Source organism: Deltaproteobacteria bacterium (assembly GCA_016931625.1).
Lineage (GTDB): Bacteria > Myxococcota > XYA12-FULL-58-9 > XYA12-FULL-58-9 > JAFGEK01 > JAFGEK01.
The window spans coordinates 1-57,671 of the sequence record JAFGEK010000133.1 but is presented as its reverse complement, the minus strand read 5'-3'; the positions used below and the strand labels follow the sequence as shown (position 1 = coordinate 57,671).

General features: G+C 42.9%; 45 protein-coding genes and 1 tRNA gene (1 of these 46 running past the window's edge). 26 read left to right on the top strand and 20 right to left on the bottom strand.

What is annotated here, in order from left to right; all coding sequences use genetic code 11:
• From JW841_11395 to JW841_11385, 3 genes are all read right to left on the bottom strand, one after another.
• Window positions 1–671 carry the 5' end (the start) of an Rne/Rng family ribonuclease gene (locus JW841_11395; protein ID MBN1961541.1) on the bottom strand. 925 nt of this gene lie to the left of the window's left edge, so the window shows 671 of its 1,596 coding nt (coding positions 1–671); it begins with the start codon at window positions 669–671; the stop codon falls past the left edge of the window.
• Between the two features lie 120 nt (window positions 672–791).
• Entirely contained in the window at window positions 792–2,240 is a 1,449-nt protein-coding gene (locus JW841_11390) for a sigma-54-dependent Fis family transcriptional regulator (protein MBN1961540.1), read from the bottom strand.
• Between the two features lie 12 nt (window positions 2,241–2,252).
• Complete coding sequence (locus JW841_11385; protein MBN1961539.1) at window positions 2,253–3,797, bottom strand: response regulator; 1,545 nt, start codon at window positions 3,795–3,797, stop codon at window positions 2,253–2,255.
• A gap of 131 nt (window positions 3,798–3,928) precedes the next feature.
• On the opposite strand from JW841_11385, the gene JW841_11380 reads away from it, so the two are divergent.
• From JW841_11380 to secG, 3 genes are all read left to right on the top strand, one after another.
• Entirely contained in the window at window positions 3,929–5,578 is a 1,650-nt protein-coding gene (locus tag JW841_11380) for a ribonuclease J (protein ID MBN1961538.1), read from the top strand.
• A 208-nt stretch (window positions 5,579–5,786) separates the two neighbouring features.
• Window positions 5,787–5,873 (top strand) — tRNA-Leu (locus JW841_11375).
• The gene (gene secG, locus JW841_11370) at window positions 5,844–6,434 is read left to right on the top strand and encodes a preprotein translocase subunit SecG (GenBank protein ID MBN1961537.1); all 591 of its coding nucleotides are present in this window, start codon (window positions 5,844–5,846) and stop codon (window positions 6,432–6,434) included. The genes JW841_11375 and secG overlap by 30 nt, the downstream gene beginning before the upstream one ends.
• Window positions 6,435–6,477: 43 nt before the next feature.
• Here the strand turns inward: secG and JW841_11365 are convergent, their stop codons facing one another.
• From JW841_11365 to JW841_11345, 5 genes are all read right to left on the bottom strand, one after another.
• Window positions 6,478–7,632: a putative DNA binding domain-containing protein gene (locus tag JW841_11365; GenBank protein MBN1961536.1), complete on the bottom strand. Its 1,155-nt coding sequence runs from the start codon at window positions 7,630–7,632 to the stop codon at window positions 6,478–6,480.
• Window positions 7,633–8,141: 509 nt separating this feature from the next.
• Entirely contained in the window at window positions 8,142–10,499 is a 2,358-nt protein-coding gene (locus tag JW841_11360; protein MBN1961535.1) for a chromosome condensation regulator RCC1, read from the bottom strand.
• A 148-nt stretch (window positions 10,500–10,647) separates the two neighbouring features.
• Complete coding sequence (locus JW841_11355; protein ID MBN1961534.1) at window positions 10,648–13,617, bottom strand: hypothetical protein; 2,970 nt, start codon at window positions 13,615–13,617, stop codon at window positions 10,648–10,650.
• Between the two features lie 220 nt (window positions 13,618–13,837).
• On the bottom strand, window positions 13,838–16,165 hold the full coding sequence (locus tag JW841_11350) for a fibronectin type III domain-containing protein (protein MBN1961533.1): 2,328 nt from the start codon (window positions 16,163–16,165) through the stop codon (window positions 13,838–13,840).
• Window positions 16,166–16,538: 373 nt separating this feature from the next.
• Entirely contained in the window at window positions 16,539–17,639 is a 1,101-nt protein-coding gene (locus tag JW841_11345) for a glycoside hydrolase family 43 protein (GenBank protein ID MBN1961532.1), read from the bottom strand.
• Between the two features lie 106 nt (window positions 17,640–17,745).
• On the opposite strand from JW841_11345, the gene JW841_11340 reads away from it, so the two are divergent.
• From JW841_11340 to JW841_11330, 3 genes are all read left to right on the top strand, one after another.
• Window positions 17,746–18,606 carry an alpha/beta hydrolase gene (locus tag JW841_11340; protein MBN1961531.1) on the top strand — a complete coding sequence of 287 codons (861 nt, stop codon included), beginning with the start codon at window positions 17,746–17,748 and terminating at the stop codon, window positions 18,604–18,606.
• 37 nt (window positions 18,607–18,643) lie between these two features.
• Window positions 18,644–19,864 carry a serine/threonine protein kinase gene (locus tag JW841_11335; GenBank protein ID MBN1961530.1) on the top strand — a complete coding sequence of 407 codons (1,221 nt, stop codon included), beginning with the start codon at window positions 18,644–18,646 and terminating at the stop codon, window positions 19,862–19,864.
• 152 nt (window positions 19,865–20,016) lie between these two features.
• Window positions 20,017–23,370, top strand: coding sequence for a hypothetical protein (locus JW841_11330; GenBank protein MBN1961529.1), 3,354 nt, complete (start codon window positions 20,017–20,019; stop codon window positions 23,368–23,370).
• Window positions 23,371–23,376: 6 nt separating this feature from the next.
• Here the strand turns inward: JW841_11330 and JW841_11325 are convergent, their stop codons facing one another.
• Window positions 23,377–24,156: a sigma-70 family RNA polymerase sigma factor gene (locus JW841_11325; protein MBN1961528.1), complete on the bottom strand. Its 780-nt coding sequence runs from the start codon at window positions 24,154–24,156 to the stop codon at window positions 23,377–23,379.
• Window positions 24,157–24,377: 221 nt separating this feature from the next.
• Between JW841_11325 and lexA the strand changes: the two genes are divergently transcribed.
• Complete coding sequence (gene lexA / locus JW841_11320) at window positions 24,378–25,028, top strand: transcriptional repressor LexA (GenBank protein ID MBN1961527.1); 651 nt, start codon at window positions 24,378–24,380, stop codon at window positions 25,026–25,028.
• A gap of 57 nt (window positions 25,029–25,085) precedes the next feature.
• Here lexA and JW841_11315 read toward each other — a convergent pair whose 3' ends face one another.
• Window positions 25,086–25,259, bottom strand: a complete 174-nt coding sequence (locus tag JW841_11315; GenBank protein ID MBN1961526.1) for a hypothetical protein — start codon at window positions 25,257–25,259, stop codon at window positions 25,086–25,088.
• Window positions 25,260–25,541: 282 nt separating this feature from the next.
• Here JW841_11315 and JW841_11310 point away from each other — a divergent pair, with 282 nt between their 5' ends.
• The 5 genes from JW841_11310 to JW841_11290 are packed head-to-tail and all read left to right on the top strand — an operon-like array spanning window position 25,542 to window position 30,248.
• Entirely contained in the window at window positions 25,542–25,844 is a 303-nt protein-coding gene (locus JW841_11310) for a Rieske (2Fe-2S) protein (protein ID MBN1961525.1), read from the top strand.
• Window positions 25,841–27,073 (top strand): cytochrome bc complex cytochrome b subunit, encoded by a 1,233-nt coding sequence (locus JW841_11305; protein MBN1961524.1) that lies wholly within the window; start codon window positions 25,841–25,843, stop codon window positions 27,071–27,073. Before JW841_11310 ends, JW841_11305 begins: the two co-directional genes overlap by 4 nt.
• Window positions 27,074–27,083: 10 nt before the next feature.
• The gene (locus tag JW841_11300) at window positions 27,084–27,971 is read left to right on the top strand and encodes a hypothetical protein (GenBank protein ID MBN1961523.1); all 888 of its coding nucleotides are present in this window, start codon (window positions 27,084–27,086) and stop codon (window positions 27,969–27,971) included.
• Window positions 27,968–28,570: a gluconate 2-dehydrogenase subunit 3 family protein gene (locus tag JW841_11295; GenBank protein ID MBN1961522.1), complete on the top strand. Its 603-nt coding sequence runs from the start codon at window positions 27,968–27,970 to the stop codon at window positions 28,568–28,570. Before JW841_11300 ends, JW841_11295 begins: the two co-directional genes overlap by 4 nt.
• Window positions 28,571–28,577: 7 nt before the next feature.
• Complete coding sequence (locus JW841_11290; GenBank protein ID MBN1961521.1) at window positions 28,578–30,248, top strand: GMC family oxidoreductase; 1,671 nt, start codon at window positions 28,578–28,580, stop codon at window positions 30,246–30,248.
• Between the two features lie 164 nt (window positions 30,249–30,412).
• Here JW841_11290 and JW841_11285 read toward each other — a convergent pair whose 3' ends face one another.
• A complete protein-coding gene (locus tag JW841_11285) occupies window positions 30,413–31,549 on the bottom strand; it encodes an ATP-binding protein (GenBank protein ID MBN1961520.1) in 1,137 nt (378 codons plus the stop codon).
• Window positions 31,550–31,661: 112 nt separating this feature from the next.
• On the opposite strand from JW841_11285, the gene JW841_11280 reads away from it, so the two are divergent.
• Complete coding sequence (locus JW841_11280; protein MBN1961519.1) at window positions 31,662–31,901, top strand: type II toxin-antitoxin system Phd/YefM family antitoxin; 240 nt, start codon at window positions 31,662–31,664, stop codon at window positions 31,899–31,901.
• A gap of 216 nt (window positions 31,902–32,117) precedes the next feature.
• Here the strand turns inward: JW841_11280 and JW841_11275 are convergent, their stop codons facing one another.
• Window positions 32,118–32,531, bottom strand: a complete 414-nt coding sequence (locus JW841_11275; GenBank protein MBN1961518.1) for a putative toxin-antitoxin system toxin component, PIN family — start codon at window positions 32,529–32,531, stop codon at window positions 32,118–32,120.
• On the bottom strand, window positions 32,528–32,821 hold the full coding sequence (locus tag JW841_11270; GenBank protein MBN1961517.1) for a hypothetical protein: 294 nt from the start codon (window positions 32,819–32,821) through the stop codon (window positions 32,528–32,530). The genes JW841_11275 and JW841_11270 overlap by 4 nt, the downstream gene beginning before the upstream one ends.
• Window positions 32,822–33,229: 408 nt before the next feature.
• On the opposite strand from JW841_11270, the gene JW841_11265 reads away from it, so the two are divergent.
• Together JW841_11265 and JW841_11260 are read left to right on the top strand one after the other, a co-directional pair.
• Window positions 33,230–33,904, top strand: a complete 675-nt coding sequence (locus JW841_11265) for a hypothetical protein (protein MBN1961516.1) — start codon at window positions 33,230–33,232, stop codon at window positions 33,902–33,904.
• Complete coding sequence (locus tag JW841_11260; GenBank protein ID MBN1961515.1) at window positions 33,901–34,197, top strand: hypothetical protein; 297 nt, start codon at window positions 33,901–33,903, stop codon at window positions 34,195–34,197. The genes JW841_11265 and JW841_11260 overlap by 4 nt, the downstream gene beginning before the upstream one ends.
• A gap of 14 nt (window positions 34,198–34,211) precedes the next feature.
• On the opposite strand, the gene JW841_11255 is transcribed toward JW841_11260, so the two are convergent.
• The 5 genes from JW841_11255 to JW841_11235 form a co-directional block, all read right to left on the bottom strand.
• On the bottom strand, window positions 34,212–34,967 hold the full coding sequence (locus tag JW841_11255; protein MBN1961514.1) for an ABC transporter ATP-binding protein: 756 nt from the start codon (window positions 34,965–34,967) through the stop codon (window positions 34,212–34,214).
• Window positions 34,968–34,973: 6 nt separating this feature from the next.
• Window positions 34,974–35,750 carry an ABC transporter permease gene (locus tag JW841_11250; GenBank protein MBN1961513.1) on the bottom strand — a complete coding sequence of 259 codons (777 nt, stop codon included), beginning with the start codon at window positions 35,748–35,750 and terminating at the stop codon, window positions 34,974–34,976.
• Window positions 35,751–35,834: 84 nt separating this feature from the next.
• The gene (locus JW841_11245; GenBank protein MBN1961512.1) at window positions 35,835–37,670 is read right to left on the bottom strand and encodes a bifunctional homocysteine S-methyltransferase/methylenetetrahydrofolate reductase; all 1,836 of its coding nucleotides are present in this window, start codon (window positions 37,668–37,670) and stop codon (window positions 35,835–35,837) included.
• Between the two features lie 133 nt (window positions 37,671–37,803).
• Window positions 37,804–38,877 carry a sensor domain-containing diguanylate cyclase gene (locus JW841_11240; GenBank protein MBN1961511.1) on the bottom strand — a complete coding sequence of 358 codons (1,074 nt, stop codon included), beginning with the start codon at window positions 38,875–38,877 and terminating at the stop codon, window positions 37,804–37,806.
• A gap of 462 nt (window positions 38,878–39,339) precedes the next feature.
• A complete protein-coding gene (locus tag JW841_11235) occupies window positions 39,340–40,071 on the bottom strand; it encodes a 4Fe-4S binding protein (protein ID MBN1961510.1) in 732 nt (243 codons plus the stop codon).
• A 377-nt stretch (window positions 40,072–40,448) separates the two neighbouring features.
• On the opposite strand from JW841_11235, the gene JW841_11230 reads away from it, so the two are divergent.
• From JW841_11230 to JW841_11215, 4 genes are all read left to right on the top strand, one after another.
• On the top strand, window positions 40,449–45,713 hold the full coding sequence (locus tag JW841_11230; protein ID MBN1961509.1) for a C39 family peptidase: 5,265 nt from the start codon (window positions 40,449–40,451) through the stop codon (window positions 45,711–45,713).
• Window positions 45,714–45,739: 26 nt separating this feature from the next.
• Window positions 45,740–47,122 carry a hypothetical protein gene (locus tag JW841_11225; protein ID MBN1961508.1) on the top strand — a complete coding sequence of 461 codons (1,383 nt, stop codon included), beginning with the start codon at window positions 45,740–45,742 and terminating at the stop codon, window positions 47,120–47,122.
• Window positions 47,123–47,192: 70 nt separating this feature from the next.
• Window positions 47,193–48,191 carry a LysM peptidoglycan-binding domain-containing protein gene (locus JW841_11220; protein MBN1961507.1) on the top strand — a complete coding sequence of 333 codons (999 nt, stop codon included), beginning with the start codon at window positions 47,193–47,195 and terminating at the stop codon, window positions 48,189–48,191.
• A gap of 234 nt (window positions 48,192–48,425) precedes the next feature.
• Window positions 48,426–50,993, top strand: coding sequence for a VWD domain-containing protein (locus tag JW841_11215; protein ID MBN1961506.1), 2,568 nt, complete (start codon window positions 48,426–48,428; stop codon window positions 50,991–50,993).
• 50 nt (window positions 50,994–51,043) lie between these two features.
• Here JW841_11215 and JW841_11210 read toward each other — a convergent pair whose 3' ends face one another.
• Entirely contained in the window at window positions 51,044–52,588 is a 1,545-nt protein-coding gene (locus tag JW841_11210; GenBank protein ID MBN1961505.1) for a hypothetical protein, read from the bottom strand.
• Between the two features lie 283 nt (window positions 52,589–52,871).
• Here JW841_11210 and JW841_11205 point away from each other — a divergent pair, with 283 nt between their 5' ends.
• The 5 genes from JW841_11205 to JW841_11185 all read left to right on the top strand — a co-directional run bounded on the left by JW841_11205 (window position 52,872) and on the right by JW841_11185 (window position 56,182).
• The gene (locus tag JW841_11205; GenBank protein ID MBN1961504.1) at window positions 52,872–54,218 is read left to right on the top strand and encodes a polysaccharide deacetylase family protein; all 1,347 of its coding nucleotides are present in this window, start codon (window positions 52,872–52,874) and stop codon (window positions 54,216–54,218) included.
• A gap of 21 nt (window positions 54,219–54,239) precedes the next feature.
• The gene (locus JW841_11200; GenBank protein ID MBN1961503.1) at window positions 54,240–54,401 is read left to right on the top strand and encodes a hypothetical protein; all 162 of its coding nucleotides are present in this window, start codon (window positions 54,240–54,242) and stop codon (window positions 54,399–54,401) included.
• Between the two features lie 6 nt (window positions 54,402–54,407).
• Window positions 54,408–54,665, top strand: a complete 258-nt coding sequence (locus JW841_11195; GenBank protein ID MBN1961502.1) for a YARHG domain-containing protein — start codon at window positions 54,408–54,410, stop codon at window positions 54,663–54,665.
• A 116-nt stretch (window positions 54,666–54,781) separates the two neighbouring features.
• Complete coding sequence (locus tag JW841_11190) at window positions 54,782–55,375, top strand: hypothetical protein (protein MBN1961501.1); 594 nt, start codon at window positions 54,782–54,784, stop codon at window positions 55,373–55,375.
• Window positions 55,376–55,465: 90 nt separating this feature from the next.
• The gene (locus JW841_11185; GenBank protein MBN1961500.1) at window positions 55,466–56,182 is read left to right on the top strand and encodes a hypothetical protein; all 717 of its coding nucleotides are present in this window, start codon (window positions 55,466–55,468) and stop codon (window positions 56,180–56,182) included.
• Window positions 56,183–56,227: 45 nt separating this feature from the next.
• Here JW841_11185 and JW841_11180 read toward each other — a convergent pair whose 3' ends face one another.
• Window positions 56,228–56,479: a DDE-type integrase/transposase/recombinase gene (locus JW841_11180; protein MBN1961499.1), complete on the bottom strand. Its 252-nt coding sequence runs from the start codon at window positions 56,477–56,479 to the stop codon at window positions 56,228–56,230.
• 133 nt (window positions 56,480–56,612) lie between these two features.
• Between JW841_11180 and JW841_11175 the strand changes: the two genes are divergently transcribed.
• Window positions 56,613–56,843 carry a hypothetical protein gene (locus JW841_11175; GenBank protein MBN1961498.1) on the top strand — a complete coding sequence of 77 codons (231 nt, stop codon included), beginning with the start codon at window positions 56,613–56,615 and terminating at the stop codon, window positions 56,841–56,843.
• Between the two features lie 286 nt (window positions 56,844–57,129).
• Window positions 57,130–57,423: a HigA family addiction module antidote protein gene (locus JW841_11170; protein ID MBN1961497.1), complete on the top strand. Its 294-nt coding sequence runs from the start codon at window positions 57,130–57,132 to the stop codon at window positions 57,421–57,423.
• Window positions 57,424–57,671: the final 248 nt, after the last annotated feature.

The window sequence follows — 57,671 nt, the reverse complement described above, 5'->3', positions numbered from 1 at the left end:
AAAACGATTTCATCGACTTCTTCAGCAACCGTTCGTACTATAAAACCTATACCATTATGTTGTTCTGAGGCTAAAATATCACGCAGTCTTTCTCTTTCAACAGGTTCGGCGATACGATGAGAAACACCAACATGATCAGTAAAGGGCATCAGCACTAAATAACGACCAGGCAGCGCAATGTGACGAGTTAAACGAGCACCTTTTTGTCCTAAAGGCTCTTTTTGTACCTGCACTAGTATTTCTTGCCCAGTTTTTAATACCTCAGCGATGTTGGCTAAAGGCGCTTGTCTAAAACCTCGCCGTTGCGGCGTAAACGTTTTGCCTGAACGGTAGATCTCACTAGTATCAGTAAGGTCTACGGTGTTTGCCGTGTCGTCGGTATCTTCTTCATCGTCAGGATCCACTGCAATGTCATTTTCGTCACTATTTGCAAGGATAGCCGGACGAGGTATTGCGTCATTAACATAAAGAAAACCAGTACGTTCAATACCAATGTCTACAAAGGCGGCTTGCATTCCGGGCAAGACCCGTACTACGCGACCGCGGTATACATTACCAACTACCTGGCGATCAGCACGGCGTTCAACATGCAGTTCAACTGGTGTCCCATTTTTAAGTACTGCTAAACGTACTTCAGTATGATTCGAGTTTATAATTAATGTATTAACCATTGTAATACGACCTTTGTATACTTAACGATTATCTCTTGGTTAATTCATAGTGTTTACCAAAAGCAAGTGGTTAATATATGTCATAATCATGTTTTTATTGCACACTTTTAGTTACATTTTTTATCCCTCAATGTCATTTTTAAATCCATGAGCACTTATATGATAGCGTTTTAGCATACGTCTAAGGTTTGAACGGTCGATACCAGAACGACGCGCCGCTTCAGAAAGATTACCATCAGTGGTAGCTAATAAATCAGCAAGATATCGTTGTTCAAAATCTTCGAGCAATCGCGCCCGCGCAGTGCTATATGGGGCGCTAGAAACTGAGCCAATAGTGGGCGAATCAGCAACTATGGTTGCGCGTCGTTTAGTATGGCTGCCGCCGGCTGAAACGAAGGATGGTAAATCTGCTACATCAATACGATCAGAATTGCATAAGGTAGCTGCATGTTCAATGGCATTATTGAGTTCGCGAACATTGCCTTGCCAGCTGTATTTTACTAAAGCAGCCAGTGCTTCGTCAGTGAAGCCATGCACATCAAGGTTGCTTTTTTGGGCAATTTTATCGAGTAAAAATTGCGCAATAAGTGGGATATCTTCACGACGTTCTCGAAGTGGCGGCAATTCCATACGAAAAGTGGAAATTCGATAAAATAAATCTTCGCGAAATCGCCCTTCATGTATGGCACGTTCAAGATCGATGTTGGTAGCAGCTATTACTCTGACATTTACGCTGCGGCTTTTTACCGCACCAACTGGGCGCACTTCGTTTTCTTGTAAAACGCGCAGCAAACGAACTTGTGTTTGCATAGGGATATCACCAATTTCATCGAGAAAGAGCACGCCGGTATTAGCTGCTTCAAATAAACCACGATGGCTGGCAATTGCGCCAGTAAAAGCTCCGCGTTCATGGCCGAATAATTCACTATCAATAAGTGTTTCGGTCATAGCGCCACAATTGACTGCCACAAATGGGGCATTACTACGGTTTGATTGTGAATGTAAAGCGCGCGCTGCTAATTCTTTACCCGTACCACTTTCCCCACATATCAATACTGGTGCAGTAGAATCGGCAATTTGATTGATTAGATCTCGAACGCGATGCAGAGCGCGACTTCCACCTATCATTGTTGTTGAAGGGCTTAAAGCATCAAGACGTTTACGCAAGGTATTATTAAGCAGACGCATGCGGCGGCGTTCGACGGCGCCATCAACACGGCGTACGGCGATATCAAGATCTTCAATAGGTTTACAAAGAAAATCATAAGCACCGGATTGAATAGCCAACACGGCGGTTTGAATAGTACCATGACCGGTAATTACAATAACCTCAGTATCGGGTTGCAAGCGTCGTAAATCATTAAGTAGGGTTAAACCATCGATACCAGGCATGCGAATATCTAAGAGAGCTACGTCAATCTCGTTATCTTCAAAATATGTGCGCGCAGCCACTGCATCTGAAAAAAGTACAACCTCGTATTGGTCACCGAGAATTTCTTTCCATGATTCTAAAATTACGCGTTCATCATCAACTACTACAATCCGTGGCAGATCTTTAGATATAGCCATTAGTAGCCCTCATCAAGTCGTTGCTACATCTTGTGCTAGAGGTAGACGTACTTCAAAGCACGCACCACCTTCTTCGGTGTTTTCAACTTTTATTGAGCCATGATGGTCACTCATAATGCCATGCGAGATGGCAAGCCCAAGACCAGTACCTACACCTTCTGGTTTGGTGGTAAAAAATGGTTCAAAAATACGCTCACGCAAATCATCAGTTATTCCTTTGCCTTGATCAGTTACCGATAAAAGAACATCACCGCCATCAACGGTTACCACCACTTTTACCTTACCGTCTTTAGGACTTGCATCAATGGCGTTTTGCACCAGGTTAACCAATACTTGCTGCAATTGATTAGCGTTAGCACGACAACGTACTGCAGTCGAGATATACTCAGTATCTATTGTAATATTATTGCCATGAAAAAGAATTAGTGCCTTTTTAGTGACTTCTACAGGGTCGATAATATATTGTTCAGCTGGTTGCGGCTGACGAGCAAAACTTTTTAAGCTCTGCACCGTATCACGACAACGAATTGCACACTCATAAATTATTTCGTGATAGCGAGACAATTTCTCTGCTACTACTCCTGGTTTTTGTGCGAGCTGCACAAAACTTAAAATACCGTGCAGTGGATTATTTATTTCGTGGGCAATCCCACCAGCGAGTCTACCGACTGCTGCAAGTTTTTCCATTTGTGCGGCTTCGTTTTCAAAAGCGACTTCACGGGTGATATCACGATAAGTGCAAAGATGAGAGATTGGTACTCCCGGCAGTTTATAAGCACGAGCATCCATAAAGTAATTACGATTATTCCGATGCATAGTTAATCGTGAAGCGCCGCTGGTTAAAGGGCATTCTTTGCAAGGTTCGATATTTTGAAAAAGCGCTTCATGACAAAGTTGCCCTTCGAGTTCTTCGGCAGTTTGATTGGCTATAGTTGCAGCGGCATCATTAGCGCCTTCAATGTGCATATCAGCACTAATGATAATAATGGCATCTAAAATGGCGTTAAGAGCGACATCCCAACGCCTGCGAAAACTCATAATAGCTTTATCACTTGCTTCAACTTGATTTTGCAGGCGCTGATTAAGATATACTAGTTCTTCATTACGATTACGTACACGCTCTAATAAGATCGCATGCTCTTTGCGGATGCGACAGTGGTTAATCGCCTGGCGTAACACAGAAACAAGCACTTCACGTTTCCAAGGTTTGCGCATAAACCTACTGATGCCAGCATCATTAATACCACGTTCGAGAGCACCTTCGTCGGCATAGGCGGTTAATAGTATGCGCTCGGTTTCTGGCCATTTTTCGCGTACACGAACCAGAAATTCAACGCCATCGATTTTTGGCATACGATAGTCAGAGACTACTACTGAGAATTCGTTATCTTCGATAAGTTTAAGCGCCTCTTCTGGGCTGCTGGCTGTTTTTACCGGCCATCCTTCATATTCAACTGTGCGACGTATGGCTTTCAAAACCTCTTCTTCATCGTCAACAACTAAAACTGGAAGTTGATGGATCATACCAACATCATCAGAAAGCAAGGATTGCGCCATCGCGATCCCCCTGATTCTACGAGGCTTTAAGAGCCCTGGCAGATCACAAAATACTGGGTTGAGATAACCCACGAGTAAAGAATACCCCCGATTACTCGTAATTGCGAGAGAAGTATGTAATTAGTTAAAATATGTTACGTATAGTTTCTTTAGGCGGGCTAGGGCACATCGGTGGCAATATGATGGCCATCGAGACTAGCACTGCAATGGTGCTTATTGATTGCGGTTTGTTATTTCCCAATGAATACCAGCCAGGTGTAGATTATGTTATTCCTGATATTTCTTATGTGACCGAACGCATTAAAAAATTATGTGGGGTTGTACTTACCCACGGCCACGAGGATCATATTGGTGCCATACCCTATGTATGGCACCAATTAGGTGTGCCAATTTATGGTTCTCGTTTTACTTTGGCGTTAGTTGCCGCCAAACTTATTGAATTTCCAGAATGTAAACCTTGCTTAAATATACTCAATGAACTTGAAACTATTAGCTTTGGTGATATTGCCATAACCCCAATTGCGGTTACGCATTCGATTCCCGGTGCCTTTTCTCTAGCGATAAAGACCAAAACAGGTTTGGTTATCCATACTGGTGATTTTAAAATAGATAACGAACCGCTTGATAATCGTCATACCGATATTGATGCTTTGCGAGCTTTTGGTGATGCCGGTGTTTTAGCGTTGTTATCTGATTCGACTAACATTGAAAGAGTTGGGCATACTTATGGTGAAAAACTAGTTGAGCGAAATTTAGCTGATATTATTCGCGATGCGCCCTTTAGAGTAATTGCTACAACATTCGCTTCTAATATTTTTCGTTTATGTTCAATTATTAATGCATCGCAAGCTGCTGGTCGTAAAGTAGTGTTAGCTGGTCGCAGTATTGAGCAAAATGTGCAAATTGCTATTGAGCAAGGTTATTTAAAAGTAAACTCTGATACCTTATTAAAGCCAGCCGATTTTTCTTTATTACCACGCTCAGGAGTAACGGTTTTAGCCGGTGGCAGTCAGGGTGAACCATATAGTTCATTATCGCGCATAGCTAATGCGCGCCATGCTGATATAAACATTGAACCAGGAGATCGAGTTATTTTATCTTCAAGGCGTATTCCCGGTAACGATCGTGCGGTTGCTGCAGTGGTTAATAATCTTTATCGACGTGGTGCTGAAGTAATTGATGACCGCACCATCGGTGTTCATGCTTCTGGGCATGCTTTTTATGATGAACAAAAGGCGATGTTGCAATGGTGTCGCCCGCAATATTTTATTCCGGTACATGGTGAATATCGGCATTTATGTCGTCATGCAGAATTAGCTCGTTCATGTGGGGTGGCAGCCGAAAACGTATTTATTTTAGAAGATGGTGAGCCCATTGAGTTTACTCAAAAGGGTCGTAAAGTTATAGCGTATCGAGGTGAATCTATAACTGCTGGTTTTGTTTATGTTGATAGTAAGCGAGTGGGCGAGGTTGGTGAGACGGTTTTGCGTGACCGGCGTATGCTTGCCGAAACCGGAATAGTGCTTTGCATCGTAGTTATTGATGAAAACGGTAGTATTGCCGCAGGGCCGCATGTAGTTACGCGCGGTTTAATGCAAGAAGATGATAGTCAGGCATTAGTATTTCAAGCAACTGCTGAGGTTAAAGAAGCATTAAGCAACCTTGAACCTCACGCTGATCAAGCAACACGGTCTAATGAAGTGCGATTGACTTTACGGCGCTTAATAAGGCGCGAATTTGACCGTCGACCGCTGATTATACCAGTGATAATGAGTATTTAGAGTTTGTTTGATTTATTCTTGCTTTGCTGTATTTTTATAGCTGTTTATCTAATTTTGATAGATAATTCAAGGATCTAATCTGCGTCGTTGAGGGGTAAAACAATGGCTAATTTTTTTAAGTAGATTTAGCTTGCGCGTTGACATTTAATGCAAATGACTGCTATTTCGCCCGCCTAGCCCGGTACCAGATGGCTATTCCGGGTTTAACGCGGCAGTGGCGGAATTGGTAGACGCACCAGCTTGAGGGGCTGGCGGTAGAAATATCGTGGGAGTTCGAGTCTCCCCTGCCGCACCAGTCAACTTAAGCCTACCAGTAAGAAATGTAATTATGCAGACTTTGCTTACAATTATTCATGTTGTCGTTGCAGTATTACTTTGCATTTTTATTTTATTGCAATCTGGCCGTGGCGGCGGCATGGGAGCAGCCTTAGGTGGTGCTAGCTCTCAGATATTTGGTGGTCGTGGTGCTAGCAGTTTTATGAGTCGAATCACCTCAGTTTCAGCTATCATTTTCTTTTTAACATCATTAATTTTATCAATGATGAGTTCGCGCCAGCATTCGGTTGTGGCTGCCAGCGCAAAAGCTGCGGCTGAAGCAAAAGCTAATCTTGAGGCTAGTGCAAAAGCAAAAGAGCAAGAAAAAAGTAACGCTGCCGCTACTAAAGATAGCACCACTAGTGCCACAACTAAAGACGCCAAAGCTGATGACGCTGCTACGGGCGCCAGCGCTGATGCAGATAAAAAAGCTACAACTACTGAATCAGCCAATGAAAACAAAGCTGCAGATGCGGCAGATGATAAGAAACCTGCTGATGCTGAAAAAGCCGCTGATAGTGATAAAAAGTCTACTGAGTAGAAGTAATTAAAGATCCCCGCTTAGTTTATTTCGGTGCCAATCATTAGTTTTCTTTTCTTGGTATCGTCGCAATAAATACATTTCGATCATGGTCTGAAAGCAAACTCAACTCTGGCGCAGCAGCCAAAGCACGTCGAATGCCTGTGCCTATCCCACGATATGGTAATTCCTTGGTGGCAAATGATGCGATGAGTGGGTTTCGCATATTTGAGACACCATACCGTATGTGCTCAACCGAAAGATTGTTCGGTAGGCATCCAGGGCTAATCAGTTCTATGCGATTATCAAAAATAAAGACACGCCACGGAGTTGAAATAAAATAATCGCGGTGAAGCAGCATGTTCACTACAAGCTCTTCTAACGCCTGGGGTTGCACTTCAAGATCACCTTGAGTATTTACACCTTTGTTTCCCTGGACATGCCTAAGATTACGCGTAAGAAAAGACATTGTGTGTGTATGCAGGTTTTTTAGACAGCCTTCGATATCCTCACTGTCACGATATTTATTGCCGGTAGGCTCATTTCCCACAAATGATACAGCCTTCACCACAAACACTGGCCGATAACGCTGTGGATTGCGGCCAAAGAGAAGAACACTTGCCAAATTCAAGACTCCATCTTTTGCCAACCCAATATTTTCAAGTGTTCTCTTCAAAGACTCAGGCGTTGTATCCAGTGGCTCGTTGTATTGTTTTTCAAAAAACGCACGAAAATGTTCCACATCAATATCCGCAGGGCTCGTGTCAGCAATTGGAACCTCATCAGCATAAACAAGACCAAGGGATTGAAACATCCTCTGAATTTCTTCACGTGCGGTCACTTTGCGCTTATCCGCACCAGACTTCACCCAAATGATGCCCTTGTTGTCGGCATAGGGCTTTGACACGCCCTCAAAAACCGTGACTACCATGACAATGGCATTGTCAACATTGACATTCTCAGTCTCAACATTGATGGATGGCCGCACACCATTTGTTGCGGTGTTAGAAAGAAGTTGATTGATCCTTCGAATGTCCTCGGTTTGAAGACCTTTCACTGAACCTTGGTCATTAACTCCGACTAATATCGTCCCACCCTTGCTATTAGAAAACGCAACAAGATCGCCACCGAGTGATTCTGAATTAGTAATGTCTTGTTTGAATTGAGTGCGGCTATCTTCGCCGCGCCTCACCAAATCATTTAGTTCTTTTGCATTCATGGTTCATGCACTCCTTGGCTATTTTTGCGGTAGCACAAGTCATCAAATACTGATCTTTAGGGCCTTATGCAAACTATATAGCAGTTGCCGCTTGAAGTGATTATAGCAAGACGCGACAGACCATAGACGAAAGTGCATCTATTCTTGATCGTTTTCATTGTTGGCGCTAGGTTCGCGCTGAATTGCAGGGGAGTTCACCCAACAGAGTAGAAAGCTGGGCGCTTTTTATTAAGGGTAGAAGATTCCTGAACCCTGGGTCTGCGTTGAAGACATCGCGAGTCAGGACAAACCCAAGCAAGATAAGAGAAAGCAATGAACGCCGTGATCGCACCTGACCACAACTATTTTGCCAACCTCATCTGGAAAATTGCTGACCTATGGTCATGAAGATCAAATGTGTAAGACTTTTTTTATATGATGATCTTTGTCGTTGGCATTAGCGAGAAATAGATGAACAAGTATCTCGAATCAAATTATTGCCTGTGCTGTTACATATACTGAGTATTTTTCTAGGGAGCTACAGCTACGGGCTGGGTGCTCCAAGCTTTTCCATCGCCGAGCTGGCCCATGTTGTTCAAACCCCAGCACCAGAGACTGCCGTCACTCTTTATAGCGCAGGTGTGTCGCGCACCAGGTGCGGCGCTAAGCCAATCGCTGTCAGTAGCAACAGGATTGGGAATAATGTGCTGGTTCGTTGTTCCATCGCCAAGTTGACCCGAGCCGTTGTATCCCCAGCACCACAACTTACCGTCTTGCTTTGTTGCGCATGTCGAACTTGAGCCTGGAAACACATTTGCCCAGTCACTGTCGAACACCTGGGTAGGAAGGTTACGGTTGGTGCCGTAGGTTCCATCTCCAATTTGGGCCGAGTCATTTCGTCCCCAGCACCATAACGTGCCGTCATTGCGCACCCCACACGTGTGTTCCTGGCCAGCAATTACAGTGAGCCAGTCAGCGGTATTGCTCGATTGATGAGGAACGTTGTACTCGTTTGTTGTACCGTCGCCGAGCTGGCCGTAGTCGTTAGCACCCCAACACCAAAGCGTACCATCTATTTGGATACCGCAAGTATGACGCGCGCCCGCAGTAATGGTGAGCCACAACATGTTGCCATCGGTGAGAACCGGAGAACTCTCATCCGTACCGGCTCCCGCAGTGCCAATTCCAAGTTGTCCGTTATCGTTCTTGCCCCAACACCACAAGCTGGCATCTGATCTCAGGGCGCAGACATGCTTACTGCCGACGTCCACGTTACTCCAGTCGTCTCCTACTAAAAACAGCGTAGCACGGTCATCGGTAGTTCCGTCACCGAGTTGGCCGTTTTTATTGTCACCCCAACACCAGAGTTCACTATTTAGCCGAGTGCCACAAGTCGTGACTGCGCCAATGCTAATCTTATCCCAATCTAAAGCGTCACCCACGCGAGTGGGCTCCTGTCGGAGCATTTTCGTTGGGTCGCCGAGCTGGCCTGTGCCATTGTAGCCCCAGCACCATAGGCTACCGTCCGTTCGCGTGGCGCAGGCGCTATTATCCGTGGTTACGACTTGCACCCAGTTGCCTTCGTTACCGATACGCTGGGGAGTCATCGTGTAAGCTACCTGTCCGTCGCCGAGCTGCCCCATATCGCGCGCTCCCCAGCAAAATACCTGTCCATCAGTGCTCATGGCGCAGGTGTGGCGTAGTCCACAACCAACTAATAACCAATCGGTGTTGCTAGCGACGCGAGTTGGTACGTTGCGCTCAATTGTCGAATTGTCCCCAAGCTGTCCCTTGTCGTTGTAGCCCCAGCACCACAAGCTGGCGTCGGTGGCAATAGCGCAACTATGCCACCGGCCAGCAGCGACCGATTTCCAGGTGGTCTCGGCAGCGATTTGTCTTAGACTTTGCGTTGGTTCGTTTGTGCCATCGCCGAGTTGCCCGTAGTCGTTACGGCCCCAGCACCAAAGTGAGCCATCGTTTTGGATACTGCAAGTATGTTGGTAGCCAGCGCTTACCATCAACCAGTTGCTGTCTTTGCCGAGACGGGTAGGTGTTGATTTGGCTATACCCATTGCAAGACCTGTTTGGCCGTCTACATTGCTGCCCCAGCACCAAAGTGAGCCATCATTTTGGATACCGCAGGTATGCCGATTGCCGGTTGCTGCCGTCTTCCAACTTGCATGAGTAATCTCTTGGGTAGGAAAATCTTTGTCTTCGTAAGTGTCATCCCCCAGTTGGCCGGACACGTTTAGACCCCAACACCACAGACTTTTGTCTTTCTGAATAGCACAGGTGTGCTCACTGGCGAATGGTGTCACCCATTTCGCCCCGAAATTCGCCTCAAGATCTACCTCGATGGGTACAGTGCTGTTGATAGTCGAGAAATGAAGTGGATATATACCACCGTTATACCCCCAACACCACAAGCTACTGCTCTTACTCGTGCTGCATGTATGCGAGTTGCCTGCAGTTAAATGCACCCAGTCGTTGGCTAAGCCTACCCTTGCAGGAAAACTGCGAGGAACGATATCATCGCCGATGCCTAGTGCACCATTAATGTTTGCTCCCCAGCACCAGAGACTACCGTCGGTGCGGACACCACACGTATGAAGGCTGCCGACAGCCATCTGCAAGTATACCTTCGAACCGGTTGGGTCGCCGCCGGGGTCGCCGCCGGGATCGTTACCGGGATCGTTACCGGAATTGTTATTGGAGTAGGTATTGTCGGTACCCTCATTTTTATTTGGACTGCTTCCTTCAGATGAGTCATTCGACTCCGAGTCATTGATAATAATGTTATCAGCATGCTCGGTGTTGACAGCCTTGTCGCTGTTGCAAGACAGCGAATAGACGCCATGAAGTAGCAGTATAAATGTACAGGCGCGCATTTGGTATTACTCGCCGATTATCGGCGCTCCGTCTATTGCGGTCTACATCGCCCTGCGATCAATAAGTATACCATAGATTTCCTTAAAAGTTATAAAAACGTTCGTTATAAATAGCCTGATAGCGATCGGTAGAGAGCTAATCTGCCGATTATGGCTTACAGATCGGATCGTCCTCGTCAACTACCTCCACGGGTTTTATGAACTTGCAGTGATGATGATGCTTGCCACGTCCCTTGTGATGAAACCACGGCCAGTGCTGGCCTTGGCTAACGAAGATCTTGGAGGTTAGCGAACTCTCGTTGCCGAAATTGTCGGTGGCATCGAGCTGCACGGTTACCTTGGCCTTGTCTATATCTGCGATGCAGATCCGGTCAGCAAAGACAATAACATCCGGATCTCTATCGCAGCAGCAATGTCCATGATGTTCGTGATGCCCGCAATGCCCGCAATGCCCGCAACGCCCATGATGTCCATGATGAGAATGCTTATCGCAATGATGATGCCAATCTTTATGAACGCGATCACTTTCAGCGTCAGTTATAGATAGCTCTGGGGAGGCATCGCCGTTATCGCTGGCAATAAAGTCACGCCCGAGGCGGAGTACCACGCGCTTGTGGCGTACGGTACGCAAGCAGGCTGGTTTCTCAGGTGCCACCAACACCGGGGCGACCGAGTCGCGCACGATTATCAACACCGAGTCGGACGCGCTGTTGCCCAAAGAGTCGCTTACAGTTAGTGTAATCGTATGGCGACCGAGTGGCAGGGTCACATTGGGATTCATGCCGCTGGCGCTACCGAAATTGCCGGACCAAGCGTAAGTCAATTCGTCACCCTGCGGATCGCTGGAACCTGAACCATCAAGGGTAACCAGTGTACCGTCTGGAGATGTCGATTCAATAACTTGAAGTGGCCCAGCCTCTGCCATCGGTGATTGCATCACCGCGTCAACACTTGCGATCATTGCCTTGCCAACACCCACCGCACCAGGAACGAGGGAGCACACAATCGGTTCACCTGCGGGGATGTCGATTTTACCATCGTTGTCGCAATCGACACCACCAGCTGGTGCCACCGTACCGGTGGCTAAAGCTAGCGCCCTAAGATCTGGAAGTGCCGTATCGTAGCTCGATATACCGATGACGCGCGGTGGATCTAAAGCATTGATGGCATTAACAGTCATTTCAAGTGATGGTCCCGGATATGGAGTTGCCGAGAATGCGCCAACATCGCCAGGCTGATGAAATGGGGCGTCGGTCCATAGCATTAAGATCTTCGCAGCACCGGCGTTGAAATTAGCTCTTTGGCCCGAAGGGATACTGGCACCCGGATAGCCAAGCCCCGATAAATCTTGCCCATAGCCGGTTGCAGCCTGATAAAGTGCCGCTAGTTGCGATTCGGGCAGATCGGAGCCGCTCCTGGTGGTTAATCCGGCGATTGTCGTCTTCACCCCATCTAAATCATAGGTTAGATCCATAAGGCGCTCGTACGCTTTATCACCGGCACCTGCTGAGCCAAAGTTATCAATCGGATAGTCCTGAAACGAAGCGATCCCAAAGCGGATATTGCCATAAGTCGCTTGCATCTCGTCGATTATTTGCGGCATCTCGGTCTGAAATGTGGGTAGGTTATCACGGTAGCTACCCGTTAGATCTAGGACGATGAAGACATCAACCGGTGTGCTCGGGGTTGGATCTGGCGGGAGAACACTTACTTCAAACTGTACTGATATAGTGTTGCCGGTGTTGTAGGCCGGAGAATCTGGGTCAAGACTGGTAATGTCTGGTACTGTGCAGTCAACCGTCGTGGTACCGATTGGGAAGAATGAGCCTGACATAGGCCAGCAGTTTGCGATGGTGCCGTCCATCGCCGCAGTGATGTTGGAGTTCGGATCTGGAAAAGTGACGTTCATTCCTATGGCTATCGTGTTGTTGACCCTAACTTCTATTCTGTTGCCATCCAATTGAAGGTACTGCCAATACTCAAAGAGCTTGGTCAGCGTCATGCCCAAGCGCCAGAATAGCGGGTCGGCGGGAGCCGCGTTATTGGTATTCAGGTCGCCGCTTGCGGCAATAAAGCCGCGCTGCAGGTCGTAATAGCTAATGAAGTCAGCAGCCAGCGCGTCGAGGTCTGGGAAGTCGGCAAGGCTTGTAGTGCCATCACCTGCATTAGTGAAGCGACCCGGTAATGGGGCAATACTGGCGCTATTAGTGGCATCTCGAGGGAGAAAGACAATACCGTTGCCATCGTTGGTGCTACCAGCGTGACAATCTTGTGGTCGGGTTAAATCGCAGCCACCAGTCGTATTGGTGCCTGGGACGTAACTTGGTGCAGGTAGTAGGGGTGTGATCGTAGGATAGCCGAAAAGAGATCGCCAGCAATTTGCTTTTTGTATAAAACCACGGTGGAACCTAAGGAACTCCTCTGCAGGAAGCGAGCCACTGATAGAATACCAATAAGAGTACTCGCCGAGAATATTGTCGAGGTTATCGCTTGGATCTCCAGTCATAGCGCCCGAGCCGGTTGCGTAGATTATCTCGGCCTTGGGTAAACGCTGGACATCAAACTCAATTATAGCCCCCTGTGGTGCATTGCTATCGACACTTGCGGTTACGCTTGCCCTGTAAGTGCCTGGCTCTGTCCACACGACGGTGATGGATGAAGTCACATAAGGCGAAGGTGGGTTTGGTGGGTTTAAATCGCTAGCATTTAACTGGTCGAGATTGCATAGGGTGCGATACCCGGCACTAGCGCTTCTATTCGAGAGGATGGTGGCACCACGATACGCAACAATAGAGGCGCCGGTAGCTCCGTCAATGGTCCATTGAATGCCCTCGAGCTGAGCTGGAATCCCTGCGTTTTGGGCGACGAGGTCGAGCTTGACCGGAACACCAACGTACATGCGTCGAGCCACTGGTGTCGTACCCCAGATCCCCTGAGGATCAAGTTCTAGAGATTCGCGAATGCGCGGATTAAGACCGCCAGAATGGTCGGGCAGTCGTGGAGTTCGATCGTGCGAGATATTGAGGGTGGTTTGGGCGTAACCTGTTGAGGCGGTTGCTAGCAACAACAAACCCGCAGCAAAAAATGACAGTAAAAGACAGCGGATAAGTCTTGTCATGGCAAACCTCCTCAAAAGGTACGATTTCTGACTAGATGATTCGATAAGCAACATAAAAATTCCCGCTAGAACACAGAGAGCCTAGCACAAATATTTGGGTACCGGCGATACCCAACTCGGAAAATAAAGGATCCCACGGGATCCAATCCATCCGTAGTCCATACAGCGCATTCACGCAAACGGGCTAAAAAAGAAAGACGTTGATCTACGATAGCGCTGATTAGTACACGTATACCGCGCCCGCCGAGAGGGCAGGGTCACCCATACCGCCATCTTCGTTGCGCGCTCCCACCACCACATAGTCTTGGCTGATCCCCGGGAACCCAGCGCCAAAGAGGTCGGCAGTTTGCGCATCGGGGGCCATTAGCTTAATGCTGTCAGTCCATGCATTGGCACCAGTACGATTAAAGATATACACTGCGCCAGAGTCGAAATTTGGATCTACAGAGCTGCCGTCTTCGTTGGGCGCGCCGACGACCAGGCGGTCGCCGCTAATAGCCACTCCGTTGCCGAATCTGTCACCCGCTTGTGCGTCCCAGGCCATCAGTTTGGTGCCCGCGTCCCAAGCGGTTAAAGAAACACGGCGAAATACGTATGCTGCACCAGCATCGGTTATAGAGCCATCACCATCCTGCTGGTAGGCACCCACGACCGCGTATTCTCCATTGATGGCCACCGCATACCCGAATAAGTCACTAGCCTGCGCATCAGCGGCGACAAGCTTAACCCCGCTACCCCAAACATTTGCGGTAGTGCGGTGGAACACGTAGGCTGCCCCCGCATTTATGTGAGGATTACTGCTACCACCGTCTTCAGAGTAGGCGCCTACGATAGCGTATTCGCCGCTAAGTGCAACGGCGAAACCGAAGCTGTCGCTAGGTTCGGGATCTGTTGCCATTAACTTGGCGACACCGGCAACTGTGGTGTCCCAAGAGGTTACACCCGTGCGATGAAAAATGTATGCCGTACCGGCATCGAGCGTCGGATTGCCGGCACCACCGTCCTCAAGTTTGGCACCAACAATTGCATATTCGCCGTCGATGCTTACGGCACTACCAAACATGTCCTGCTGCTGCTGATCAGGCGCTGTTAGTTTAGTGCCCGTATCCCAGGTGTTGGTGTCAATGCGATGAAAGACATAAGCCGCACCAGGATCATACGATTGACTGGCGTTGCCATTATCCTGTCCTTGAGCGCCTATAATCACATAATCGCCACTGATACCAACAGAGACGCCGAATTGGTCGTAGGCTTTAGCATCGGATGCCACAAGCTTAGTACCCGTATCCCAACCGCCTGGGGTGGTGTAATGAAACACATAGGCTGCCCCAGCATTAAGACGAGGATCACCGCTACCACCATCTTCAGAGTAGGCGCCCACAACGACGTATTCGCCGCTAACTGCCACTGCGTAACCAAAGTAGTCATTCGCTTGGAAATCAGAGGCCCTAAGTGGTATGGTAGTATCGTTGCTGAAGTTGGGTGTGGCTGAAACTTCTTGAGATAGCGAACTCTCGACGTTCGCGTCAACTGCGGTGATCGCATAGTAAATGGGCACGCCATTTACTAGCGGCAGGTGGATGAAGGGTGAAGTAACATCAGCAATCTGGGTCGAACTTTTGCTTACCCCAGATGCTGTCGACCAGTACAAATTGTACGTTACCGCACCCGAGACTGCATCCCAACTGATGGTGGTTTGCCGACTTTGCCCTGTTGCGGTGACTCCGCTAGGTGCTGGTAACATAGGCGTCGCAAAAACCACGGGCGACATCGCAGCTTCGCCATTGGCGTCATAGGCAGTCATTGCGTAGTAATATGTTGTTCCATTGGGCAATGGTGTGTGCTCATAGGGCGAATTCACATTACCAAACCGGTCGCTCGCCGGCCCGATAGTGGGCGTGGTGGAGTAGTAAATATTGTAGCCCAAAGCCCATGTAACAGGGTCCCAAGAGATAGTCACCTTACCGTTACCAGCAACGGCCTGCATATTGTAGACTGGGTCAGCAAACGGTATGGCTGAGGCTTCTGCAGATAGGGCGCTCTCTGCGGTCGAATTAACTGCCGAGACTGCGTAGAAATACGTGACACCAGGGTCAAGCGAGCTGTGTACATAAGGCAAGGTAACGCCAGCAATCTGGTTAGCGCTCGTTGTTACTCCGGCTGTCTTAGACCAATATAGGTTGTACGAATTCGCCCCCGAGACGGTGTTCCAGGTAAGAGTTATTTTACCAAGGCCGCTTTTAGCGATAAGGCCCGTAGGAGCGGATAGTACGTCGCTGGTTCCGGCTTCTGGCGTAGCCGAGGATTCTGGCGAAAGCGAACTCTCGCCAGCTACGTTAATCGCTGCGAGCCGGTAGTAATACGTGGTGCCATTAGTGAGTGACTTATGTGTATAAGGCGAGTTTACATCGGTTATTTTGTGACTAGTAGTGCTAACGCCCGACTTAGTTGCCCAATACAGATTATATGAATCGGTGTGCGCAACTTTCTGCCAAGATAAGATCACCTGGCTATTACCTTTGCGAATTGTCAGGCCAGCCGGAGCCACCGGAAGGTCTGCAGGTTGGCAGACACCTTCGTCGCAATACTCCATATCCCCGCATTGGGCATTTAAGTAGCAGAGCTTACGACATAATCCTTCGGAACAAGTGTAATACGATTCGCAGGTGTCTCCATCTTTGCATGCCTGTCCAGATAAGATCTGGCCACGCGAGCATGTAGCTGCAAATAACATAAAGATAATGAGAGCAGCTCGGGTGTCGGCCATGTAAACTTTGTCCTCCATCATCGAATCATTGCGAAACTAACACAATCCGAATGCGATCTACTAGCCCAGAGCAGTATTTTTGTAAGACTCGTTTGTTTGAGTAAGGTTGCTGAGGGAATATTAGCAAAAGCGGCGATCTCAGAAGAATAAGGTCTTAATCAGGATCAATAATTTTAATGCTACCATCGGCGTTATACGTTAGTGGTGCAACTTTAATGCAGCGTTTATTATCTTCGCCCGATAACGAGCTATCGTGATAAAAGATGTACCAAGCGCCATCATATTCAACAATAGAATGATGAGTAGTCCAACCTTTAACCGGATTAAGCAAGCGCCCGCGATAGGTAAACGGGCCAGTTGGTTTATCGCTAGTAGCATAGACTAGGTAATGTGTCGGGCCGGTAGAATATGACAAATAATATTGGCCTTTGTATTTATGCATCCAAGCGCCTTCAAAAAAGAAACGCAACCAATCATCCCCTGCTATTGGATTACCTTCGGGGTCAACAATTTGCGCTTCTTTAATATCGCCATCAAAGTGCAGCATATCGTCAGTTAATTTAGCAATCCGTGGTCCTAAGGCAGGTTCGCCGGCGCCTGGTATTACCCCATCGGCTGAATAAGCCCCGGTACGCCAATTTTGTAATTGCCCACCCCAAAGACCGCCGAAGTACATATAAGCAGTACCGTCATCATCAACAAAAACTGCAGGATCAATACTATAACTACCTGGTATTGGTTGTGGCTGAGCAGTAAACGGGCCGGTAGGCGATGGGCTTGCTGCTACTCCTATGCGAAAGATACCGTTTTTATCTTTAGCCGGAAAATATAAAAAATAAGTGCCGTTTTTAAATGCGGCATCAGGAGCCCACATTTGTTTTTGCGCCCATGGTACATTCTCAATATTAAGTGCTTCACCATGATCGATGAGAGGTCCGCATTGCATCGAATTTAGTGAAAAGACACGATAGTCTTTCATGCCGAAGTGATCGCCTTGATTTGATGACGGGGGGTTATCATCTAAATCGTGTGAAGGATAAATATAGATTTTGCCGTCAAAAACATGGGCTGAAGGATCAGCAGTATAAATATTAGATATTAAAGGTGTTTTAAACGGTACTGGGCCAATACACTCTTGCAGTGATGTATTGCTATCATTTTTAGTGGTTGGTTGCGGAGGTTTATTACTGGTGCTGCATGCAGCGTTTGCAACCAATAAAGCTAAAAGACAAAAATTATAATAAGGTGCTTTCATGGGCAGACAATCTAACGCGCATAAGTAGCCTTCGACAAGCCCTTGAATAAAGTTGAAGTATAACATTGTTGGTTGATAGGTGGTATTTTGCGCTACGATAATAGTAATGGAACGCGGGCGTTTTATTCGCTCATTTGATTGCACTGAGCTTTATATTTATGAGATTGGTAATGGGCCGATAACTTTAATTTTATGTGATGGTTTAGGTTGTGATGGTTTTGTTTGGCGTTATTTGGTTCAGTATTTTGCACCGTGTTTTCGTATTGTACGTTGGCACTATCGTGGTCATGGTTTATCCAAAATCCCCGTTTCTGCCGATAACATGACTTTTACCGCCGTACGTAATGATCTTAAGCAAATCTTTAAAGCTTTGGCGATCGATAAGGCCATATTGATCGGACATTCGTTAGGTTGCCAAGTTATTCTTGATTTTGCTTTGCATTTTCCTGATCAGGTACTTGCGCTAATCCCTATTTGTGGGTCTTTTGGTTCACCTTTAAATACTTTTCATAATTGCAAACTGCTCGGTCGAGTTTTTTGGTTTTTGCACGCGGCGGTTGAAACTTGGCCGTATTTCACGCGACGTTGGTGGCAGCGAATAGTGACTTCAGAAATAGTTTTTTATCTGTCAATGCATTATGAAGTTAACCCACATTTATTGCAACGAGTCGATTTAAAAGCATATTTTCGTCATTTAGCAGAAATGGATTTATTATCATTTGTACGATTGGCCCAGAGTGCCAACAATCATACCATGCTTGATCAACTTGTTAATATTACTATTCCAACTTTAATTGTTGCTGGCACTAACGATACTTTTACTCCTATGAAATTATCTTGTCACATGCATAAGCTTTTGCCGAATTCTAAATTGCTAATCGTACCCGAAGGTACGCATTTAGCACTTTTAGAAAAACACGAGTTAGTGCACAAAAACATTAGCCGGTTTATAAATAAATTAGCTTAAAAGTTATTTTTGCTTTTAAATAATGTTTAGGTGCTAAGTGAGCCTATTTATTGATCGTTACCAAGTAAAACGCCTCATCGGCCAAGGTTCGATGGGCCGAGTCTATTTGGGTTTTGATCCCAAAGTTGGGCGTCAGGTTGCGATCAAAGTACTAACTACCAATGCTGACGAAGAAGCTATTCGTCGTTTTCGCCTTGAGGCGCGTGCGATTGCGGCATTAAAGCATCCTAATATTGTTGAATTATATGATTTTAGTGGTGAAAAGGTCGCTGATTTATTTTTGGTGATGGAATATGTGTCAGGTCCATCGCTTGACGCTTTAGTTAGACAAAATGGTAATACTTCAGAACCAACGGCGTTATGCATTGGGCATGAACTCTGTCTGGCATTAACGCATGCTCACAACAACCAAATTGTACATCGTGATATCAAACCAGAAAATGTATTGTTGCATCAGGGCCGGGTAGTTTTATCTGACTTTGGTATTGTTAAGGCAGTAGCTAGTAGTTCGTCTTTGGGTATTACTACCGTACGTACGCAAACTCGCATTATGGGTACTCCTGGATTTATGGCGCCTGAGCAATTCTCTGGCAAGCAAATCGACCATCGTACCGACATTTTTTCATTAGGGGCACTATTATATTGTATCACTACGGGTAAGTTGCCTTTTGAGGGTAGGACTGTAGATGACATTTATCATAATCTCAAAAATGCTCGGGTACAGCCGGTCCGTGAGATTAACCCCCTACTTTCACCGGGGTTTGCTGATTTAGTTGAGCGTTGCCTTGATTCTCGTCCCAAGGCGCGCCCGCAAAGTGCACAAGAGGTACGAGCAAAAATTTTGGCCGTACTGCCAAGTCACGGTGTCACTGAAGTACGACAAGAGCTAGCGTTATACGAGGCAAATCCTGCGGGCTATGCTATTGAACAACGACAACGCTCAATTAATGTTTTGTTACGTGATTTAAAAGTAGCGCTAAAAGACCGTGATCACGGGGTCGCCGACTCGATTATGTCATGGCTAAAAACATTAGCGCCGCTTGATAAGCGACTACCTTCGTTGGTTATGGATCACAAACAATTACATAAAAATAGTGATCGTTTTTTACAAGTAATGCTGTGGATAGCGTTGGCTTTGTTGGTTGGTGTTGCATTAGGTGCGCTTGGTGCTGCAATTTTTGATTTGCGCGCAGCATTACCACGCAGCTTTATTAGCACTACAAACAAAATTATTAAATGGCTAACCTCCAGATTTTAAAAGGAAACTACTTAAAAAAGCATTATATTACCCTTTAAGCATAAGTGTTAAAACTACTTAATAATATCTAATAAATATGGAATTTAAACATTACATAGTGACACAGTTTTAATCCTATGGTCATGGTAGTTTTGGTATGCTACTGTATGCGTATGAAGAATTATATTTTATCTTATAGGCTATCATTTTATCTTTTAATTCTAACTGGTTGTAGCGGCAGCATTATTGTTAATGATGCGCGCAAATGCCCCGAGCAAATAACATGTGCTAACGACGAAGTTTGTCTTGATGATGGCACATGTAAAAAAATAACTAACGAGTGTAGTCCCAGTAATCATCAAGGCTTCTGCCCTGATAATCAAGATTGTGTGCGTGGCTCGTGTTTGAGTGATATGAGCAAATGTTGTGCGGATTGTAACGAAACCCAAGGCTGCCTTGATTGTAAATGTATTGCTATCACCAATGAAAATAAATGCTCCCCAAAAAACCAACAAGGTACTTGTGCCAAAGGCAAGGTTTGTGTTTCTGGCACCTGCGTAGAAGTGCGCTGCAGTGCTAGCGAACCTGGTTGTTGTCCTTCTGGCACGGCATGTTTTGAAGGCGCCTGTCGCGCTATAGCTGAACGCCCATGTAAAGATTTTCCTAAAGATGGTTTATGTCCGGCTGGTCAAGATTGCCTTAGTGGTAATTGTGTAACAGCCACCTGTGATTCTGATAACTGGTGTGGTAGTTGCGAAGAAGATTTCGCTTGTGAATTTGGCGATTGCCATCTTTTACCCTGTGGCCCTGATCATCTTAAAGGCAGCTGCGAATCAGGCAAATATTGTTCGGTATGTGGCGAGTGTTTACCCTATGGTGATTGCTGCGATAAAGGCGATTGTGCTAAAGGTAAAAAATGCAGTGTCACAAAAACCTGTATCCCCGAAGATAAATGTCTTAATGATAATGACTGTGATAGCGAAAGTGAGTACTGCTGTAAATCTAATAAATGTACTGCCAAAAATGCTTGTTGTGATTATCGCGATTGTCCGCCTGGGCATAATTGCACTGGGGACCAATGTGTACTTAGGGCTAACGCAGAGTGTAACTCCAATAATTTTGTAATAAATGATGGTAACATTCCAAATTGTTCAGCTAGCAAATTATTATGTTGCCAAGAGAATAAAACATGCTGCCCTCAAGGCGAAAAATGCAATCTTGCTAAAGAAGTTTGTATAAAAACCGATGCGTGTCTTGATGATAATGATTGTTTAACTACTAATGGTTTTTATTGTGATCAAACAACATGGCAATGTGCGCCTAAAAATTCTTCGAGTAATGAATGTACGGGCGCTTGTAATGGTGGCTGTCAAGGCACTTGTCCCCCTGGTTATATTTGTAGCGATGCAGGGGCCTGCATACCAACTGGTTATTGTGTAAATTCAATAGACTGTGCTTCTGGGCAAGCTTGTACTAGCGATGGCACTTGTCAGCTTGATTGTACTTGTGGCTGTGTTGATGGTGCGAATCACCTGATTTCAAATAACTTGCTCATGCTGCTTGATCGTTCAACAAGCATGAGTGAAATGGTTCAAACTAAAACTCGTTGGGATCATGCAAAAAATGCAATTGGGGCCTTACTTGATTCTTATAAAGACTTAATTCGTTTTGGTTTAGGCACCTTCCCAGAGCGTTGTGATTCCAACCTTAATCCAGGCAATGGTTTTTGCGGCGATTTCTGTGATAATTATACTTGCGATACTGGTGATCATTATAACTGTACACCAGGCGGGGTAAATGTTTCGGTAGATGAAAATAAAAGCGATTCTATTAAAAATTATCTAGATAGTGATTGCCCGGGCGGATTTACTCCGACTGCCGAAACTTTAAATAATATTGCAGATAATATAGTGAATGTAGGTATAGGTAATGCCGATAACACCAATTCAATTGTGTTGGTTACTGATGGTAATGCTAATTGCCATCCTCAATGCGGCACCAATGTAGATAATGCAGCAACTTATGTTTATAATGCATTAGATAAGTTACGTGATTTAGAACCATCGATTCGCACTTACATTATTGGTTTTGGAGTACGTTCCGAAAAATTAAATTGCTATGCGGTGCATGGGGGTACTTCGCTTTGCAGCGATGATGATGATGTTTGTTCAGCACGCAGCTTAAATGAAAAGACCTGCGAAAACGGCGGCTGTATGTGGGATGGTGCTAATTGCGTGGGCAATGCCGCTTTCTGCGCTACTATGGATAATGATAGCTCTGCATGCAAAGGTACTAACTGCACCTGGCAGAATAATACTGGCAAGTGTTTACCAGATGATAGTGGCTGTGATGCATTTAAAGAGCAGCTAACCTGTGAAGCACGTTGTGCTTGGATTAATGGCGCCAGCACTTGTTCTGGTTATGATTCACAATGCGCCAAAGAAAAAGAGCCAGATAAATGCGCTTTAGATTGCAGTTGGACAAGTGTTTGTGATGGTGATGTAGGTTGTGATGCTGTGCCTATGAATTCATGTCTGGCTACTACATGCATATGGAATGATATTAGTAAAAAATGCGAAGGTGATGATACTGCATGTATGCAAAAGACATCTGATACTTGTAGTAGCTCGGGATGTACTTGGCATGCAAAATGCGTTGACGCGGGCAACGATGGCGAGGAGGCATTATGCAATGCTGAAGGTAATTATGGGCGCTGTATTTCAAAATGTATTTATGATGTAGCTCATAATAAATGCGTTGGTGATTTTGATGGTTGTTATAATAAATATTTTGACCAAGGTAGTTGTCGCAACAATGGTTGTTACTGGGCTACTGAAGGTTTTTGTACAGCAGATAATACCACTTGTGCCGCTTACGATAATAAACCAGAAGCTTGTAACGCTACTTGTGGGTGGGATGGCTATTGCACCGGTAATAATTCTTTATGCGGATCACGTACGCAAGCGCAGTGTCAATTAAATTGTTACTCTAAAGGCGTATGCACTGGTAGTGATAGCAAATGTAGCAATATCATAGACTATAATCAATGTATTGCAAAATGTGTTTGGCAAGATGGCGTCTGCACTGGTGATGACGTCTATTGTCAGCCTTTAAGTTATAGTAATTGCCTAAGCAGTGGTTGTTACTGGTATCGCAGTAAAACATGTGTTGGTGTCAACGCCCAAACCTGCACTCAAGCTGGCACTTGTTATTATCTAGCTGACGAAGAAGAATCACTTAAAAAGGCATTTGATGAAATAGCTTCTGAGCTTGCATACTGTACATTTGTGATTAAGCCACCACCGCAAGATGATTCGCGTATTCAAGCGTTTTTAAAATATAACGATGGCGAAGTTTTGCCAGGTAATTGTCAGGGTAAAAACCCATGTCCAATAGTTCGTAGTGCCAGTACTTGGACTTATGACCGACTTACTTCTACCTTAGCATTCCGCGATACGATATGTGACACTATTAGTAATAAAAAAGCGGTGCCATATATTTCTCTTGGTTGCGCGGATGCAGAATAAGTTTTTTTATTCGCTATAGGTGCTCATCTCATTTTCATTTTCATTTTCATCATCATCGTCAGTTTTAGCATTAGGTAGATGATCGATATAGCCAGAGTTGCGCAAATAAGCGCGCAGGCGACTGCGTAGTTTTGCTTCGGCAGTACGTACGCGCATACGTGTTGAATTTAATAGATTAGCCGTTTCTTCTTGGCCTTTACCTTCGGCAAAGCGTAGCATCAGCAATTCACGGTCATGCTCAGTTAGCTCACCCATAAACTTATCGATTAAGCTTTTAAGCTCAACGTTTTCTACCTGGGTATCTTGGCGAAGGGTGTTTTGAGCATAGAGTAAACCCGAGAATTCTTCAGAAACAGAATCATCTAAAAAGTTAGAGTGACTGCGTTCATCGGCGGGAGAAATATAATCAGAGAGGGCAATCTCGCGATTGCGAAACTGATTAATAATCATATTGCGCCCGATGGCGAGCACCCAGTTGCTAAAAGAATTAATGCCATTATATGAGATGCGAGCTTTTTCTTCAAAAGCGCGACGAAAAACTTCTTGTACTGCAGATTTTAAATCAGCGACTTCTTGAATGCCTTTAAAATAATATTGACCGTGACCACTGCGAAAAGTAAAACCTTTGCGTAAAAAGCTAGTAAGACCAGGTAAATAATGACGATAGACATCATCCATCGCCTCACGGTCCCCAGCCTTAAAGGCTTCGAGTAGACATTTATTTTTTGCCAAATACATGTTTAGTTCTTGTGCCTTGGCCTTTATACCTACCTTACGAATCGCCACAATGCTAGAGTATCATGAAGTTAATGTTGAGCTCATTTATCGATTTCAACAGATTTGAGCAAACCATCACTTTATTACTAGTGAACATTTTGCAAGATATTTCGTATTGCTAATATTAAGATTTGCAAAATAATAAATTTGACACCTGCTCTAATGTTCAGGTATATCAGCAAATAGATCTTTTCTTTTTGCCTAACGCTTAATTAAGGAGCTTAAGGCTAATGACTGATGCTGATATTACTCCCCGGCAGCGCGAAATTTATGAATTTATTCAAGATCGCATTCGAGTTTGGGGTTATCCGCCCACAATTAGAGAAATTGGCGAGCATCTGGGCATTCGTTCTACTAATGGTGTTGCCGATCACCTAAAAGCTCTAAAACGCAAAGGTTATCTTACTCACAACGAGCGTAAATCACGGGCACTTACTCCAGTGCAACAAGCGGGAGCCGGTGTCGTGAGAGCGATTGGCTCTCGTGGCGAGGGTATTGCTGTGCCTATTTTAGGGCGGGTTGCTGCGGGTGAGCCTATTTTAGCCGAAGAGCAAGCGACCGGCAGTGTAGTAGTAGATTCGGTTTTACTTGGTGATGGTCGCAAGGTATTTGCTTTAAAAGTTGTCGGTGATTCGATGATTGAAGATGGTATTCATGATGGCGACTACATTTTTGTACGTAAACGTGAAGTTGCAGAGCGTGGTGAAGTTGTTGTCGTGATTATCGAAGGCGAAGCAACAGTTAAACGTTATTATCCTGAAGGTGATCGTATTCGCTTACAGCCTGCTAATAGTCGTCTTAAACCGATTTATGTTCATAAAAAACATTTTAAAAATGTTCAAATTATTGGTGTAGTGGTTGGAGTGTATCGAAAAATGTAGTTTGTGCTCTATACCGTAGAGTGTTTTTTAGTATTTAGCTGATTTTATTAATGATAATTATTTGGTTTTTTTAGTCTTTTTATGATTGAGTTGCTCAGCAAGGGTTTCAACCATTTGACTTAACTCATCAATACGGTTTTCGAGACGTTTAAGGTCAGCTTGAGTAGCTAAGCCTGGATTAACCGAAGCTAGCAAACTTTTAAGATTGGCAATAATTGATGTAGTTTCCACGGCTACTCTTAATAACCTCATATAATATGTTCGTCAATATAGTCATTGCCTTGTAATCATAATCCCACGTAAGCTTAGCAAAACATGTGTGAATCAAAGAAAAAACATAATTCAAGTACCAATAATAACGACAATGATCAGACACGACGTTCATTTATATCTACCACTGCAAAAATTTCACTATGTGCAGCGGGTTTAGCAACAGCTGGTGGAGTGGTTAGCCTTATTTACTCATCAGTTAATCGGCAAGGTGATATTTTATTGGGACATCTAAATTTGGGGATGGATTCTTTATTGTTTTTACCTGAGCACAATTTATTTATTGTTCGTAATGATAAAGGTCTGGGCGCGTTCTCAGCACGCTGTACCCATTTGGGATGTACAGTAAAGCAAAGCGGTGATGGTCTGCTATGCCCTTGTCATGGGGCGAGTTATGATCGCTATGGCCATGTGCTTAACGGACCAGCTCCACGTAATTTGCCTTGGTATGCCATAAAAATTACGCGTAGTGGGCAAGTGATTGTTGAGTCGCGTGAAGTACCAATAGAGACGGTTACCCCGTTAATAATGGAGCCAAAAGCGTGACATTGAGTTCTGCAACAAATTCTAATCAGCCCCAAGTACGGCCTTCATTTTTTGCACATATACATGTATCCAAGATATCTCTTCGCGCTTTAAAGTTTTGCACAACATGGGGTTTGGGTATTGTTGCGATAACTTTAGTGGCCATACTTTTATTTTCTGGTTTGTTATTAGGACTGCATTATGTGCCTACCAGTAGTGAAGCTTATCGCAGTATTATAGAGATTGAATATGCGATACCTTTTGGCCAGACTTTACGTGCCCTACATCGTTGGTCAGCGGATGCCTTACTTATCGTAGTTGCTTTACATGTAATGCGTATAGTTTTTATGGCGGCTTACCATAAACGCCTTATTAATTGGATCATCGGTCTTAGTATGGGTAGCGTTGTTTTACTTGCAGCCTTTACTGGTTATGTATTGCCATGGGACCAAAGGGCTTTTTGGGCTGCTCGAGTAGTCGCTGGGCTATTTGATTATATTCCAGTTATTGGTTCAATAGCGTCCAAATTTATTTTTGGTGGTGCTGAGCTTTATCCAAGTGGTTTGCCGCGAGTGCACGCCCTGCATGTCACGTTATTTCCTGTGCTGTTAATAATTCTGATTATACTTCATGTATGGCGTATTCGTCGCGATGGGGGGTTGGCCACTAGCATTAAGCAAAGTGAAACTTTACCTGCATGGCCTCATTTATATGGACGAGAACTTCTGCTAGCACTTGTGGTGTTTGCGATAATGTTATTGTTGGCAACAAATTTTTCAGCGCCACTAGGGCCGGCGGCTGATTATATTAGACCGGCGAATCCAGAAAAGGCACCGTGGTATTTTTTGGGTGTGCAAGAATTAGCAAGTCGTGGTGCAGTATTGGGTGCTCTTGTTGTTCCTATATTATTATTTTTATTGTTGATCGTACTGCCAATATTTGACCAGAGTGAACAAGAAATTGGTCATTGGCCGCGAAGTTATCGTCTAGCAAACATGATAATTTTTATTGCCACCTTTGTTTTAGTTAGTTTTTCGTACCACTTTATTAATGATGGTGAAATCGGTGAAATTGCACCGCTAATTACTACATTTAGTATTATTATATTTACTATAATAATGACCTGGCGAATTTCTGGTAGACGTCTAGCATTTCAACTCGTTTTGATATCGCTGGTTTCAGCTTTATTGGTTTTTACTATTGTGGGCATTTGTCGTGGCGCAGATTGGGTTCTGTGCTGGCCTATTTAGGGAGTGATACGTGGTTTTTAATATAGATCAAGATATTAAAAAGCTGCGTTTAGCAATTACTATCGTTGCGTTATTGCTAATGGCAACAGTAATTATTGTTGCAGTACATGAGTTTTTGCGTCACCGTAAAACTGAAGTAATTGAGTTGATATCGTGTGACCAAGGTGCTGATCGCTGCGCTAGCTGTCATCAAGATCAGATGCTAAATGGTAAAACGGCCGATGCCCCATTAGCTCATCGACTTCATAATTTAAACCAAATTTCTTGCAGTTGTTGTCATGGCGGGACAGCCCAAGCTTTAGTTGCCGATGCCGCCCATTTATGGATAGGTCATGATCAACAAGATTCACGGATGCGAGAACCTTACATTCAAGAGAGTTGTGTTCGTTGCCACACCGTGGGTATTAAAGGTAGCGAGCAGCTGCAAAGTGGTGCAGCGTTTTATATTGGTCTGGGTTGCGCTCTTTGTCATGGTGGCAGAGCAAATGGTGCAGATTTAAATTTAGCCGGCCCCAAATTAAGCACTCTTACACGACAAAGTGCGAGCGAGATAAAACAAAAAATATTTGATCCTGGTATAAATTCAGTTATGCCCTCGTATCGCCAGTCGTTAACTGAAAATGTTCGAGCTACTAATGAGTTAATAATGTTTGTACAATCATTAACTTATAAACAAACCGCAAACGCTAAAACTTCAGCAGCTCTTTGGTCGTGTAATAATTGTCATGTTGGTAAAGGTGGCAGTGCTAGTGGCAACTATAAGCATCGTTGCCCCTCTTTAGCAAAATTTGCATGTGCAAACTGCCATGCAGAAGCTAAACTTAATAGTAGCCAAGAATGCCCACGAATAACGCAAGAACGACCAGCGTGTGGTGTATGTCATCAGGAGGTACAATGACCACTAAGATAAATCTGAAAGCCTATGAACCATTGACGGTTAGCCGTCGTCAAGCATTAGCCACGCTTGTTGGTGTTGGCTTAGCAACGGGTTTATCAGCATGTAAAAAAGGTAAAGCGCGTGATGCTCTTTTATTATCTGATAGCAGTGATGAAAATAGCGAATACTATAAAACAATGTATGCGGTAGTTGAACGTATATTTCCTGGAGCAGGTGCAGCAGGAGCACTAAACTTTTTTGCCAAATTATTTGAGCGCAAAGCTTTTATTGGCGTGGGTAGACAATTTCACATGGCGGTGGTGGTACTAAACCGCCTAGCGCGCAAAAAATATCGAAAACCTTTGGTGTTTTGTTCAGCCTCTGAACAAGATGAAATGCTGGTGTTATGTAAAGATGGCAAAATCTCAGCGCCTGGCTTTGACAGTGCGATGTTTTATAAACGTTTAATTGTTTTAACCATGGAGAGTTTTTTAGGTGCACCTCATCATGGTGGTAATCAAGGCGAAGTTGGTTGGAAATTAATTGGTCATAAGCAATGCTATTTTTCGCCACGGCGTTTAGAAATTATTCAAAACTTAAATCAAGGTTTACCTTATTGAGTATTAAATGACTAAGTTGAAAGATTTTGATGTCATAGTCATTGGCAGTGGTGCTGGTGGTGCTCCGGTGGCTGCGACATTGGCGCAAGCTGGCTTGCGAGTTTTGATCTTAGAAAAAGGGCCATACTATAGCCTTGCTGATTTTACTCATGATGAAATAACAATTTGCCGTCGTGATTTTTTTGTACCGTTTCCGGTTGATGACCCCCATACCATTCGTAAAAACGGGGCAGAACAAGTTTTTCCAACAACTGAAGGTTGGACTTCATGCTGTGTGGGTGGCGCCACGGTGCACATGACTGGATTTTGGTATTGGCCGCACGCGGAAGATTTTAAATTAGCAACATTAATAGGTGGTGTTGCTGGGGCAAATCTTGCAGACTGGCCGATTAGTTATGCTGAGATTGAGCCATATTTATATAAAGCAGAAGTTTTAATCGGCGTGTCAGGTCAAGCTGGCATAAATCCATTCGATACACGCAAGCGGCCTTACCCTCTGCCAGCCTTACGGCCACATCCAAGTGCAGCATTAATTGATAGGGCGGCAAAAGAAATTGGTATGCATGCGTTCCCTACGGCGCGCGCGGTATTATCACAAGCGTATGGCACACGACCAGCGTGCAATCAATGTGGCTATTGTGGTGATTATGGTTGTGAGAACGCTTCAAAGTCGAGCATGCTAGCGACACTAATACCTGCTGCTGAGGCGACGCATAATTGTGAAGTTCGTGCCAATTCACCAGTTACTCGTATCATAATAGGTAATGATCGGCGCGTTAGTGGGGTTGAGTATCGTGACCATAAAGGCAACACCCACAAAGTATCGGCAAAAATAGTAGTATTGGCCGCCAGTGCTATTGAGAGCGCGCGTTTGTTATTGCTTTCGGCATGCAAAGCATTTCCGCAAGGAGTTGCCAACACCAGTGGATTAGTTGGGAAGAATTTGACTTTTTCAACCTTTGGTAAGGGAACGGCAATTTTTTCTCGTCAGGATTTTATTAAAACAGTTGGCGAACATAATTATGATTTGCCGTTTTTACAGCGTAGCGTACAAGATGATTATTGGGCCTCTGATGGTCGCTTAGGTTTTATCAAAGGCGGTACTTATAATTTTATTTTGCCGCATCCTAATCCGATAAATGCGGCGCTGCGTTTAACTATGGATCGTGATTTTAAATTGTATGGCGAAGCATATAAACAACAAGTGTTAAAGTATTTTAAGGAACAGACTTGGCTTGAGTTTGAAATTTTTAATGAGTTTTTACCAACCGACCAGACTTATATTGATCTTGATCCCAATGTTAAAGACCGTACGGGTATGCCGGTTGCCCGTATTCAAATGACCCATCATCCGTTAGATCTTGAAGTCAATCGCCGCATGCTTAAGCGTGGTATTGATATTTTGGCTGCGGTAACTCCCAAGGCCCAAGAATTTAATTCTCCGCATATTGCAAGCACTACTTATCATTTGCAGCACGGAACTTGTCGTTTTGGTAATGATGCAAAAACCTCTGTGCTTAATGCTGATTGCCGCGCCCATGATATCGACAATCTTTATGTTACTGATGGTAGTTTTATGCCCACTTCATTAGGGGTGCCAACAACGCCAACAATTATTGCCAATAGCTTTCGCGTAGGTGATAAAATTTTAGCGCGTCGTAATGAAGTTAAGTACTAGTGAGGTAATCTAACGTAGCTTTAAAATTTTATATCTGCCAACATTCGATCAAGTTCTGCTTTAGAATACCAATCAGAAATTATGATTCTGAAGGTGATAAAAACTTAGCTCGACGTAAAGAAGTAATAAGATGATGTAGCGGCGGACTATGATTTTAAAATAAATTATAAGGTTGATGGCAGTGACGCAAGCCAATTAGCAGCACGGCGAATTTCAAGCCCACTGGCGAATGTTTTTTCGCGTGGTAATTCTTTTACTATTTGTATTGCCTTGTTAACATGCAACATAGAAGCAAAGTGACCAATGCTTGGAGCGACAGTATTATCAGCCCATTTAACTTCAACAAGTAAAATAGGTTTTAAGTTTTCGCTGATTAAAAAATCTACTTCACGACCATCTTTATTACGTAAATAGAAAAGTTCTAGTTCGCGTCCCAAGCAATCTTGTAAAAAATGCAATTGTTTAAGCAAGGCACAAGCCACAAGGTTTTCTAACCGAGTACCTTGATCACCTTGTACTAAGCCATTGTCAAAAAAATAATATTTTGCTGACTTTAAAAGAGAACGTGCTACATTGCGATGATATGGTGTTACTTTAAAAATAACATACATACTTTCAAGTAAGCTAAGCCATCGTCGTACAGTTTTATCATTGCATTGTAAATCACGAGCTAATGAAGCATATGATACTGGACTTCCAACACGTTTTCGCAGCAGTTGTACTAATGTCTCAATGCTAGTGATTTCGTGAACGCTTTCAAGATCGAGCAAATCCTGACGTAAAATAATATCTAAGTGAGAGCGTCGCCATCTTTTATAATAGGTTTCGCGGCCATCAAGAAAAGGTTCGGGAAAGCCACCAAGTAAAAGCAATTGTGTAAGGGTTTTTTCAGTATTTAATTTGGTATCAATTTGCGCCAATTCAGCGAGGTCAAATGGATGTAAGCGATAAGAAAAAAATCGGCCAGCTAAAGAATCACCAACTTTTTTATAGGTATCAAGTTTAGCACTGCCAGTTATAACAAGACCTGGTGGTATACCTTCATCATCATAGATTCCTTTTAAGTAACTCTTCCATTTTTTTAATTTGTGTAACTCATCAAGTATTATAATAGGTTTTTTTCTGTCCCAAGATTTTTCAATTATAGCTATACGATGTTCAGCAACATCAAAATTTAAATAATCATAAGGTTCACCAAGCATTTTTGCTAAAGTTGTTTTGCCGCATTGCCGAGCGCCGCTAACGAGAATTATCTTACGATTTAAATCAGCTTGAATTGGTTGAATTAACGAACGTCGCATATCTAATTTTCGCAGTCTATTCCGAAAAAGTCAAGACTATATCGGAATACGTGCCGTAATAGTCGGATAGCCAATAAATAATTATGATCAGTATTTATAAAAGTAGTCTCATATGACTATAATAATCATTATGGTCTACGCGGGTCAAAAAATTAAGCTTTCTACTGTAAAATCAACTTTCTCTGAAGTTGTAAAAACAGTTAAAAATACTGGTGAAGCTGTAATTGTAACTGTTGATGGCAAGCCTGCGGCCCAAATTGTTCCAATTGCTAGTGAATTGCGAGATTTATCCACACAAGAAGTTGCAACTTTTAAAGCTTTAATGGATGCTGTTTTACGTATTCCTATTTAAGCGTTGAGGTTTAAAAACTAGCTATTAACATGTTTAGGTTAAGTGCGGATTGTAAATTGATTTACAAACTTGATGGACCAGATGGATTATCGGAGGCGGCGGCTGGTCGAATGGATCGCTGCCGAAATCATCCGCACAACCGGTCGCTACACCAGAGTTGCTGAGCGGTTTGCATCTAATCTGATCTGTGGTGGGTATCGAAGGATAAATGGGCTATTAGATGTTATGCATTTGTTTAATAAACTCAACTGGAGTTAGCACTACCAAGCGACCAATTAGGCGTCTAGGGAAATGGCGTAAATTGCCAGTTACCAGGGGTACTCTGGCAATGCTGGCACATTCGACAAATGGTGCGTCATCTGGATCTGGTAGTAGCTGGTAGGCATCCTGAGGAGGTATATCCACCCATTCGGCTCGTTCGGCAATACCCGCTAGCGTTGTAGTAATGTCATTGGCAGGCAAGCCAAAAATGGGCCGCGTTAACACCTCGGCATATTCGCGAAAAATACGATCATCCAGCACCGCCACTAAGTCCCCCTGCCGCAACCAATCGACGATTCGACCTGGAGGTCCGTAAGGAGAGAGAAAACCGGAGACGACAATGTTGGTGTCAAATACCGCACGCTTCATTTTCGGCGTGCTCGCTCTGCCCTTGCTGCCAAGATCTCACGGTTAATTTGCGGTGTCGTCATCTGAGCCGCCCCATTGCGGCTAGCTGCTTCACGTATACGACTTAATGCCATGCGCTCACGTGCTTGATGGATGGCGGTTATTACCGCAGTAGGGTTGTCTGTTGGTGCGACATTAATGAGCACCGCCATAGGTTTGCCGTCACTCGTCAACAGCAACTCACCTTCACGTTGCAGACGTTGCCGTAAGATTTTAGGCGTTTTGAGATCTTTAACCGCAATGAGATTCATTGTGCATACCCTTTAAATAATCTTATAATATCTTTTAAAGGTCATAATGTCGAGCTAATATGCGTATTTTATTTGCTTAGATGAAAATTAATAATATTGCTGCAATACGCATAGCTCATTAAATATATTTATAAATTTTGCATTACTTGTGCTAACAGCAGTGCTTCTCGCCAAAAGATAAAAATAAAATAATAGAATTAAGTGTTGATGATAGCCCCCTTTTGCATATTGAAATTTATAAAATACTAGTTGCAGATGATCATGTAAGAGATCATCTGTCAATGATTGCAAGTTTTATTTTTATAAAATATCATTAGCCGGTACTGGTGCCATCGCAAATAGGTAATATAAGTCAAATCTATTACCTATTGACCTCACTAATAAAAAAAATCATAACTTAATTAGAAAATGACTAAGTTAAGTGATTGGGAAAAGTTGCTTGCAGCTGAAAGCCATCTCCAGCGTATTTTACCTGAGGCGGTGTTGGTTGGTGGTACAGCTGCCGCTTTGCATGCTCAACATCGCTGTAGTTATGACGGTGATCATGTTCTCGAAGATTTACGAGACCATTTTGATGAAATTCTTGCCGATCTTGAAGCAGTCGCTGGTTGGCAGACTGAGCGTTTGCAACGTCCAGTATTAATTCTTGGGCAATTAGAAGGTATCCCGACAGGTATTCGGCAATTACGTCGCACGCAGCCACTTGAGACTGAGATTATCAATGGATTACGAGTACCAACATTAAAAGAAATGGCTCGTATAAAAGCTTGGTTGCTCGCTACGCGTTACACAACACGTGATTATCTTGATTGTGTGGTATTATATGACTGTCTAGGTGATGATGGTGTTTGTGCTGCAATGAATTCATTCGATACTCTGTATAAACAACTTTCAGGAGCTTCGCCTCTGGTAGAAGTTTCAGAAAGGCTTGGAGCAGCAGAACCTATTGATGCAGCTGAGATTGATTTAAGCACTTATCGTGGTCTTATTGCACCGTACAATAAATGGGAGCATCTTAAATCACGTGGTCGTCATTATGCGCAAATATTGGCAACTTTAATTTTGGATGAATATTCATTATGAATAATTCTACAGGCTTGTCATCATCACGAGCTTTATGGAACCGCAAACATCTTGATTTGCGTAGTAAAGAAATTATTGCGCAGATCCTTGATTTTGGTGAACGCGATGATTGGCGAGAACTCTATAAACTTTGCAAAGCAGATGCCAAACTACGTCATCGTACTTTAAGTGTAATTATGCAAGTACCACTTGCTTACGGGCATTTTTGGCTGTCCGCCTTAGCTGCAATTGACCAGAATATTAATATCAATGCAGAATTGCCAGCTTATAGTTGTTATGCTGATGGTACTTAATAGTAACTAATTTTTTATTGCTCAGCAGCAGCCTTAATTCCTTGGCTCTCTAAATATTCAGCGATGATAGCATTAGGCTCGCCTGCATTGCGAATTACACCATGCTCAAGCAACACTACGCGGTCAGCAATTTGTTTTACTGATTTAAGATCGTGTGAAACATAAACGATGGTATTGCCAGCGCGCCTTTGCTCTAAAATACGCTCGATGCAGCGTTTTTGAAAACTAATGTCACCAACCGCAAGCACTTCATCAATAAGCAAAATATCAGCGTCAATATTAATCGCCAAAGCAAAAGCTAAACGCGCCATCATCCCTGATGAATAAACACGAACCGGCGAATAGATAAAATCTCCGATATCAGCAAACTGTTTAATAGCATCAAGCTTGGCGGTAATTTCTTGGGTGTTCATCCCATAAATAGCGCCATTTAAAAATATATTCTCAATACCAGAAAGCTCCGGATGAAACCCGGCATTTAATTCAATTAAAGGCGCGATGCGACCATTAATCATAATGTCGCCGGCAGTGGGGCGAATAATACCGCTGATTATTTTAAATAGAGTACTTTTGCCCGAGCCGTTTTGGCCGATTATCGCAACTGACTTACCTTTATTGATAGTGAGATTAATATTACTTAAGGCGGTAAATTTATTGATGTTAGCTGAACGGTTTGACCAGCGCAATATAGTCTCTTTGAGTGTGCGACTATTTTGCGGTCGTAAAATAAATTGTTTGCTTAAGTTTTCAATATGAATAGCGGCAGTCATGATAATTTATAAAACCTCAGCAAACTGCCATTGCATATGACGAAATACTTTAGTGCCAATAACTAATAAGATAAGAGCAAAAATGATGGCAGGTGCAAGATCTGCTAAAGCTGGAATATGACCTTCTAATAAAACACTGCGATAAGCGCTAATTAAAGAAGCTACAGGATTTAACATATACCAAGGACGTAAATTCAATGGAATCATTTCAACTGGATAAAACACCGGCGAAACATAAAACAAACCCATAAAGGCAAAATTAACTAAGAAGGCTACATCTTCATAGAGAGTGCAAAAACCGGTTAGCATTAAAGCTGCACCACAGACTAATACTAATTCGATTAAAGCTAATATTGGCAAGTATAAGAGCGCCAAAGTAAAAGGAACATTAAACCAAATCAAAAATGGCGTTAGTAATAATAATGATAAAAAAAAGTGCACAAAGCGACCAAAGACGGTAGCTAGAGGCAAAATTTCTCGAGGAAAATAGATTTTTTTTATCAGCCCAGAATTGCCAGAGATTGCGGTTAAAGAATAAACAACACCAGTTTGAAAAAAGCTCCAGACAACTATACCGCACAAAACAAACACCGGATAGTTAGGCGTATTTATACGTAAAAAAAATGAAAAGACTAAAGAAAATAAAGCCATCATAAATAATGGCTCAGCAAAAGCCCAAAGTAAACCAAGGGCGCTGCGTTTATAGCGTACGCGTAAATCACGACCAATCAGGCGCATTAATAATTGCCGATATTTATATAGTTCTACAAAAAGGGATAACATAATAATCTAATTAAGCATCGTTAGTGAAATTTAAAGGAAGTGCAAGCAAATATAGCAAGAAAAGCAAGTTTAAAAAAGGGGCCCTTAACAAAGAACTGTTTCGAGAATTTCAAGCACCATATCTACTTTGCCAAAAGGCACGGCAATTTGCACGCCGTTAGTATGTGGTTGCAGTTGTTGTAACATTTCTTTTGCGGCGGCAGCGCCGATTTTTAAGGCATCATCTTTTGAGGTGGCGGCACGAAGTTTTTGCATAATTGCTTCTGGTACATGCGCACCGGGTACTTCGTTGTTTAAAAATTCAGCATTACGCAGTGACACCAATGGCCATATGCCAGCAATTAAAGGTACGCGTAGCGGCTCGATACGTTTATAAAAACGTTCGAACAAATCGAGATCAAAGACAGGTTGAGTTATAACCATTTCAGCGCCAGCTTCAATTTTGCGCTCAAGTCGATCAAGTTCTTCATCAAGATTTATGGCGCCGGGATTTACTCCTACGGCTACGTGAAAACCAGTTGGGTCGCCAATAGGATGCCCAGCTAAGTCTAAGCCAAAATTCAAACGACTAAGTAGACTTACTAACCCGATAGCATCTATATCAAATACAGCAGTGGCATTGGGGTAGTTGCCTAGTTTAGGTGGGTCACCGGTGACGGCAAGAATGTTACGGATGCCCAAAGCCCAAGCACCTAATAGGTCGCTTTGCATGCCGATGATATTGCGATCACGGCAAGTGTAATGTAGACAAGCCTCAATACCGATTTCACGTTGAATCAACAGGGCTAATGCTAAAGCTGACATACGTGAACTAGCACGAGGACCATCAGGGATGTTGATAGCATCAACGCCATGAAAAGCTAGTTGACGTGCGCGAATTAATTCGCGCGTCGCTGAAATGCCGCGAGGAGAGACAAGCTCGCATATAGTAACAAATGCTCCACGAGAGAGGCGTGCAGCCAAGCGCGATTTTTCTGGGCGCGCTAACGGACGTACTTCAGGGGCATTGTCGTTGGTTATTGGGGTAATGTCGATGCGTTTAGTAGGAGGTTGCAGCGCCGAGACCGCGCGACGTACGGCTTTAATATGATCTGGCGTAGTACCACAACAACCACCAACAATATGCGCACCGGTTTGAATAAAACGTTTAGCATATTCAGCTAGGTATTCTGGTGAGGTTAAATAGATAGTACGACCATCAATAAATTTTGGCATACCTGCATTAGGCATGAGTGAGAATGGGATGTTAGTACGGTTGACTACTTGTTCAAGTGCTCCCAGCATTTCTTTGGGGCCGACAGCGCAGTTAAAACCGATAACGTCAGGTGCAAAAGAAGCGAGTTTATCAATAGCTTCGGTCAAAGGTGTGCCCGAGGCAATTTGGGTTTCACTACCGAGTACTAACTGTGCAATTATGGGTAGTTCACACTCTTCACGCAATGCTTTAATGGCAAGTTCAATTTCATCAAGGTAGATGAAGGTTTCAAGAATGATGAGGTCAACACCACCTTTAACTAGGGCGCGACAGCGTCTTTTAAAATCTTCGCGTGCTTGAGCAACATTTATACGACCCAATGGTTCTAAGGGGGCGCCCATTGGACCAATGGCACCAGCAACATAACGGTCAGGACCAGCAGCAGCGCGTGCCAAACGAACGCCAGCTAAATGAATTTCTTCTTGTTTTTCAACTAGACCATAGCCTTCTAATTTGAAGCTACTAGCACCAAAAGTATTGGTTTCAACGGCATCAGCGCCTGCTTGGATATATTCTTGATGTATTTGCTGTACCATATGTGGTGCAGTTAAATTTAGCTCATCGAAACAGGTATTAAGGTAGACACCTTTTGCATAAAACATAGTACCTAAGGCACCATCAAATACAATAACGGTATTTTTTAGTTTCTCACGAAACGGTATCATAGCACTTGTTTATTAACCTCGCATAATTGTTAAAAGCTTAAACAACAAACTGATAATTTAAGTTTGCTCAAAGCTCACATCGATATACTTAGCAAGTAATATCTGCATTTTTTCAAATGTAAATCGTGGGAGATTATAAATTAGCCCCAATCACTGAATTTCGCCCGCAATTTTTGGCTCGATACATTGATTGATCAGCAATGCCAAGCACTGCATGACCATCGCTGCCATCATCTGGGTAGGCAGCTACTCCCATGCTTGCAGTAATTTTTATAATTGCTTTGCCAACCACAAATTCATTATCAGCTAAATTTTGGCGTAGGCGTTCGGCAACAATAATGGCACCTTGTTTTGGGGTTTCGGGCATGACAATAACAAATTCATCACCACCATATCGAATTGCGCGATCTGTATCGCGAATACAGGTTTTAATAACATCACCAATATAACATAGCAGAGTTGAACCTACCGAATGACCATGCGTGTCATTGACCTGCTTAAAATGATCGAGATCGATAAATACAATACTTAGATCATGGCGATAGCGTTTGGCACGACGTGATTCTTCTTCAATAAAACGATGTAAGAAGCGTGCATTGTAGAGACCGGTCCACTCATCGATAATCGTCATATCTTGTAGACGTTCAAAAGTAATGGCGTTATCGATGGCTATAGCAGCAAAGTCAGCAATTGGTGTTAGTAATTCAAGATGTTCTTCTTGATATGGTTCGGGATCATCCCCACCTTTAATAAGCTCGATTACCCCAAGAACACGATCACGGCATATTAATGGTACGCATAATATGCTTGAAGTGTGAAAACTGGTGAGTTGATCAGCTTTCGGGCAAAAGCGTGGGTCGTCAGCGACTTTGGGTACCAATAATGACTCACGATGCTCAGCGACCCAGCCAGCAATACCCTCGCCAATTTTCAAGCGTAAATTTTTAATCTTATCAGCAGCCTCGCCCATAGCAACAGCAAAGTAAAGCTCTTGGGTTGGTTCATCTATAAGCAATAATGACCAATCGCGTGGTTTAAGAAGTTGGGTTATGGCTTCTCCGATAGTAGATGTAGCATCGTCAAGTTTTAGGCTTTTAGTTAACGCTTTTGCAACTTCTGAGAGCGCGCGAAAATAGTCGAGATAATGAGTTAACTTAGGTAACAGCTGTTCTTTATTATTTGCATCAAATGGCACAACGGCATTCATGTTCTTTAGTATAACCATGGTTGCTGGTTAGTAAAAAAGTTAATAGATATAAAAATATCATAAAACAAAAACAAAATAATCAATATCTTTTTATATCATATAAAGTGTGTAGGTAATTCATCTGTAGAATTTATAGTTACTGAAAAGCTGCTGAAAAATTCAATTAGATATTCCAATAATTAATCTTTGTATAAATTTTCATATTATTCTAGTTAATTAGCAATATCATCTGAGCATATAAAATGCCAAACACTAAAAAAGTATCATAAAATGCGACATTTTCAGGTTAAAGAATAGTCGGTTGCTAAATTTCGCCAATGACCCTGGTTAATTAGTTTTCCTGAGTTAATTGGCACTATTAGCTTTCATCAAAAGCAGTATCAAGTCGTATGCGGGCCTTTTTAGGGTTACTGATAACGCCGGGTCCAGCTATGCACCCGCCTTCACAGTTCATAACCTCTATTAGATGAGAGCTTTAAGAGCGCCAGCCAGTCTTGCAATCCCACCATCGAACTGTCCTGCAATAGCTGGAGCAATCATGGCCACAGTCTTTTTAGTAGAAAGCAGCGAAACAATTACTTCAACAAGTTGAGATTTTTCGACCACTGCTCCGAATGGGCAAGCCTGAATGCATTTGCCGCAAAAAATACATTTATCATAATCAATAAACTCTCGACCTTCGGCATTCTTTTGAATAGCTCCCGCCGGGCACGATTCTTCACAGGGGACTGGCACATATACAATTGCATGGTATGGACAAACCTTCTGACAGATACCGCAGTTAACACATTTAGTGCTAATTATAGTGGCCCTTTGCTCATCAGCTTCGATAGCATTTTTTGGACAATTGATAATACATGGCTTAGCTACACAATTTCGACATACATCGGTTATATAGTAATTGGCTTTTACACATGCCTGGCAGGCGTCATTAATGAATGACAAAATAGGCTCATCAGGCTTTTTACGTGCAAGAGCTACGCTTACATAGTCTGCTAGCAGACGTTGATCGAGTTCTTCAGTATCTTCGAGGCCAAAACCTAAAACTGCAATTACCCGCTGTCTAATGATCTCGCGATCTTTTTGAATACAACAGCGGTTAGGATTTCCGGTGCGGGGAATCAATTCGTGAGCAATACGCTCGAAAGCCAATGGAGCAGCGCGAGAGAATAGCAACTCAGCGACTCGGGTCATAACTCGACGTTTAAAATGTGTGGTTTTATTTTCGAGGAACATACTAATTGTTTTCCTATAAAGGTAATGAGATCAAAATTTAGTACGACCAACGCATTGCGATAAATATGGCTATTTAAAATTTTTGTTTACCAACAGAACTTTTAATCCTTTTAATACTTATAAATAAGAACTTAATTTTTATCTATATTAACCTAAGCTGCAAATAATACCGGCATATAGAGGAAGTTAATAGTTAATTATTTTTATTAATTAGCAAAGCAGCCAAAGTCAGAACTAAGCAGTATGTAATAACATATAAGCAAAAATCAATCGGCTGCAAAAAACAATAGCAGCTTGATTCATGCATATAGGTAGAAAATAGTCAGGGGCGTTTAATGAGTAGTGGCATTATTGATTATGTTAATGAAACCGATATTTATGAGCCTGAGCCTGGGGGTGAACTTGATCCTCAGACGCTTGAACGCATATACCCTTTTGATGCCTATACGATACCTGAAGAAATTTTGCAATTTACCAAAGAACACCATTTCATAAGGGTACCATTGCTTGGTCAGTACAATCCTATTGCCAAAGTTGAAAATTGGTGTGGTCGTACCTCATCTTCGATGTTGTGGAACTATTACCAAAAGGTGTCTGGCGAAGTAAATTCTAAAATCGACTACATCTCACATTGGCGAGGTTCTAGTAAAACAGCTCCAATGGATCTTCGTATGCCTAAGACCGAGGCAATAGCAGCTAAGTCATATGGACTAATGAATTTACTTAATACGATATCGGATATGAATTGTAGTAACGATAATATATTATTTAAATCAGAAAAAACAGATTCAAAATCGCGACTTAAAGAAGCCGGAATAATCGCTTCGAGTTTTGAGGCGCAAAAAGATGTTTTCGAGCCGGCTATCGAGGCACTTAAAGCTAACAATCCCGTAATTGTTTATACAGGGTTATCAACTGATAAAAAATTTGGTGGCCATCTCGTGGTGATTGCTGGTTATTGCATTATGCCCGATAAAGACGGCACGCAAAAGCTTTGGTTGCTAATCGCTGATCCTGCTTCACCACAAATCGGTAAGGGTGCTATGCTAACACCGCTGCATAGTGATTCACACGTTACGTTTGAACATTTAGGAAAACTCGATGAAAATAAGCACTCGCTTATCCATATCGTTATAGGTAATTGGAAAGGGGGTCGTGCTTATATTTACCTTATGCGAGCAAGTAAGTTTTTTGAACATAATACTACCCTACCTTCTAAAGCTGAGATTTGGCTTGATGACCCAGGTAATGAACATCGAGGTGGAAAATATATTTTTCGCGATAAAGAAACACCATTTGTCGCAGGTCTTGTGCTCTCAAAAGGTGTTCGTGCTGGTTTGTGCCTTCCTTTTCAGCAAGATGATAATGTGCTCGATAGTATGGCTCGAGGATTCTATGAAATAGAGCATGCCCAAAATGGTTTTTATCCTTTGGCTACCAACAGAGCTTTACATGGCGGTGTGCATTGGCCAGTGCCAACCAATAACGCTGCTAACGGGGCCTATGTTCGCTCAATGGCGCCAGGTTATATTGTTGCTGCGCGTATTTCAAAAGCTCCGAGCGCTGAAGACAACAAAAAATTTCTCAAGCACGATAATGGTTTTATACTGGTTAGACATGAAATTGTTGAACTCGATAACGAACAAAATGAAACAGGCGATCACTTGCCATTCTATTCACTATATATGCATATGGCACCATCTCTTTGGCCTGATGATCCAAGTGATGTTTATAAAAATGCACCTTGGCTTAAAGAATTTTATCTAGCGCGTTACGCAGCTATTATTAATCTTGATAGAAAAAATGGTAAATTGGGTAAGATTTTTTGGGCGACCAAAGAAATTAATGCTGATGCTGATGCTGAAGCCCAAGTGCATGAAAATATAAACACCGATTTAACAAAATTTATGTCAATAACCCTGCGTAAAGAAAGCCGTGCTCTAGGTTATGTTAAACACCCTCCAGGCGATCTTGTGCAGGGCTTTGCAGCTCTTAAACAGGGCGCGGTTGTTACTTTTTCTGATGCATTACTTCCTGTGAGTTACGGTACCGTGCTTGGTGTTGTAAAAGGCGCTAAATCAAACGATACCCACGGTGCGCTACATTGGGAAGTTTTTGCGCCTGCCAACAGTAGCTCGGCTGTTGAAAAGTTATTTGATTATGCGAAAGATGATCTAAAGCTAAAGGTATCTGAAATTGCTGAAGTAGATGCTGCTAAGAAAGACAACTTAGTTGACGATGAAGAAGCCAAAAAATATTTTGAAGATAAATTACCAGATGCTGATGATAAGCATGCTGCTAAGGCGGTTTTTTTGGCTGCCAATAGTGACTACCCGTTAAAGACCATGGGTATTCAGCTGCGCAATTTTTTTCAGAGAAGGGCGTCATTTTATATTAAGGATAAAAAAGAACCCCAATATTTAGAGCCATCATTTACTAGTAAAGCAGAAGATGAAATTGCATATCGAATACAATGCTATCCACTAAAGTTAACTATAAACACCCAACAATACCCCGTGCAAAATACAGATACACGGCCAATGCCATACATAATTGAGGTATATTATTACGAATCTCGTGAAAAAGAGAAAAATAGAATATCTTTTGCGACTGCTAAAAAAGAGCTTTCAGAAGACGATTTTAAAGCAGATCCACTTGAACTTGATTTACTTGTGCCAGCGCGTGCCGAGTCAATGAAAATTGTTACACCAGATTTTTATTTGAATATCTGCGATACTGAAGATATTGCACAACAAACCACGTATGCTGAGCGGTTGATTAGCGCACGTTGGCGAGGGCTTTTTTTGCAGCATATATCAGAGTGGAGTGCGGGTGGTATTGCTGATCTTATCCCCAAACTTCGTGGAAATAATATGTTACCACAATCGTTTTTAAAACTTACAGACAATGAAATAATAGCCAAAGTACTTACGACTAGTTGGTATGGAGTACCAAAGGCTCAAGATGTAGAGTCGATTGATCTTGCAGTACCACAAGAAGTGCCGATTGTAGGCAAAAAAGGCGAAGAATTGTCGCTCTTTGATGGCGATAAAGCAATGCTGCCAGCAAATGACATTACTGATTACAAATCACATGCCGAAGTACTTAATGTTCATCCGATTTCTTTTTTATGGTTACTAAATAATGCGATTAACGCCCAGAAATTTCGACTTATAAAAGACTTCAATGAGGTGAATGCTGATGCTGAAGGTGCGCACGACCCGGTGATGTGGGGTTTTGTTCTTGACGACGATGGACCTTTTGTTACGGGGCAAGAGATTTCTGTTGTGGTGATTGAGCGTGGTTGGAGCTCTAATGAGATATCACTTATTCTTGAGAACAACGATAAATCAGCTTCGCTGCAAGAATTTTCGATTACTAATGATGAAGGTAAGAATAAGAGTAAGTATGACAAAGGTATGTTTGTACTTAGCAGAACAGTTCCGCTATGGGGAGAGTACACTCTAAAAATAAAAGGGTATCAAGGTGAACCCGAGCAGCAAGGTGGAGCGGGATTGCCTACTACTATAAAGTTAATGCAGCCTATAATAAATGAGAAGTTTGAACCCCAAAAGGATTCTAAAACTGGGCTTTATAAAATAAATATGCGTTTTATTTCAGGCTGCCCTAAGGCGCTTGCTGGGTATTTAAAATTTGAGTACGCTAAATTTAGCCTGCCTGAAAATATTACTCAAACAGCAAATTGGATTGTTGACAGCAAAACCGGAAGTTATGTGACAGGTCTTAAAACCGGAACGCATGTTACTGAGCGATTTGAATTTTGGGAATATTCTAATAAGGCTGAAGGGTTAAAACAAATAGCCATTGCTCTTTGTACGGCCATAGAAGTTTTTGGCAAAGCAACAAAAATGAGTATTAGTGTAGTCAGTGTAACTGACCAAGGTCGTAAAGTTTTTCTTGAACCCACGAATGCTCCAAAACAAAGTGATAAAGATTTAGTAGAAATTGAAAATGTTCTTAAAGCCGCTGCCGTTGAAGCTCAAAATGCTGATGTGACATTTGTGATAAAAGAGGCAATTATTAAGAAAAACAAAAAAACATTTCAAATTACTGCAAGCTATAACCAGATACCTAGTGAGCTTTCATGGAATAAGGTTGAAAAGTGTTTGCGGCTTTTTGGTCGATTTATTGATTCTCAAGAAGGTGAAACAGAAAAAGAGTATGGGTATATTAGACGTATTCGTAAAAAAAATGGTAAACCAAACGACGTCAAATTAGCAGACCATTTTGATTTTTCAGAGTTTGCCAATGTGGTGGGCTCTGATGAAATTAAATTGCATACGCAACTAGTTGCGCGTTTAGAGTTATTGTGGTGGGCTCATTATAACCAAGGTAAAAACGGAAATAAACATGATTTTATTACTGTGCAAGCATTACACCCAAATGGGCTTACAGTAGCAATTAATTGTGCAGACTGTGAAACACAAAAAGGTGATAAGCTTGATGAAACGCGCAAAATATTTGAAAAATGCGCCATAGATCTTAAGGTTATAGAAGATAATAAAGAAATACCTGCCTTCTCTGAAGTAGTTACAGAAAGTCTAAAAAAGCGATGGCCCGAAAAGAAAGATGACAGAATAGTACTTGTTGTCAGTATCGCTAAACCTAAACTAGATACATCAGGTGTAGTTAAATTTGAATTTGATCCTAAAGAAGCATTTTTAGAAGTGCTTAAAGCTGCTGCACCGAATAAGAACGAACGAGTATTTATTAACACAAGTTTTGGCGCATTCAATGGTGATAATGTTGACGCGTATGAAGGGCCTTCAAGTACTATGGATGATATACCACCAGAACTTGATAAAAGCGATAGCCTTAGTTCTGTTAAAGATAATGTTTTTAAAACACTTGCAAAACCTATGATTTCTTCTATACAAACGACGCAAAATAAATCAAATATAGTATTAACAGCATACTTATATGGTGCTGAGCAAGATTGGTCGAATGCTAATCCGCAATATTTTATAGATGATAAATTGCTTGGTAACCCTAACACTGCAGATGCGTCTCAAGGGGCGGTGTGTAGCGCTGAGATTTCTCTTACTAATAAAAAGGGAGAAGCAACTAGTTATGCGGGTCAATCAGCGCTTAATGTTGAATTAAGAACAACTAATGATGATGCTATGTTTGATACAGAAAGAATCAAGATTGAGCCTGCAAAGGTTGTTATTGATACAATACCAAAACTAATCTCACCACTCACAATAGAATTTTTAGAAGAGGGGTATCTTCATTTACATGCCAAGATCTATTGTTGTGATGTGGATTCGCTCAAGATTACATGTGACACACCAAATGAAAAAGAAAATATGGTGTCTGTAAAGTCAGTGTTAAAGAATGCAAAGAATAGCTTAGTTGAGCACTGCTTTGAAAAAGTAAATATTAAATATGATGGTACCGGACTTGGGGGTGTATATGAAGCTTTGCTTGACCAAAAGCATTTAGCAAAAGGCAAAACCTATCATTTTGTGCTTATGCCTAAGAAAGACTATAAGGTTTTTGGTATAGAAATAAGCGATAAACCATCGTGTGAATATATCTATAAAGACGAAGACGATTTAAACCAAATACCAGAATAATTAAGCGGATTTGCTAGGGAGTTGAAATGGTAGAGACTAGAAATGAAATAAGTATAGATCTTGGCTATACCTGCCATGTTAATGTTCGTGCTGTTCCGGTCACAACAGTGACTCTCAATTTGATAATTGATGAAATAAAACAACTTAAAACCGAAGTTGCGATCAAAGGAACTACAACCGGGTTTAGTATTAAAGAAGTCGATGCAGTATTTGCATGGATCATTGACTATGACAATAATGATATAGAAGAGTTTACCTATAAAGGTCAAATGAAAATTGCTAGTAACGGCAATTTTGACTTCACAGTAAACGATAAACCTCCTGAGATTTCAGTATTTGACCATCGTCTTTTTGGTAAAGGTAAAATAGGTTATCGTATATCACCTAAGTATCCACATGCACCAAGCGCGATAGTGCCTTCAGATGAATCACAATTTACATTTAATAATAAACTTCAAGTCAGTTCTAGTGTTGGGGGTAAATCAGCATTAGATTTAGGAACACTAACATTTTTTAACCTAGAAATGGGCGAACTCGCCAATGAGCTTATTGATAATGGTGATAAGGTCGTGCTCTATTTAAAAGAAGCAGATAACGGCGACAAGGAGTCATTGGGCAATGACAATTTTTCTGCTAATATTACCTGGGATAAAGATACAAAGAGTGTAATATATCAATGGTACATTGGTTGTACAATGAGCAGTTATAAAAAAAGTCCCATGTTTAGTTTTCCAGAATGGTATGAAGAAGGGGATACCTGCGAGTATTCTTATAAACTATGTGTTGAGCGCCAGAAGAATAAAAAAATTATAAAGAAAGATGTAACTTATAGAGACGAAAAATTATTTACGATGCTGCGACCTGAATTATCTTATTTTAGGCTTGCGTGCGAATATCTTGAACGTAAAAATGCTCCAGGAAAAGTACCTACGATTAATGTTATAGGTAATATTGACAATATACACGAAGATCTATCGGTATCAGTTAGGGTTACATTATGGAAAGCAAAAAGTCCTTGGATTTTTGAACCAGTCGGAGATACAAAAATTGCTCATGTAGAAAATGGTATATTTATAGTGTCACTTTGTGAGTTTTCTGTAGATACGCAAAAACGCGCTAAGCACAGTTTAGCAAAATGGCTTATTGAGGTGAATGAAAAAAATATATTAAAAGAAGAACCCGTCTTTTTTGCCACGGTTAGATTTCATGAAGTTCATCTTAAACGGCCGAATCTTCCGCTAAGAAGCTCTTTAATATACGATGTTAAAAAATTTCGTCCCTTTAGTGAATCAAGAGGGCGAATATCTAAAGCGGATTTGTATGAGGCAAAAGCTTGCTGCTCACAAGAAGCTATTGAGGGGTATGAACCTGTTCGTAACGCGATTAAACGATTGGATCTGAAGCAATGATGATTTTATTACAAACAAAATGGATACAAATGCTCGATATAAAGTAAATAGTTTTATTACAGGAAAAGGTATGAAAAATTTAACCAATAATGTAAAATATAATGATTATACTAATGCTAGGCACTGGTCATTATATAAGCACGGAGGCTGTTATATTTTTCTTGAACGTTTTGTTGATGTTCCGCCTGAACATGAGATTATACCTGCTTTAAGTGAATATTGGGCAAAGAGTTATTTATCTAGCATGGTAGGGGACTACTCAAACATATTAACATTGCGGCAGATGGCATATACTCATTTTCAGGGTGGCTCTTATTTCGCTAGTGGCAGAGATGATACTATTGTAGCCTTTATTGCACGGTTGTGGCTGCAAGGTGAGTATATATTGGTGCGTGCTCCTGGGCCGAGACCGCTTTTTATTAGCGATGAGCAAGCAGAAGAACAACAAGCAATAAAACAGCAAATAAAGCAAAAATCTACGTTTTCGCTTTTAATAGTTGACGACATTAGCGATGAGCCGATTAAAGAAATTGAATTTGAAATCAAAATGCCAGATGGAGCAAAGCAAAAGGCTAAAACGGATTCATCTGGTCGTATCGATTTATCATTTGCTGGTAGTGGCTATGCAGAAGTGACTTCGATAGTTATTGATGCGACTATGAGTGATACTTTGTGCTACGTGCGTACCGGAGCCCTTTCATCGCAACTAAACCCAGAAAATGACCATGAAGCATTTGAGGGTAAGATTGTCGCTCGATTGCTTGAGCACCGTGTTAAGTCTGGCGATACTTTAGATACTATTGCTAAACTTTATAAGTTATCGCGTGATGAACTGACTAATTTTAATTGGGATACTACAGATCCTGATAAAATTGATGAATATTTGATGGTTAAAGTGGGCTGCTTAAAACAAGGTGCTAACAAACGAATATGTTTTGATAGCTCGGATGACCCGGGCATTATTTATATTCCGCGGCCTATTAACTTAAGAGGTCTGTCTTTAAATAAATTACATATTCTTAGGGTTAATAAGCGAGTTGAGAGAAGCGAGTTTATCTTTTCAGCATGAAAAGTTCTAAACTTTCGCTTAGAATGACGAGAATGAGTTTTTGTGTGATTTTTGCAAGTGGCATATTGTAAAAAATATTTTGCCACTTCTTCTTTTATAAAGTTCGCAAAATATGTTATTGCCAAAAGCGAAATCCAGCTCACTAAAGATTATAGGTGTCGCATGCTTACCACTTTCTCGTCGAGTAAATCCCGTTGGATAACATTCATTGGTTTTGGGATACTTTCACTCTTCATGTTGGCAGCTCGCGACGGCTGCGATTTTTATAGTAGCGATGATACTCCAAGTATTGCGGGTGCTAATATCGATTGCCCCATTGGTGAATCGATATGTGTTGTTCAGGGAACTCCAAAATGCGTTGATCTCTCAACCGACGTAAACCATTGCGGTCGCTGCAATCGTGCATGCGCGGTGGGTGCACCATGTGAAGCGCGTACCTGTTGGTCATGCCCCAATGGTGGTTCGGTATGTAAAGTTAATGGCGTTGATACGTGTATTGATCTTTCTCACGATCGCAATAACTGTGGGCGGTGCAATCACAAATGCAAAAATAGCGAATATTGTGATGGGCGCACTTGCTGGAGTTGCTTAGAAACCGTGTGCAACAACGAATGTGTCGATCTCGAACGCGATAAAGAAAATTGTGGTGAATGCGGCAACGTGTGTCCGAGTGGTGCGCAGTGTCTTTCAAGCAAATGCAAGTGCCCTAATAGTGAAATCGTCTGCGATGGTAGTTGCACCGATATACAGCAAGATAACAACAACTGCGGCGAGTGCGGTAAAGTATGCCAACCGGGGACAAAATGTGTTCGCGGTGCATGTGTTTCTGACTGTGTTTGTAACCAGTGGCAAAACAATAATTGTGGAGAAGGCAATTGCAAACCTACTGAGATGGAGCAAACAAGAAGTTGCACTCCTGCGGCATGTGAAATTGAAGCGCAATGCATAGATGACATTGCTTGTGAATGTGATTGCAATGAATGGCAAGATTACAACTGTGGAACAGGTGATTGTAAACCCACTGAGATGGAGCAGACAAGAAGCTGTACGCCAGCGTATTGTGATACTGAAGTACAATGTATAAGTGCCCCAGCTTGCGAGTGCCAATGCACTGAATGGTTAGACAACGATTGTGGACAAGGCAACTGTGAACCTACGCAGATGGAGCAAACAAGAAGTTGCACTCCTGCAAGCTGTGATACTGAAGCGCAATGCATCAATGCTTCATCCTGCGAATGTCAATGTACTGAATGGCAAGATAATGACTGTGGAGCTGGTAGCTGTGAGACAACCCAGATGGAGCAAACAAGAAGCTGCACTCCTACTGGCTGTGAAAGCGAAGCGCAATGTATCGATAGTTCTACTTGTGGAGGACCGGGAGATGATTGGGGTGACCCCCATCTTATTACCTTCGATCGCCTAGCTTATGATTTTCAAGGGGTCGGTGAGTTTGTGCTCATCCGCTCTAAAGATGATAGTTTAACGGTGCAGATCCGCAGTACACCGTGGCATAGTTCGCGAGTTGTATCAGTTACTAACGCCGTAGCAATGAACGTTGCAGACGACCGTGTTGGGATCTATGTAGGTCGATCGCCCGCATTATATATAAATGGCAGTGCGACAAACTCAGATTCTGAAGTGATTGAACTGCCACAAGGTGGAACAATCGAACCGCGTACAGGTGCTTTTCTTATTAAATGGCCTGATGATAGTAAAGTTCTCGTTCGTCTCAAAGGCTCATATCTCAATCTTAAGATTGTGCTACCTAGCATACGTCATGGTAAGGTAGAAGGTTTATTAGGCAACTTTGACAAAGATAGAAGCAATGAGTTTATTACTCGTGAGGGTGTTGCCTTAAGCAGTACGCCGAGCTTTGCTCAACTATATAAGCAGTTTGGCGATTCGTGGCGTATCACTCAGCAAGAGAGCCTTTTTGATTATCTTAATGATAACACCACTGATACTTTTACAGATCTATCGTTTCCAGATAGTTTTATTAGTGTCGACATCCTTTCTGCCAGCGATCGAACTCAGGCCGAACAAATATGCAGCAATGTCGGGTTGAGCGATCCATTTATCATTGACGCCTGTGTGTTAGATGTGGCGCTTACTAACGATCCAAGTTTCGCCGATTCGGCTGCTGAAGTCACTATGCCAGAAGATGCAACCGGCCCAGATGGAACTCTTGGCTACAGCCCAGATAATCCGGGGCTTAGTTGTTTAGATATTTTGCAGCGTGGCGTACCAAACGGAAATGGTATGTATTGGGTTAAACCCCAAAGTGAAGTTTTTCAGGTTTATTGTGACTTAACTTTACAAGGTGGTGGGTGGACCCGGGTTGGCGCTTTAGATACCAGCGCCGGTTATTGTGGCAATAGTGCAATAACTGATATGCGCATAGATCCCGACGCTAGTATGGGCAAGATCCCAGATGATGAAGTTCAGGCCCTATTAATTAACACCACTTTTTCACCCAAAGAGCTTATGTACTATTCACGAACTGATGGTCGCTACGTCTGGCATACCCTGCAAAATATTGCGGACTTCGATACAAGTAGCAAACATCAGTCTGCAAAATTTTACTGCACTGATTGGCATTGCGATAATGGCAAAACCGATGCCAGCGCCTGCGGTAGCGAAGGATCAGGTTGTCCGGTAACAGCTCATGGTGTCGGTGGCACTACCAAGAAGATTTACGTTGATTCAACCTTCTCGCGTCACATTCGCGGCATGCATATTAATGCCGGAATGTGCGGTCTTCCTAACTATGAGAGGGCCAGTATATGGGTTTACGTACGCTAATTTAAAAAGGCAGATTCTTTGCTTAAATAGGGTGATTATTTAAAGGATTATTACGGATGCGTAGATATTAAGAATAACGCAGCGGGATCAGTCGTAATATTCTGAAAAGAATAGCCCGCAAAACCGGCAGTAGCATCTACAGGGCCACTACCCCCGGCATTTCCGCCAGTGCCACCAGAACCGCCGCCGCCCCCGCCAGATCCGGCAATACTCGTGCCCGCGCCTGCTGCTCCGCCCGATACGTCAATTGTCCCCGCCGTAATCACCGGAGCAAAAAGGTTCACAATACCGCCGCCCCCACCACCAGATGGACTAGTCGCTCCGGTGGCTATACCGCCCGCTCCACCAGTGGCAGAAATTGTTCCGCTATTAGCAATAGATGTTTTTGATACCAGCACAACGATACCGCCCCCACCACCCCCCGCCCCTGTTTTAGTATCGTCAGTTGTGCCCATACCGCCATTGGCGGTAATCGAGCCACTGATATTCAATGTACCACCAGCGAGGATGACTATGGTACCGCCACCTTTGCCAGGGTAACCGTTTTGCGAGCCGCCAACACTACCGCCGTAAATACCGGGGTTGACTAACATACGAGCTAGTGTTGCATTCACGCCGGTACCGCCAAAAGCCGCATTACCAACTGCCGCGCTACTTGAAGCAATGCCCAAGGTGGCGCCATTGTTATCTGCAACTATTATTGACCCGGAGATATTGACATTACCAGTGGCACGCAAAATAAGACCACTTGGTACAGTTAGTATACCAGAGATATTTAAATCAGTGAACTGCATGGTTAAAGAGGGTGGGGTGGTAACCCAGTCAACAACCCCGGAGATGTTAACTGCCCCATCTGAGCCGTTACCGTAAATTGAACTTCTTACATCACCATTACAAATATATTGAGTAGAAGATACTTCATTAGCGGCAAGTGAGCCGTCATCGAGAATACCATCGTCGTTGTTGTCAAGGCCGGATTCAATTTTTTTGCCACCGCTCGTACAATTTGCACCAGCCGATTCGTCACTGATCGAGAACAAATAGCTGTGACCATTGGCGCCATCTACGCCATCTATACCGTTTACGCCATCAATTCCATTAGTACCATTAGTTCCGTTGGTGCCATTGGTGCCATTGGAGCCATCAGTACCGTTAATCCCATTGCAAATGTATTGAGTAGTAAGGATTTCGTTGGCGCTAAGCAAGCCATCGTCGTTTTGATCTAAACCCGATTGGGCCATTTGCCCACCCGTACCACAATTTGTTCCTACTGGCTCTGGGATAATGTCAACCAGCGACGAGTGCCCATTGAGTCCATCGAGCCCATTGAGTCCGGGGCCATATTCAATCGTGACCTCAGTTATACCGCAGTTGACAGTTATAGTGTTGTCTTGGTTTTTGGTAACTGAACAAGCATCACCGCCTTGGGCCTGCTTTGAGACGGTGAGTGTGTCATTGTTTGCGCAACTAATAGTTTTAGAGCCGTCTTGGTTCTTGGTAATTACACACGAAGCTTCGCCCTTGCCAGTATTGTTAGTACATGCCGCTAGTGTAATTGCAATGAGGTTGACCGCCAGAAATTGTTTTGTTGGCATTATGCGTCACCTTTCATTTAATTAACCGTTATCAAGCTATCGTGCGTAATAAATCATTGTCATGATGTGTCAGTATAAGTCCACTCCAAACTTAAGGAGGTAGTCTTGATTTAATTTAAGCCTTAGCGATACTACACTGCTAGTAAGTTTTTTGGTTTTTTTTGATTTTTTTACAAGCATGGGATTTGATTTTTTTGAGTGAATATCAGGATGTTCAATTATGAATTTTAGTGGTAGAGTGGCTGACTATTGCCACTTTTGAATGCTTTTTGCGAGGTACATCATGAATGCCCGCCGAACAATTGGTGAGCTTATATTAAGTGTTGTTGTTTTCGTTTTTAGCCTCGCATCCATCGATGCGTATGCGCAAATTATTACTTATACCCTTACCATTACTACCGCCGGTAATGGCCGCACCTTTCCGGTAGCAGGCACATATACTTATGATGAAGGCACAGAAGTAACATTGATCGCCATTGTTGCCCCTGGCGATGCTTTTATTGACTGGAGTGGTGATATCAGCAGCACCGCCAAGCAGATCTCGGTAGTAATGAACGCCGACATTTCGGTGACTGCCACTTTTGTTCAAGGAAAAAGTCCGGTTTCGATGCTTCCTAATCCGCCTGGGGTGGGAGTACCCAGGCCAAACGGTGCTCCAGAAAACCTAACGGTGCTTGACTGGGCTGGTTTTACCGGGGCGGTTTCATACACCTTTGATGACTCGCTTGACTCGCAGATTGAGAATTATGCGACTTTAAAGGCTCCCGGTGTGCCAATGACATTCTATCTCAATCCAACCACTGAATCAGCTTATAGCGATGAACAGCGGGCGGCTGCTTTTAGGCAATGGCAGGCAGAGGGTCATGAGCTTGGTAACCATACCTATAACCATTGTGAGATCAGCGCTGCTGGTGTGCTTGAGCCTGGGTCGTGCCTTTGGACTTTTGACTCTGACCCACCAACTGGGGCCACATGGCAGAGCGAATTAAGCGATACCGCCACTTGGATTATTGATACAGTTGGACAGTATGGTGTTTGGAGTATGGCAGCACCTTATGGTGATGACGACTGGGGTACATTTGCCCAAGCTACACCATTATTATTCCATCGAGGTTTATGGGAAGGTATGCTTTGGCCATACGACCTTGTTGATCAGTATAGTATGCCGGCGTTTCTTGCAGCGGGTACAGAGTGGGGTGGGCTTGATGATCGGCAAGAAACTTTCGAGCAAGTAATTGACAACGCTCGCGCCAATGCAAGCTGGGCTTTGCTGGTGTTTCATCAAATAGACCCGGCCAATGATAATATTGGTTGCTGCTTAGTACCTGCGGTCAATATTACCGGCAGTATGCAATACCTTAAAGCATTAAATGACGTTTGGGGTGACACCGTGGCTAAGATCGGAAGCTACTGGGTGGCGCAAGAGTTTTTTTCGGCGATCACGCCTACAACTCGTGGCAGCACCATGACTTGGACCTGGAGTTTGCCAGCTAATTTTCCGCGTCACAGTTATCTGCGCGTACTAATTGATGGCGGTACGCTTAGGCAAAATGGTCGCATTTTACCCTGGGATGAACATGGTTATTACGAAATATCACTTGAAGAGGGTTCGTTAACGCTTTTACCTTAAAGACAACCATATACTATTGGTATGCTGACTTGTGCAGTCAGGAGGCAAACAGTCGTAAATGACAGCGAACTGCGCGATGCTTTGGCTATCGCGCTTGTGGGCACGCGGGGGTTTCGTCCAAGCCCAGAACAAATGAAGGTGCTTGGTGAAAACCAAGAAGTTCAGAAATGGATTAAAGAGTAGTTAGTATTGCCTAACTGTCTTAAGCAACCTCTTAGCCATATATGGGCTCGGGTTTTACGTTTTCTTCCTAAGCAAAAGTTACGGCTTTATCGCAATGCCATATTTGCGCGACATGGTAAAAAGTTTGAGGACGCAGAGCTACAAAAATTCTTTGAATCTCAGTCATGGTATAAGGCTAAAGATGATTTTACAGATAATATATTAACGCGAATTGATCGCGTAAATGTAAAGTTATTATCTAGCCTCGAAGCCAAGGCAAAATAGCCCATTACAGATGTGCTGTGGCACGAAATACATTAGCATAACAGCCGAGGATCTTATAATTAGCTATAGGTCCTTGCAGCCTGAACGAGATCGGTATTATATGACAGATATACTTTATGACAACTCTAGCCAAAAGAGACAACATGACAATGAATAAGTCGATAGCGATACTCGTGACATGCCTGTCAATCACTGGCTACTTGCTGGCAGCACGCGGCAGCGCAGCTGCGACCTACCCTGCCAAGTTGCAGGTCGGCGCATGGAAGATGACGATTGAAGGCCTCAAAGAAGCTACGGCTAGCACCGCAAAATCGATTCAGGCGCCCCAGAACATGAGGTCGATCATTCTCGATATGAATATAGAAGCCACCGCGGACAATCAGACTCTCTGTACCAATAATGTCGCTCTCTCTGGCACAGCGAAGCGCAAGTGGCCGCTCGCCGCTATTTGTACCGACATCACCAAGGATTACTCGTGCCTGATGCTCGACAAGGTCGAAGATGGTAGCATGATGGAGCTAATTCAGGCAGGCAACACGGTGGTGTCACTAAAGCAAGGAGACGACGAGAAGACGAAGAAACCCTGCATAGTTGCGACGTTCAAGAAAAAGGAAACCAAGTGCCATCTGGTCTTTTTTGTTGCGGCTAATGCAACAAGTCTCAAATATAGACTCAACGGTAAATCGACGGCGATTCTTAAAAAGAAATAGGCTCACGCGGGCGCTTTCCCTGCGGAAACGAACTCTTTAGGCTGCTTTAGACTGTATATTTAGTAGTTTTACTTTCAATAGAAGGTTGAAATGAATAAAACCAGAGTTTACTTTCATGTTTTTTTGTTGCTTAGCATTTTGCCGGTTGGTATGGTCTTTGCCCAGAGTAAAACAGCGCCAGGGTTAGAAATCGAATGTTGTTTTCCGGGGCAAGTAACAATTGATAAGGATTCACGGATCGTTATTATCTCAAAGGCTTTTAAGTCTATCTCAGAAGTACAAATAAATCCGGCGGTAAATATTGCTGTTAAGAAAATCAGTGAGCTTGGCATATCTGATTATAACCGCAAGCAGGGCAAGAAAAAATGGGAAGTGATACTCTTCGCAGATAAGCAAGCAAAACTTGGCTCTAGGGCTATTGTCTTGCAGACGCCTGAGGGAGTCTCTCAAGAAAAAGAGATCAATATCATTCCCTATGTTCCGCAAATCAACGATATCAAGATACTTTCCACTAAAAAGAATAAATGGGTCGTTGATTTTGTTCTGAAGGTAAAATACCCCGGAAAAGCGCTGGGAAAAAAGTCGAAACTCAACATCCAAATGATCTGCGGAAACGACGCGATTTTCACAATCAGGGACGTTAAGAAAGCCATCAATAAAGGCAAGGGAAAGTGGGATGTGCAAGGTATGGTCGATAATCCCGGTCTCAATGCTTATTGTGAGAAACCGGCTGAAATCAGCGTCAGCGTGGTTGATAATAATGAATATAAGGGCGACTATTTTACGAAAAAATTCCAATTCAAATAGTGCCTATCAGAATAAACTTTCAGTGATTTATTTCTAGTATCAATCTCACAAATATTGCATGCCTCGGTCACTATGATGAATTAAGCCATTGTCGGTACTATCTGCATAAATAGCTTGCTCTAAAGCAGCAAGGGCAATCTCAGCATGCAATGATGAATCAACCTTCCAGCCCACGATATAGCGAGAAAATACATCAACAATAAAAGCTACATAAACAAATCCTCGCCAAGTTGACACAAATGTTAAATCTGCTACCCAGAGCTTATTAGTCACCTCTGCAGAAAAATTACGTTGCATTAAATCTTGTGGCCGTTTTGCATTTTCATCAGCGATTGTCGTTACTTTATATGCTTTACCAAGAACAGCACCTTGTATTAAAAGCGCAGATAAAAGCTGAAAGTTAGAGACAACAAATTAAATAGAAGATATCATGGTTAAAAATTTTCGTGATAAATTTTGGAATGATTTAAATAGAGAATTTGATGATATCAATAGTCAATTTAAAGATCTACTAAAGATCCTCCATGTAGATGATCCACAAGAAGTCAACATGGGGTCTAGTGTCGGTGACTTTGGAGCAACGCCGCATTTTCTTGTCGCTTATCAACGATCGAGTGGCCGTCTTATAGAAGTACGCCAATTTTTAAATAAAGATAAATAAAGATATAGAAGATATTCTTAAGCTCCGGACTATGCTTGAGCAAACACATAATGGAAATCAAGATTTTGAGATTGTGCTGCAAGCTTTTTGTTCCGAAGCCGATCTAATTAGAACACATGCACGGTACTTTAAAAATGTAAACCAATTAGCAGATGTAATGGGAAAATAATCCAGAAAGAATTAACGAGAATCTTATATATGTTTTTGTTTGGCGCAACGGCGATGCTTTTGACTTTGAAATCGTCGATTATCACAGAGGATGAAAAAATGAAGAAACCCAAAAAGATTGCCCAACATTCATCCTGGTGAGGTGTTAGAAGAAGAATTTCTTAAACCCAACGAAATCACTCGTTATCGATTGGCTAAAGATATTGGTGTGCCCGCAACTCGTATAGCAGAAATATGTGCTGGCTCACGTAGTATCACTACTGATACGGCGCTGCGTCTCTCAGCTTATTTTGGAGTCTCGCCCAAGTTTTGGTTGGGCTTGCAAGAAGACTTTGACCTTGAAGAAGAAACATCCAGTAAAGCCAAAGTTTTTGAAGCTATTCACTCTTGGCGCAAGGTTTCTGAGGGGTAGGTGAGAATTTAGCAGGCTACTGCCTGACCACTTTCTTCGCACCTCGAATATACACGTCGCCAAGTGTAATTTCTTATTTTCAAGTTGGATGAAATTATTATATTTACAATAGAGCCACTTGCAAAAATACCATAATAACCTTTTCATCGTCACCCTCGCGAACGCTGACTCTTAGTCTCATTTTTCACTTTTATCGGAATTGGATTCCTACTTTCGTAGGAATGACGAGGAGTTACGTAAAACTCTCT

Excerpts from the sequence above, each read along its gene's own strand:
- JW841_11390 (MBN1961540.1), bottom strand. The coding sequence starts at position 2,240 with ATGGCTATATCTAAAGATCTGCCACGGATTGTAGTAGTTGATGATGAA.
- JW841_11385 (MBN1961539.1), bottom strand. The coding sequence starts at position 3,797 with ATGGCGCAATCCTTGCTTTCTGATGATGTTGGTATGATCCATCAACTT.
- JW841_11380 (MBN1961538.1), top strand. The coding sequence starts at position 3,929 with ATGTTACGTATAGTTTCTTTAGGCGGGCTAGGGCACATCGGTGGCAAT.
- JW841_11365 (MBN1961536.1), bottom strand. The coding sequence starts at position 7,632 with ATGAATGCAAAAGAACTAAATGATTTGGTGAGGCGCGGCGAAGATAGC.
- JW841_11360 (MBN1961535.1), bottom strand. The coding sequence starts at position 10,499 with ATGCGCGCCTGTACATTTATACTGCTACTTCATGGCGTCTATTCGCTG.
- JW841_11355 (MBN1961534.1), bottom strand. The coding sequence starts at position 13,617 with ATGACAAGACTTATCCGCTGTCTTTTACTGTCATTTTTTGCTGCGGGT.
- JW841_11345 (MBN1961532.1), bottom strand. The coding sequence starts at position 17,639 with ATGAAAGCACCTTATTATAATTTTTGTCTTTTAGCTTTATTGGTTGCA.
- JW841_11340 (MBN1961531.1), top strand. The coding sequence starts at position 17,746 with ATGGAACGCGGGCGTTTTATTCGCTCATTTGATTGCACTGAGCTTTAT.
- JW841_11330 (MBN1961529.1), top strand. The coding sequence starts at position 20,017 with ATGAAGAATTATATTTTATCTTATAGGCTATCATTTTATCTTTTAATT.
- lexA (MBN1961527.1), top strand. The coding sequence starts at position 24,378 with ATGACTGATGCTGATATTACTCCCCGGCAGCGCGAAATTTATGAATTT.
- JW841_11310 (MBN1961525.1), top strand. The coding sequence starts at position 25,542 with ATGGATTCTTTATTGTTTTTACCTGAGCACAATTTATTTATTGTTCGT.
- JW841_11295 (MBN1961522.1), top strand. The coding sequence starts at position 27,968 with ATGACCACTAAGATAAATCTGAAAGCCTATGAACCATTGACGGTTAGC.
- JW841_11290 (MBN1961521.1), top strand. The coding sequence starts at position 28,578 with ATGACTAAGTTGAAAGATTTTGATGTCATAGTCATTGGCAGTGGTGCT.
- JW841_11285 (MBN1961520.1), bottom strand. The coding sequence starts at position 31,549 with ATGCGACGTTCGTTAATTCAACCAATTCAAGCTGATTTAAATCGTAAG.
- JW841_11280 (MBN1961519.1), top strand. The coding sequence starts at position 31,662 with ATGACTATAATAATCATTATGGTCTACGCGGGTCAAAAAATTAAGCTT.
- JW841_11275 (MBN1961518.1), bottom strand. The coding sequence starts at position 32,531 with ATGAAGCGTGCGGTATTTGACACCAACATTGTCGTCTCCGGTTTTCTC.
- JW841_11270 (MBN1961517.1), bottom strand. The coding sequence starts at position 32,821 with ATGAATCTCATTGCGGTTAAAGATCTCAAAACGCCTAAAATCTTACGG.
- JW841_11265 (MBN1961516.1), top strand. The coding sequence starts at position 33,230 with ATGACTAAGTTAAGTGATTGGGAAAAGTTGCTTGCAGCTGAAAGCCAT.
- JW841_11260 (MBN1961515.1), top strand. The coding sequence starts at position 33,901 with ATGAATAATTCTACAGGCTTGTCATCATCACGAGCTTTATGGAACCGC.
- JW841_11255 (MBN1961514.1), bottom strand. The coding sequence starts at position 34,967 with ATGACTGCCGCTATTCATATTGAAAACTTAAGCAAACAATTTATTTTA.
- JW841_11250 (MBN1961513.1), bottom strand. The coding sequence starts at position 35,750 with ATGTTATCCCTTTTTGTAGAACTATATAAATATCGGCAATTATTAATG.
- JW841_11245 (MBN1961512.1), bottom strand. The coding sequence starts at position 37,670 with ATGATACCGTTTCGTGAGAAACTAAAAAATACCGTTATTGTATTTGAT.
- JW841_11240 (MBN1961511.1), bottom strand. The coding sequence starts at position 38,877 with ATGAATGCCGTTGTGCCATTTGATGCAAATAATAAAGAACAGCTGTTA.
- JW841_11235 (MBN1961510.1), bottom strand. The coding sequence starts at position 40,071 with ATGACCCGAGTCGCTGAGTTGCTATTCTCTCGCGCTGCTCCATTGGCT.
- JW841_11230 (MBN1961509.1), top strand. The coding sequence starts at position 40,449 with ATGAGTAGTGGCATTATTGATTATGTTAATGAAACCGATATTTATGAG.
- JW841_11225 (MBN1961508.1), top strand. The coding sequence starts at position 45,740 with ATGGTAGAGACTAGAAATGAAATAAGTATAGATCTTGGCTATACCTGC.
- JW841_11220 (MBN1961507.1), top strand. The coding sequence starts at position 47,193 with ATGAAAAATTTAACCAATAATGTAAAATATAATGATTATACTAATGCT.
- JW841_11215 (MBN1961506.1), top strand. The coding sequence starts at position 48,426 with ATGTTGGCAGCTCGCGACGGCTGCGATTTTTATAGTAGCGATGATACT.
- JW841_11210 (MBN1961505.1), bottom strand. The coding sequence starts at position 52,588 with ATGCCAACAAAACAATTTCTGGCGGTCAACCTCATTGCAATTACACTA.
- JW841_11205 (MBN1961504.1), top strand. The coding sequence starts at position 52,872 with ATGAATGCCCGCCGAACAATTGGTGAGCTTATATTAAGTGTTGTTGTT.
- JW841_11200 (MBN1961503.1), top strand. The coding sequence starts at position 54,240 with ATGCTGACTTGTGCAGTCAGGAGGCAAACAGTCGTAAATGACAGCGAA.
- JW841_11190 (MBN1961501.1), top strand. The coding sequence starts at position 54,782 with ATGACAACTCTAGCCAAAAGAGACAACATGACAATGAATAAGTCGATA.
- JW841_11185 (MBN1961500.1), top strand. The coding sequence starts at position 55,466 with ATGAATAAAACCAGAGTTTACTTTCATGTTTTTTTGTTGCTTAGCATT.
- JW841_11180 (MBN1961499.1), bottom strand. The coding sequence starts at position 56,479 with ATGCAACGTAATTTTTCTGCAGAGGTGACTAATAAGCTCTGGGTAGCA.
- JW841_11175 (MBN1961498.1), top strand. The coding sequence starts at position 56,613 with ATGGTTAAAAATTTTCGTGATAAATTTTGGAATGATTTAAATAGAGAA.